Genomic DNA, 44,883 nt, shown 5'->3' with positions numbered 1-44,883 from the left:
TCGCCGACCCCGACACCCTCCACCACACCCCCATCGGCGTCTTCCGCAGCGTCGACCGCCCCGTCTACGACACACAAATGGCCGACCAACTCGACACCGCCATCGAACACAAGGGCAAGGGCGACCTCGCCGCACTCCTGACCGGCGGCGACACCTGGACGGTCGTCGGATGACGGTCGTCGGATAGAGACAGCCAGGCACGGCCGTCGCCGTGCACTTAGAAAGGGGCGTCCTCCCGAGGGCGCCCCTTTTCCGTGCCCGCGTACGGGCCTGCCCCGCTGCGGCACCCACCCGTACGTCATGACCGTATCGCGGTACGGACATGACAGGGCGGCCCGCCCGGCGCTACCTTTCTTCAGCAGGCCAGGCCAGGGCGTGGCAGGGCAGGGGCGGTCGGGACAGGAGGCGATCAGTGGCGGCGAAAAGCGGTGGCGGCGATCAGCGGGCGGGACTCTTCTACGGGATCGCGGCCTACGGCATGTGGGGCCTGGTCCCCCTCTTCTGGCCCCTGCTGAAGCCCTCGGGCGCCATCGAGATCCTGGCCCACCGGATGGTGTGGTCGCTCGCCGTCGTCGGCATCGCCCTGCTCGCCCTGCGCCGCTGGGGCTGGATGCGCGAGCTGCTGCGGCAGCCGCGGAAGCTCGGCCTGATCGCGGTCGCCGCGGCCGTGATCACCGTCAACTGGGGCCTGTACATCTGGTCCGTGAACTCGGGCCATGTGGTGGAGGCCTCCCTCGGTTACTTCATCAACCCGCTCGTCACGATCGCCATGGGCGTCCTGCTGCTCAAGGAGCGGCTGCGGCCGGCCCAGTGGGCGGCGGTCGGCACCGGCTTCGCGGCGGTGGTGGTCCTGACGTTCGGGTACGGGCGGCCGCCGTGGATCTCACTGACGCTCGCCTTCTCGTTCGCCGTGTACGGCCTGGTGAAGAAGAAGGTCAACATCGGCGGCCTGGAGTCGCTGGCCGCGGAGACGGCGATCCAGTTCCTGCCGGCGATGGCGTACCTGGTCTGGCTCGGCTCCCAGGGCACGCTCACCTTCGGGGCGGAGGGCGCGGGACACGCGGCGCTGCTCGCCGCGACGGGCGTGGTGACCGCCGCGCCGCTGGTCTGCTTCGGTGCGGCGGCGATACGGGTACCGCTGTCGACGCTGGGGCTGCTGCAGTACCTGGCGCCGGTGTTCCAGTTCCTGCTGGGGGTCGTGTACTTCCACGAGGCGATGCCGCCCGAGCGGTGGGCGGGCTTCTCGCTGGTGTGGCTGGCGCTGACGGTCCTGACGTGGGACGCGCTGCGGACATCGCGGCGTACACGGGCGGAGGCGCTGCGCCTGGCGAAGGCGAAGGCTGCGGAGAATGCCGTGGAGGCGGCGGCCGCAGCCCGGCCGGAGGAGGCAGCGGCGGCGCGGGTGCCGGAGGACAGGGCGCCGCGGCTCTGAGTTCCCCCACCCCGCCCCTTCCCGACCGAGGGCTCCACCCCGGCTCCCCGCCAGGTGGGGGCTGACGCCCCCGTGCCCCGCGCGGCAGGACCAAAAGCCCACCCCCTAGCGGGATTCGGCCGGTGTCCGGCATCCGGACGAGGCGTGCGGCATAGCGGGCGGTGCCGGGCCGCGTCGAGGTGTCTCGGGGCGAGGGGCGAGCGGCACGTGGGGCGACCGGCGGAACCGCCCCGTAACCGAGGGCGACGTGGAGCGTCCGGTCACCGAACACCTGTGTCCGGAACACGCTCTTGACGTCGAGTCAACGTCTCGCTGAACATTCAGCACGCACGCCGCACCAGAAGCTCCTACGCCCCGCGCCACCACGGCCGCGGGGCGTCTCGCACGTTCCGTTCCATCCCCGTACGGAATCCCGGAGCCCCCACATGAAGCTCTCCAGAGGAACCGCCGCGTCCGCCGCGGCACTCGCCGTCGCCGGGCTGATAGCCACGGCGGCCCCCGCCACCTCCGCCCCCGCCACCTCCGCCCCGCCGACGGCCGCTGCGGCTGCCGCCGCGCCCGACATACCCGTCGCCAACGTCAAGGCGCACCTCGCCCAGTTCCAGTCCATAGCCACCGCCAACGGCGGCAACCGCGCCCACGGCCGCCCCGGCTACAAGGCGTCGATCGACTACGTCAAGGGCAAGCTGGACGCCGCCGGGTTCACCACCACCGTCCAGCAGTTCACGTACAACGGCACCACCGGCTACAACCTCATCGCCGACTGGCCCGGCGGCGACGCCAACCAGGTCCTGATGGCCGGCGCCCACCTCGACTCCGTCTCCTCCGGCGCCGGCATCAACGACAACGCCTCCGGTTCCGCGGCCGTCCTGGAGGCCGCGCTCGCCGTCTCCCGCGCCCAGTACAAGCCCGCGAAGCACCTGCGCTTCGCCTGGTGGGGCGCGGAGGAACTGGGCCTCGTCGGTTCGAAGTACCACGTCAACAACATGCCGAGCACCGAGCGCGCCAAGATCGCGGGCTACCTCAACTTCGACATGATCGGGTCGCCGAACCCCGGCTACTTCGTCTACGACGACGACCCGACGATCGAGAAGACCTTCAAGGACTACTTCGCCGGGCTCGGCGTGCCCACCGAGATCGAGACCGAGGGCGACGGCCGCTCCGACCACGCCGCCTTCAAGAACGTCGGCATCCCGGTCGGCGGGCTGTTCACCGGCGCGAGCCGTACGAAGACGAGCGCGCAGGCGCAGAAGTGGGGCGGCACCGCCGGTCAGGCCTTCGACCGCTGCTACCACTCGTCCTGCGACACCACGGCGAACATCAACGACACGGCGCTCGACCGGAACAGCGACGCGCTGGCGCACGCCGTGTGGACGCTGTCGGCCGGGACGACGCCGCCGCCGACCGGTGACACGTACGAGAACACCGCCGACGTCGCCATCCCGGACAACGGCCCGGCCGTGACCTCGACGGTCACCGTCTCCGGCCGCACCGGCAACGCCCCGGCCGCGCTGCGCGTCGGCGTCGACGTCGTCCACACCTGGCGCGGGGACGTGGTGCTCGACCTCGTCGCCCCGGACGGCACGGCGTACCGCCTGAAGAACTCCAGCTCCTCGGACTCGGCGGACAACATCCAGACGACGTACACCGTCGACGCGTCAAGCGAGGCCGCGAACGGCGCCTGGAAGCTGCGGGCGCAGGACGTGGCGGCCCAGGACACCGGGTACATCAACGCCTTCCGGCTCACGTTCTGACGCCGAAGGGGCCGTACGTGGGCGGCGGACCCGCCAGCCACGTACGGCCCCGACGCGCGCGCGGCTACTTCTCGGCGTTGGCCACGGAGAGAAGCTTCTCCGGGGTGACGGCGCCCGCGTACAGCCGGCCGTCGTCCGTCAGCAGGGCGTTCACCAGCCGGGTCTTGAAGACCGTGCCGGTGCCGAACTTGCCCGAGACCTTGTCGCCCAGGGCGTCCAGGAAGGCACCCGCCTCCGCCGGCACCTTCTCCGCCGGTGCCTTCTCGCCGTCCGCGGCCGCCTTGCCGTCCGCGGCCGCCTCGCCGCCCGGGGCGTTCAGTGAGGCGACGGTCGTCCAGCCCTCACCGATGACCTTGAGACCGCCCTCGAGGTCCGCGAGGCCCTCGAATTCCTTCGCGAGTTCCTCGGGCAGCTTCTCCCCCGCCGGATCCTGCGCCTCCTGCGGCGCCTCCGTCACCTTCGCGCCCTGCGGGAGCGCGAACGTCGAGGCCGCCGGCGTACCGAAGTCGACCTTCGTGAAGCCGACGTCGATGGCGGCCTTGCCGCCGTCGCTCGGCGTGAGCGTGAACTTCAGCGGCACGCCCTTCTCCGCGTCCACCGCCACCCTGATCGAGCCGATCGTCGAGCCGGCGTCGCTCTGCTTCGGCTTGATGAGCAGCTGGTACGCGTCGCGCCCGGCGATCCGGGAGGTGCCGTCGACCGTCACCGAGGTCGTGTCGTCGACGGCCTTCAGCGCCTGGTCGGCGAGGTCCTTGGGGGTGGCCGGCACCTCGTGGTCGGGAGCCGTGCCGGAGCCCTGCCCGGCCTCCGAGGAGTGGACGGCCTCCTTCGACGCGCCGTCGTAGGCCCAGACGTCCTTCCCGTTGCGTATCAGGCTGTACTCGGCGGCGTCGTCCACGAAGGTCAGCCGCTGCTTGTCCGGGCCGTCGGCCGCCACCCTCAGGGTGTGCGTGCCCGAGGCGAGCTCCATGAGCTTCCCGCTCTCGTCAGCGCCGGCGCCTCCCAGGGCGCCGAGCGACGGAAGCCCCAGGTCGGCGGTGACCTTCACCGTGCCGGACAGGCGCTGTACGTCCGAGGCGGCGATCTTCTCCACCAGCTGCTGTGCCGTGATCTCCGGCAGTTCGGGGTCCCCGGCCGCCGCGAGCGCCGGGACGAGCCCGATCGTCGCCGCCGCCACCCCCGCCACCGCGACCGGAACGGCGTACCGCGCCATGGTCCGGCGCCCCGCGCTCTCGTTCGGTGCGCTGTCGTTCGGTGCCATGTGTGCCTACCTCCGTGGTCAGCGATCCATCTGGATCCATCTGACCAAGGCGGCGCCCCGGAGGCGTCAGCCCCCGGGCTCAACTTCCGTACTGCTGAAGGATGACCCGGACCCTGAGAGCCCCGCGCACAGGCCCTAGCCTGCCCGGTGCACCACCAGGTCGCACAGCTCCTCGAGCGCCGCCTTCGCGGTGCAGTCGGGCAGCGGCGCCAGCAGCGCCCGCGCCTCCTGCGCGTACCGGATGGTGTCCCGGCGCGCGAGCTCCAGCGCCGGGTGGACGCGCAGCCGGCGCAGGGCCTCCGCGTGCCGCTCGTCGTCCGTGAGGTCGCTGTCCAGCAGCGCCACCAGCTCGTGGTCCGCCGCCTTGCCGGAGGCCGCCGCCATCGCGCGCAGGTGCAGCACCGGCAGCGTGGCGATGCCCTCGCGCAGGTCCGTGCCGGGCGTCTTGCCGGACTCGTGGGAGTCGGAGGCGATGTCCAGCAGGTCGTCGGCGAGCTGGAAGGCGACGCCGAGGCGCTCGCCGTACTGCGTGAGGATGTCGACGACCCGCTCGTCGGCGCCCGACATCATCGCGCCGAAGCGGCCCGAGACGGCGATCAGCGAGCCGGTCTTGCCGGCGATGACGTCGAGGTAGTGCTCGACGGGGTCGCGCCCGTCGCCCGGGCCGGCCGTCTCCAGGATCTGTCCGGTGACCAGGCGTTCGAAGGCCTCCGCCTGGATGCGTACGGCTTCCGGCCCGAGATCCGCCAGGATGTGTGAGGCGCGCGCGAAGAGAAAGTCACCCGTGAGGACGGCGACCGAGTTGCCCCAGCGGGCGTTGGCGCTGGGCACCCCGCGCCGCACGTCGGCCTCGTCCATGACGTCGTCGTGGTACAGCGTCGCCAGGTGCGTGAGCTCGACCACGACGGCCGAGGGGACGACCCCGGGGGCGTACGGGTCGCCGAACTGCGCGGCGAGCATCACGAGCAGCGGACGGAAGCGCTTGCCCCCGGCCCGTACCAGGTGCTGGGCGGCCTCCGTGATGAACGGCACGTCGCTCTTGCAGGCATCGAGGAGCCCGGCCTCGACCGCCGCCAATCCGGTCTGGACATCGGCTTCAAGAGCCTGGTCCCGCACGCTCAGCCCGAACGGCCCGACTGCGGTCACGAGGAGATCTCCTGTCTGCTGACGATCACACGGATTGTCGATGTGTCGCTGGATTCACTCAAGTCAGCGTATCCGGTCGCCTTTCGATCACCATGGGCGCCTTCCCGCCACCCCCGGTATGTTCGGGATGGGTAGATTTGCCAGCCAATATGCGCTTTTTTCGGAACTCCGTGAGGCCTCTCCATGCGCTTCCGCACCTCCTTCCCGTACGAGACGACCCACGAGGACGTCCGGATCGCGCTGCCGGACAGCACCCGCCTGTACGGCCGGATCTGGCGCCCCCTGACGGACGAACCGGTGCCCGCGCTGCTGGAGTACGCGCCGGACCGGCTGACCGACGCGACCGCCGCCCGCGACGCGCAGCGCCACCCTTGGTACGCGGGCCACGGCTACGCCTCGGTACGGGTGGACGCGCGCGGGTACGGCAACAGCGAGGGCGTGCCGAAGCTCACGCAGGACCTCGCGGACGCGGCCGAGGTCCTCGACTGGCTCGCGGACCGGCCGTGGTGCAGCGGCCGCGTCGGCATGATCGGCATCGGCCCCGGCGCGACCATCGCCCTCCGCCTCGCCGCGCTCCCCTCCCCCGCCGTGCTCCCCGCCGCCGCGCTTCCCTCACCCGCCGCCCCCCCGGCGTCCGGCCCGCTCGGCGCGGTGGTCGCCGTCTGCGCCGAGGACGACGCCCCGCAGAGCACCCGGTACGACCACGGTCACGGCGCCCGGCTCGCCCGCGCCGCCTGCCCGCCGGACCCGCACTACGTCGGCGACCTGTGGCGCGAGATGTGGCTGGCCCGCCTGGAGGCGCTGGACCCGGCCGGCGAGCCCGCGCTCCCGCCGTACGAGCCGGAGGCCATCGCCGTGCCCGTCCTCGCCGTCGGCGGCCGGCACGCCCCGCACCGCGACACCGTGCTGCGGCTCGTGGAGCGCCTGCCACGCGACCGGGTACGCGGCATCCTGGGGCCCTGGCCGCTCCAGTACCCGGACCAGGGCCTGCCGCCCGGGCCGGCGATCGGCTTCCTCCAGGAGACCCTGCGCTGGTGGGACCACCACCTCAAGGGCGCCGCCAACGACGTCATGGCCGCGCCGCTCCTGCGCTCCTGGATCAGCTCCTCCCACCCGCCCGCGACCGCGCCGCCCGAGCTGCCGGGCCGCTGGGCGGGCGACGACGCCTGGCCGTCGCCGCGGGTCACACCGGTCGCGTACGCACTGCAGGGCCCGCCCGTCGTCGTCCGCTCGCCGCTCCACACCGGCCTGGACGCCGGACGGCTGGTTCCCCGCGGTGGTGACGCCGACCTGCCGCCCGACCAGCGCGCCGACGACGCCTGCTCGGCCTGCTTCGACTTCCCCGTACCGGAGGACGGCTCACCGGTCGAGGTCCTCGGCAGCCCCCGGGTCACCCTGGCCGTGCGCCCCCACGCCCCCGCCGAGCGCGCGCAGGTGATCGCCCGGCTCTGCGACGTGGCGCCCGGCGGCGCTTCCACCCTCGTCGCGCGCGGCGCCTCCGCCACCGGGCCGGGCGGTGAGTGCGTCTTCGACCTGGGCTCCACCGCCCACGCCTTCGCGCCCGGGCACCGCGTACGGCTCGCGGTCTCGTCCGCGTACTGGCCCTGGGTCCGGCCGCACCCGGAGGCCGGGGGCTTCACGCTCGACCCGGCCGACAGCGCTCTCGAACTCCCCCTGCGCACGCCCACGAGCGACGACGGCGTGGCCTTCGAACCGCCGGAACAGGCCGAGCAGCTCGGCGTCCGCCACCCCGCCACCCTCGACGACGCGCAGCGCCCCGCGCTGCTGCTCGTCCGGGACGTCGCCCGGGGCGAGTGGCGCCTGGAGGCGAACGCCCCCTGCGGTGACGGCGCCGGCTCCGGCGGTGGAGGTACGCGCGTCCACCCCGACGGCCTCGAATTCGGCGAGTACGCCGTGGAGACGTACACCGTCACCGACGGCGACCCGCTCTCCGCCCGCAGCCGCGCCGAGCGGACGTTCCGCTTCCACCGCCCGGACCCGGACCAGCTGTGGAACGTCACCGTCGACACCCGCTCCGAGACCGCCTACGAGGCCGGCCACGTCGTCACCACCGACGAGGTCGTCTGCGCCCAGGGCCCGGAAGTCCTCTTCCACCGCACCTGGGTCGGACGCAAGGGCCCTACGGCCGGATGATCACCGCGGCACCGTCGTAACGTGTCCCCCACACACGTGGAAAGCGAGGCAAGCACCGATGCCCGAGCAGTCCGAGCAGCACAGCCCGCTCGACCTGGCCGAAGGCGACCCCTTCGGCCCGCACAACCTCCCGTACGGCGTCTTCAGCACCGCCGACGAGCCCGCCCGCCGCCGGCTCGGCGTCCGCATCGGCGACCACGTCCTGGACGCGGGCGCGGCGGCCCTGGCGCTGGGCTCGCCGTACGCGGCGCTGCTCGCGCAGCCCAGCCTGAACCCGCTGCTGGCCGCGGGCCGCACCGCCTGGCGCGATGTCCGCCGGGCCCTGACCGCCTGGGTCACCGTGCCGGCCCACCGCACGGACGTCGAGCCCCTGCTGCACCCCCTGGCCGACGTCACGCTCCACCTGCCGTACGAGGTCGCGGACTACGTCGACTTCTACGCCTCCGAGCACCACGCCACCAACGTGGGCCGGATGTTCCGCCCGGACGGCGAGCCGCTCACGCCCAACTGGAAGCACCTGCCGATCGGTTACCACGGCCGCTCGGGCACGGTCGTGGTCTCCGGCACCGAGATCACGCGGCCCTCCGGCCAGCGCAAGGCGCCCGCCGATCCGGCGCCGGTCTTCGGGCCGTCCGTGAAGCTGGACATCGAGGCCGAGGTCGGCTTCCTCGTCGGTACGCCGTCCGGGCTGGGCGAGCCGGTTGCGCTCGGCGACTTCCGCGACCACGTCTTCGGGCTGACGCTCCTCAACGACTGGTCGGCGCGCGACATCCAGGCGTGGGAGTACGTGCCGCTGGGCCCCTTCCTCGGCAAGTCCTTCGCCACCTCCGTGTCCGCCTGGGTCACGCCGCTGGAGGCGCTGGACGCCGCCCGCGTCGCGCCGCCCGCGCGGGACTTCCCGGTCCTGCCGTACCTGGACGACAGCGCGGAGGAGGAGCCGGGCGGCTTCGAGCTGCACATCACGGTGCGGATCAACGGGGAGGTCGTCGCCGAGCCGCCGTTCGCCACGATGTACTGGACGGCCGCCCAGCAGCTGGCCCACATGACCGTGAACGGCGCCTCGCTCCGTACGGGCGACCTGTACGGCTCCGGCACGGTCAGCGGCCCCGAGGTCCACCAGCGCGGCTCGCTGCTGGAGCTCACCTGGAACGGCCAGGAGCCGATCGAACTGTCCACCGGCAAGCGCACGTTCCTGGAAGACGGCGACGAGGTCACGCTCACCGCGTGGGCGCCCGGCCCGGACGGGGTGAAGGTCGCACTGGGCGAGGTGACGGGCCGGATCGCCCCCGCCCGCTAGGCACACCGTGCCCGGTCCTGCCTGTGGCAGGCAGGCAGGACCGGACAACGGGCCGGGTGCACCTACGCACGCACCCGCGTACGCACCTCCGTACCGCTAGGGCACGTTCAGTACGAAGTCGAACGCCGCCTCGCGCGAGCCCCCGGTGCCGCGCACCGTCATGAGCAGGCGCGGGTCGAAGAGCGGGTCGGTGTTGTTGCGTGGCTCGCCCGGGAAGTACAGCTGCGTGGTGAGCACGGGGCGCCCGGGCGCCTGCACCTTGACGTGGAGGTGCCGGGTCCGGCCCGGGTAGAGGCCCGGCACGATGGTGGTGAGCGTGAACGCGCCCTGCGCGTTGGTGAACTGGTGACCCCGGAAGCGGAAACCGGCGTTGTCGTACGCGCCGTTGACGTCGGCCTGCCAGAAGTCCAGCAGGACGCCGCCGAGGGGCCGGCAGGACAGGCCGAAGACGTACCCGGTGAGGCTGAGGCGTACGCCGGGGGTGGTCGGTCCCACCAGGGACGTGCGGCGCGGGGAGTTGGGCTTGAAGTACGGGCCCTCCATCTGCGGCGGGGTCGGGTCGTCGCCGTCGTCGCAGGAGGGTGTCGGTTCGAGGGCGGCCGCCGGGTCGGCGGAGGCCGTCAGGGTGCGGGCCAGGGCCGGTACGCCCATCAGCGCCGCGGGTGCGGCGATTCCGGCGGTGACCGCGGCGCGCAGCACCGCTTTGCGGCTGGGGCGCCCGGGGATCTCTGCCATGCCTGCTCCTCCTCGTGGGGGGCGGTCGGGGGATCGGCACCGAACTTATGCGGGCCCCCCGGGCGGGGCGATGGACTCGATCCGGTGGTCGTGGTGAATATCGCCGCCGCGCCGGAAGTCGCCCGGACTCACGCCCGTCTCGCGCCGGAAGAAGCGGCAGAAGTACGCCGGGTCCGCCATGCCGACGCGCAGCGCCACCTGACGTACCGTCAGGTCCGTACGGGCCAGCAGCCGCTTGGCCTCGTGCGTACGGGCCTCGCGGAGGAGTTGCCCGGGGGTGCGGCCCGTGGCGGCCTTGACGGCCTCCGCGAGGTAGCCGGAGGTCACCCCGATGCGGCGGGCGCAGGCGTGCACCGACCACAGGTCCGGGTCGGTGGCGCCCGCGATGAGCCGCGTGAACTCCCCGGCCACCGCTCGGGCGCGGTCCGAGACGGGCGCCTGGGACGCTTCGCCGACGCCGCGCATCAGCGCCTCGGGCGCGGCTCCGGCCGCCGGGCCGTCCAGCCGGGCGGCCCGTACGACGAGGACGTGGAGCAGCGCCCGCAGCACGGTCTCGAAGCCGTCGGCGCCCCGGCGGTACTCGTCGTCGAGGTCGGCCACCAGGCGGGACGTCCAGGCGTGGGCGTGGTCGCCCAGCGTCAGCCAGGGGCGCTCGCTCAGGCGTCGCAGGAGGTCCCGGTCGCCGGGGTGGTCGAGCAGGAAGTGCTCGGTGAACAGGATGACGGAGCCGGCCAGGCCGGTCACGTCCTGCCAGTGGTGCACCTGGCCCGGCGTGATGACGCACAGGTGCGGCGGGCGCAGCTCCCAGCGGGCGAGGTCGACGACGTGGGCGCCGGTCCCGGCGGTGACGTGCACGATCTCGTAGAAGGTGTGCCGGTGCGGGAAGGACGCCCGGGACATCGGTCCGATCGTGTCGAAGGTGCCGATGGCGAACGGCATCACATTGGGCATCGGCACGTCCAGGCGGTGCAGGGGCAGCGCCCCCGCCGCAGCCCCCGCACCGGTCTCCGCAGCAGTGCCTGCACCGGCGCCCGCCGCAGTCCCCGCACCGGTCCCCGCCGCGGGTGACGCCGGTAAGGCGGGCAGCACCGTGGTCCCGCGCATCGTCCACTCCCTCCGCTCGCGCTTCATCAGGTCCAGACCAATCGCGGTCTCCACGATGGCACGCTCCCCGCCGCGGCGGAATGGGCCCTCAACCGGCCTTAGCCCAACGGCTACCCGGATGCGGCCTGGCGCGACTCCACCAAGGCTGGTCACGGCAGTCGCCCCACCCCTTCACACTCCTGGAGCAGTCATGCGTCCCCGCCCCCTGATATCCGCCCTCGGTCTCGCCGCCGTCGCCGCGCTCTCGCTGGGCGCTGCCCCCGCCGCCCCCGCGGCCCCGACGGCCCCCACGGCCGGCGGCGGGGACGACCGGCTCCACCCCGACGTCGTACGGGCGTACCAGGCGACGAAGAAGTACCGCGACGAGTCCCTCGCCCTCAGGGACGGCTACGTACCGGAACCCGTGTGTGCCTCCTCCGAAGAGGGCGGCATGGGCTACCACTACGTCAAGGAAGACCACATCGGCTCGACCGACCCCACCCGGCCCGCCGCGCTGCTGTACGAGGAGAAGGACGGCAAGCGGAAGCTGGTCGCGGTGGAGTACCTGGTGGTCGACGAGGACCAGGACCTCAACACCGACGAGGACCGTCCGGAGATGTTCGGCGGCGTGCCCTTCCTGGGCCCGATGCCCGGCCACACGCCCGACATGCCGATCCACTACGACCTGCACGCCTGGCTGCACAAGCCGAACCCGAACGGGTTGTTCGCCGAGTGGAACCCCCTGGTGAAGTGCCCCGAGCAGCAGTCCTGATCCTGCCGCACCCCCGTGACGCGCGTCGGCGGGGTGCCCGTGACCGGGCACCCCGCCGACGTACGCGTCGTCTCCGCGCTCAGCGGACGAAGACCCCCGCCTGTCCGGCCAGGTCGAGGAAGTATTGCGGCGCGACACCCAGCACCAGCGTGACGGCGACGCCCACGGCGATGGCCGTCATCGTCAGCGGCGACGGCACGGCCACCGTCGGCCCCTCCGGCTTCGGTTCGCTGAAGAACATCAGCACGATGACCCGGATGTAGAAGAACGCGGCGATGGCCGACGAGATCACGCCGACGACCACCAGCGCCCCGGCGCCGCCTTCCGCCGCCGCCTTGAAGACGGCGAACTTGCCGGTGAAGCCCGACGTCAGCGGGATTCCCGCGAAGGCCAGCAGGAACACCGCGAAGACCGCCGCCACGAGTGGCGAACGCCGCCCGAGCCCCGCCCACTTCGACAGGTGCGTCGCCTCGCCGCCCGCGTCGCGCACCAGGGTGACGACGGCGAAGGCGCCGATCGTCACGAAGGAGTACGCCCCCAGGTAGAACAGCACCGAGGAGACGCCGTCGGGGGTGGCCGCGATGACACCCGCCAGGATGAACCCGGCGTGCGCGATGGACGAGTAGGCCAGCAGCCGCTTGATGTCGGTCTGGGTGATGGCGATGACCGCGCCGGCCAGCATGGTGACGATGGCGACGCCCCACATGACCGGCCGCCAGTCCCAGGTGAGCCCCGGCAGCACCACGTACAGCACGCGCAGCAGGGCGCCGAACGCGGCCACCTTCGTCGCGGCGGCCATGAAGCCGGTGACCGGCGTCGGCGCGCCCTGGTAGACGTCCGGCGTCCACATGTGGAACGGCACCGCGCCGACCTTGAACAGCAGCCCCATCAGCAGCATCGCGGTGCCGATGAGCAGCAGGACGTCGTTGCCCATGGTGTCGGCGAGCGCCGGGGTGACGGCCGTGACCGAGCCGTCGACGACGTCGGCGATACGGGCGTACGAGACCGAGCCCGCGTACCCGTACAGCAGCGCGACGCCGAACAGCAGGAAGGCCGACGAGAAGGCGCCGAGCAGGAAGTACTTCACCGCCGCCTCCTGCGACATCAGCCGCTTGCGGCGGGCGACGGCGCAGAGCAGGTACAGCGGGAGGGAGAAGACCTCCAGCGCGATGAAGAGCGTCAGCAGGTCGTTGGCCGCCGGGAAGACGAGCATGCCGCCGACCGCGAAGAGCATCAGCGGGAAGACCTCGGTGGTCGTGTGCCCGGCCTTGACGGCGGCCTTCTCGTGCTCTCCGCCGGGTACGGCGGCGGCCTCGGCCGCGAACGAGTCGACCCTGTGCCCGTGGTGGGCGGGGTCGAGCCGGCGCTCGGCGAAGGTGAACACCGCGACGAGCGAGGCCAGCAGGATGGTGCCCTGCAGGAAGAGCGCGGGCCCGTCGACCGCGATGGCGCCCATCGCGGCGATGCCCGCCTTGGTGGAGCCGTAGCCGCCGGCCGCCAGGCCGACCACCGCCGCGAAAGCGGCGGCCAGCGCGACGACGGTCAGGAAGACCTGCGCGTAGTAGCGGGCCCGGCGCGGGACGAACGCCTCCAGGAGGATGCCCAGCACGGCGGCGCCCACCACGATCAGTGTGGGTGCCAGCTGGGTGTACTCGATGGTCGGCGCCCCGATCTTGTCGACGGCTGCCGGCTCGGCCGCCGTCGTCCACAGGCTGTGGACAGCCTCTGCGGCTGCTGCGTTCACTTGGCCGCCTCCACTTCGGGTGCCGGGTCCTTCTGCTGTACGTCCGACATGGTGTGCCGCACCGCCGGATCGACGATCTCGGTCACCGGCTTCGGGTAGACCCCGAGGAGCAGCAGCAGCGCGATCAGCGGCGCGACCACCACCAGCTCACGGGCCTTGAGGTCGGGCATGGCCCGCACCTCCTCCTTCACCGGGCCGGTCATCGTCCGCTGGTAGAGCACCAGCGTGTAGAGCGCGGCGAGCACGATGCCGAAGGTCGCGATGACGCCCGCGACCGGATAGCGGGCGAACGTGCCCACCAGAACGAGGAATTCGGAGACGAACGGGGCGAGGCCGGGCAGCGACAGAGTCGCCAGACCGCCGATCAGGAACGTCCCGGCGAGCACCGGCGCGACCTTCTGCACCCCCCCGTAGTCGGCGATGAGCCGCGAGCCGCGCCGCGAGATGAGGAACCCGGCCACCAGCATCAGCGCGGCCGTCGAGATCCCGTGGTTGACCATGTAGAGCGTCGCGCCGGACTGGCCCTGGCTCGTCATGGCGAAGATGCCCATGATGATGAAGCCGAAGTGGGAGATCGACGCGTACGCGACCAGGCGCTTGATGTCCCGCTGGCCGACGGCCAGCAGCGCCCCGTACACGATGCTGACCAGCGCCAGCACGATGATCGCGGGCGTGGCCCACTTCGAGGCCTCCGGGAAGAGCTGGAGGCAGAAGCGGAGCATCGCGAAGGTGCCGACCTTGTCCACGACCGCCGTGATGAGCACGGCGACCGGGGCGGTGGCCTCCCCCATGGCGTTGGGCAGCCAGGTGTGCAGCGGCCACAGCGGCGCCTTCACCGCGAAGGCGAAGAAGAAGCCCAGGAACAGCAGCCGCTCGGTGGTGGCCGCCATCTCCAGCTCGCCGCTCGCCCTGGCCTCGGCGATCTCCGTGAGGGAGAAGTTCCCGGCGACGACGTACAGCCCGATGACGGCGGCGAGCATGATGAGCCCGCCGACCAGGTTGTAGAGCAGGAACTTCACCGCGGCGTACGACCGCTGGGCGGCGGCGTTCTCGTCGCTGCCCGCGTGGGCCCGGTCCCCGAAGCCGCCGATGAGGAAGTACATCGGGATGAGCATGGCTTCGAAGAGGATGTAGAAGAGGAAGACGTCGGTGGCCTCGAAGGAGAGGATCACCATCGCCTCGACGGCCAGGATCAGGGCGAAGAAGCCCTGAGTCGGCCGCCACCGCTTGGACTGGGTCTCCAGGGGGTCGGCGTCGTGCCAGCCGGCGAGGATGATGAACGGGATCAGCAGCGCGGTGAGCGCGATGAGCGCCACCCCGATGCCGTCCACGCCCAGTTCGTACCGCACCCCGAAGTCCTTGATCCAGGTGTGCGACTCGGTGAGCTGGTAGCGGTCGCCGCCGGGCTCGAAGCGGACCGCGACGTACGCGGCGAGCACGAGCGTGGCGAGCGAGACGAGCAGCGCCAGCCACTTGGCGGCCGTGCGGCGCGCGGCGGGGACTGCGGCGGTGAGGATCGCGCCGACGGCCGGCACGGCCGCCGTCACCGTCAGGAGGGGAAAGGACATCGGGGTCACACTCCCCTCATCAGCAGGGTCGCGGCGATCAGCACCGCCGTACCTCCGAACATCGAGACCGCGTAGGAGCGGGCGAAGCCGTTCTGCAGCAGGCGCAGCCGGCCGGACAGGCCGCCGAACGAGGCGGCGGTGCCGTTGACCACCCCGTCGACCAGGGAGTGGTCGACGTAGACCAGGGAGCGGGTGAGGTGCTCGCCGCCGCGCACCAGGACGACGTGGTTGAAGTCGTCCTGGAGCAGGTCGCGGCGGGCGGCGCGGGTGAGCAGCGAGCCGCGCGGGGCGACGACCGGCACGGGCCGGCGGCCGTACTGCGCGTACGCGATGCCGACCCCGATCAGCAGCACGACGACCGTGGAGGCGGTCACCGCGCCCGCGCTGATCGGCGGGTGGCCGTGCTCGAACTCGGTCACCGGCTTCAGCCAGTTGACGAACGCGCTGTTGAGCGAGAAGAGCGCGCCCGCGAAGACCGACCCGAAGGCCAGCAGGATCATCGGGATCGTCATGGACTTCGGCGACTCGTGCGGGTGCGGCATCTCGCCGGGGCGGACGTCGACGCCCGGCTCCACACTGGGCGCCTTGTCCGGGTCGGGGGCGGGCTGCCAGCGCTTCTCGCCGAAGAAGGTCATGAGCATCACGCGGGTCATGTAGTACGCGGTGAGGCCCGCGCCCAGCAGCGCGACGCCTCCGAGGATCCAGCCCTCCGTGCCGCCCTTGGCGAAGGCCGCCTCGATGATCTTGTCCTTGGACCAGAAGCCGGAGAGGCCCGGGAAGCCGATGATCGCGAGGTAGCCGAGGCCGAAGGTGACGAAGGTGACCGGCATGTACGTCCGCAGGCCGCCGTACTTCCTCATGTCGACCTCGTCGTTCATGCCGTGCATGACCGAGCCGGCGCCGAGGAACAGCCCGGCCTTGAAGAAGCCGTGCGTCACCAGGTGCATGATCGCGAAGGCGTACCCGATGGGGCCGAGACCGGCGGCCAGGATCATGTAGCCGATCTGCGACATCGTGGAGCCGGCCAGCGCCTTCTTGATGTCGTCCTTGGCGCAACCGACGATCGCACCGAAGAGGAGCGTGACCGCGCCGACGACGGTGACCGCCAGCTGCGCGTCCGGGGCGGCGTTGAAGATCGCGCCCGAGCGGGTGATGAGGTAGACGCCGGCGGTCACCATGGTGGCCGCGTGGATCAGGGCCGAGACCGGGGTCGGGCCCTCCATCGCGTCACCGAGCCAGGACTGCAGCGGCACCTGCGCGGACTTGCCGCACGCGGCGAGCAGCAGCATCAGCCCGATGGCCGTCAGCATGCCCTCGGACGTCTCACCGGTCGCGGAGAGCACCGGCCCGAAGGTGAAGGTCCCGAAGGTGGTGAACATCAGCATGATGGCGATGGACAGGCCCATGTCGCCGACCCGGTTGACCAGGAAGGCCTTCTTCGCCGCCGTCGCCGCGCTCGGCTTGTGCTGCCAGAAGCCGATGAGCAGGTACGAGGCGAGGCCGACGCCCTCCCAGCCGAAGTACAGCAGCAGGTAGTTGTCGGCGAGGACCAGCAGCAGCATCGCCGCGAGGAACAGGTTCAGATAGCCGAAGAAGCGGCGCCTGCGCTCGTCGTGGGCCATGTACCCGATCGAGTACACGTGGATGAGCGTGCCCACGCCGGTGATGAGGAGGACGAACGTCATCGACAGCTGGTCCAGCTGGAAGGCGATGTCCGCTTGGAAGCTCTCCACCGGCACCCAGCTGAACAGGCGCTGGTGCAGGGCGCGTTCCTCCGCGCCCTTGCCGAGCATGTCGAAGAAGAGCACGACGCCGATGGCGAAGGAGGCGGCCGCGAGCAGGGTGCCGAGCCAGTGCCCGGCCTTGTCCAGCCGGCGGCCGCCGCACAACAGGACGGCCGCTCCGAGCAGGGGCGCCGCGACGAGCAGCGCGATCAGGTTCTCCACGATTCAGCCCCTCACAGCTTCATCAGGCTGGCGTCGTCGACCGAGGCCGAGTGGCGGGAACGGAACAGCGACACGATGATCGCGAGGCCGACCACGACCTCCGCGGCGGCGACGACCATCGTGAAGAAGGCGATGATCTGGCCGTCGAGATTGCCGTGCATCCGGGAGAAGGCGACGAGCGCGAGGTTGCAGGCGTTGAGCATCAGCTCCACGCACATGAAGACGACGATCGCGTTCCGCCGGATCAGCACCCCGGCCGCGCCGATGGTGAACAACAGGGCGGCCAGGTACAGGTAGTTGACCGGATTCACTGCGCCTTCTCCTCCTCACGGTCCTGCTCGCGGTCCTGGGGCCGGGACGCCTGCGGCTCCGACGGGCCCCGGCCCAGGCGCTCCTCGGCGCGCTGCTCCAGCGCCTTGAGGTCCTCCAGTGCCTCGCGCGAGACGTCGCGGATCTGACCGCGGGCCCGCAGGGTCTGGCTGACGGTGAGCTCCGACGGCGTGCCGTCGGGCAGCAGACCGGGGATGTCCACGGCGTTGTGCCGGGCGTAGACACCGGGCGCCGGCAGCGGCGGCAGCTGCTTGCCCTCGCGTACGCGCTGCTCGGCCAGCTCCCGCTGGGTACGGGCGGGCTCGGTGCGCTCCCGGTGCGTCAGCACCATCGCGCCGACCGTGGCCGTGATGAGCAGCGCGCCGGTGATCTCGAAGGCGAAGACGTACTTGCTGAAAATCAGCGCGGCGAGGCCCTCCACATTGCCGCCGGCGTTCGCCGTGGCGAGGCCGTCGAAGGTCTTCAGCGAGGCGCTGCCGATACCGGCGATGAGCAGGATGCCGAAGCCCAGCCCGCAGCCGGCGGCCAACCAGCGCTGGCCCTTGATCGTCTCCTTGAGCGAGTCGGCGGCGGTGACGCCGACCAGCATGACGACGAAGAGGAACAGCATCATGATCGCGCCGGTGTAGACGATGATCTGGACGACGCCCAGGAAGTACGCGCCGTTGGCGAGGTAGAAGACCGCCAGGATGATCATGGTTCCGGCGAGGCAGAGCGCGCTGTGCACGGCCCTCTTCATCAGGACGGTGCACAGCGCGCCGATGACGGCGACGATGCCGAGCACCCAGAACTGGACGGCCTCGCCCGTGGACGTCGTAGACGCGGCAAGGGTGTTCATGCCCCGATCACCTTCTTCGAGGCGGGCTCGTCCTCGCCGAAGTCCGAAGCGGCCTCCTGAGGCTTCTCCTCGCCCTTGCTGACGGCGGCCTGCTGGACCGTGCCCGGCGCGGCCTCCGTCACCAGGCCCCGGTAGTAGTCCTGCTCCGTCATACCGGGGTGGATGGCGTGCGGACTGTCCACCATGCCCTCCTCCAGGCCCGCGAGGAGCTGCTCCTTGGTGAAGATGAGGTCGGCCCGGGTGGAGTCCGCCAGCTCGAACTCGTTCGTCATCGTCAGCGCCCGGGTCGGGCACGCCTCGATGCACAGGCCGCACAGGATGCAGCGGGCGTAGTTGATCTGGTAGACGCGGCCGTAGCGCTCGCCCGGGGAGTAGCGCTCCTCGTCGGTGTTGTCCGCGCCCTCGACGTAGATGGCGTCCGCCGGGCAGGCCCAAGCGCACAGCTCGCAGCCGACGCACTTCTCCAGGCCGTCCGGGTGGCGGTTGAGCTGGTGCCGGCCGTGGAAGCGCGGCGCTGTCGTCTTCTTCTGCTCCGGGTACTGCTCGGTCAGCCGCTTCTTGAACATGGCCTTGAAGGTCACGCCGAAGCCGGCGACCGGATTCTGGAAGTTACTGTCAGACACCGTCGGCCTCCTTTCCGTCACTTGTAGTGTCCGGCCCACCACTGACAATCAGCGCCCGGTCACCCCGGGGCCGTCGGCGCGGCACCGGCGGCAGGGTCTGCCCGGGCAGCGGCGGTACGGGGAAACCGCCGGCCATCGGGTCGAACGCGGCGGGCGGCTCGGCGGTCCGCTCCGCCTCCTTCGCCTTCTTGTCGCGGAAGACGTCGGCCACGAAGGAGATCAGCAGCACCGCGATCACCGCGCCCGCCACGTACAGCACGATCTGCTGGAACTCGTAGTTCTCGTTGCGCAGCGCGCGCACGGTCGCGACGAGCATCAGCCAGACGACCGAGACGGGGATGAGGACCTTCCAGCCGAGCTTCATCAGCTGGTCGTAGCGGACGCGCGGCAGCGTGCCGCGCAGCCAGATGAAGAAGAACAGCAGCAGCTGCACCTTGACGACGAACCAGAGCATCGGCCACCAGCCGTGGTTCGCGCCCTCCCAGAAGGTGGAGATCGGCCACGGGGCCCGCCAGCCGCCCAGGAAGAGCGTCACGGACACCGCCGAGACCGTCACCATGTTCACGTACTCGGCGAGCATGAACATCGCGAACTTGATGGAGCTGTACTCGGTGTTGAAGCCGCCGACCAGGTCGCCCTCGGACTCCGGCATGTCGAACGGGGCGCGGTTGGTCTCCCCGACCATCGTGACGATGTAGATGAGGAAGGAGACCGGCAGCAGGACGATGTACCAGCGGTCCGCCTGCGCCTCGACGATCGCCGACGTCGACATCGACCCCGAGTAGAGGAAGACGGACGCGAAGGCGGCGCCCATCGCGATCTCGTAGCTGATCATCTGCGCGCAGGAGCGCAGCCCGCCGAGGAGCGGGTACGTCGAGCCCGACGACCAGCCGGCCAGCACGATGCCGTAGATGCCGACGGAAGCGACGGCGAGGATGTAGAGCATCGCGATCGGCAGGTCGGTCAGCTGCATCGTGGTGCGGTGCCCGAAGATCGAGATCTCGTTGCCGGCCGGGCCGAAGGGGATCACGGCGATCGCCATGAACGCCGGGATGGCGGCGACGATCGGCGCCAGCACGTACACGACCTTGTCGGCCCGCTTGACGATCACGTCCTCCTTCAGCATCAGCTTGACGCCGTCCGCGAGGGACTGGAGGAGGCCCCAGGGGCCGTGCCGGTTCGGCCCGATGCGCAGCTGCATCCAGGCGACGACCTTGCGCTCCCACACGATGGAGAAGAGCACGGTGATCATCAGGAAGGCGAAGCAGAACACCGCCTTGATCACCACGAGCCACCAGGGGTCGCGGCCGAACATGGACAGGTCTTCCGCCGCCAGCGTGTACGGGATCATGCCTCCACCTCCGTGCGGTCCGCGGAGATCGGGGTCGCGGCGCCGATGCGCACCAGGTCACCCGGGCGGGCGCCCAGGGCCGACAGGGCGCCGCCGGGGGTCGAGTTGAGCGGGAGCCAGACCACACGGTCGGGCATCGGCGTCACCCGCAGGGGCAGCTCGACCGCGCCGGAGGGGCCCGTCACCGCCAGCAAGTCGCCGTCCTTGACGCCGGTCTCCGCCGCCGTGGCCGCCGAGAGGCGGGCGAGGGAGGCGTGGCGCGTACCCGCCAGGGCTTCGTCGCCCTGCTGGAGGACGCCGAGGTCCAGCAGCATCCGGTGACCCGCCAGCACGGCCTCGCCCGCGCCCGCGAGGGGCAGCGGGCGGCCGGACGCCACCGGGTCGGAGGCGCGCGTGCCGTCCCAGGCGCCGAGCCGGTCCAGCTCGCGGCGTACGGCCTTCACGTCCGGCAGCGCGAAATGCACGTCCAGCGTGTCGGCCAGCATGTGCAGCACGCGTGTGTCGGCCGGGGCGGGCGTCCGGGTCATGTGCTCCGGCTTCAGCGCGGCCTCGAACATCCGGACCCGGCCCTCCCAGTTGAGGAAGGTGCCGGACTTCTCGGCGACCGCGGCCACCGGGAGGACGACGTCCGCGCGCTCCGTGACCTCGCTCGGCCGCAGCTCCAGCGACACGACGAACGCCGCGTCGAGCGCCTCCCGCGCGCGTGCCGGGTCCGGCAGGTCCGCGACTTCGACGCCCCCGACGAGCAGGGCACCCAGCTCGCCGGTGGCGGCGGCCTCCACGATCTGGCCGGTGTCGCGCCCGTAGCGGTGCGGCAGTTCCCGGACGCCCCAGGCGGTGGCGACCTCCTCCCGCGCGCGCGGGTCGGTGGCGGGGCGCCCGCCCGGCAGCAGCGAGGGAAGCGCACCCGCCCACAGGGCGCCGCGCTCCCCCGCCCGGCGCGGGATCCACACCAGCTCCGCGCCGGTCGCCGTCGCGGCCCGTACGGCGGCGGTCAGCGCGCCCGGCACCGCGGCCAGCCGCTCGCCGACGACGAGCACCGCGCCGGGCTGCCGCAGCGCCTCGGCGGCGGCGGTCCCGTCCGCGTCCAGCCCCGTGCCCAGGGCCAGCGCGTCGAGCCACTCGGCCTCGGTCCCGGGCGCGGCCGGCAGCAGCGTGCCGCCCGCCTTCTCCAGGCCCCGGGTCGCGTGCGACGCGAGCGCGAAGGTCCGCTGGCCGCGCTTGCGCCAGGCCTTGCGCAGCCGCAGGAAGACGCCCGGAGCCTCCTCCTCCGCCTCCAGCCCGGCCAGCAGCACCGCCGGGGCCTTCTCCAGCGAGGTGTACGTGATCCCGTGCCCGTCCAGGTCCTTGCCGCGCCCGGCGACGCGTGCGGCGAGGAAGTCGGCCTCCTCACTGCTGTGGACACGCGCCCGGAAGTCGACGTCGTTGGTGTCGAGGGCGACGCGCGCGAACTTGGCGTACGCGTAGGCGTCCTCGACCGTCAGCCGCCCGCCCGCCAGGACGCCGGTGCGCCCCCGGACGAGCCCGCGCGCGGCCGCCTCCAGGGCCTCCGGCCAGGAAGCGGGCGCGAGGACGCCGTCCTCACCGCGTACCAGCGGCGTCGTCAGCCGGTCGCGCTGCTGCGCGTACCGGAACGCGAACCGCCCCTTGTCGCACAGCCACTCCTCGTTGACCTCCGGGTCGTTCGCGGCGAGCCGCCGCATGACCTTGCCGCGCCGGTGGTCGGTGCGCGTGGCGCAGCCGCCCGCGCAGTGCTCGCAGACCGACGGGCTGGAGACCAGGTCGAAGGGGCGGGAGCGGAACCGGTACGCGGCCGAGGTCAGCGCGCCGACGGGGCAGATCTGGATGGTGTTGCCGGAGAAGTACGACTCGAACGGGTCGCCCTCCCCGGTGCCGACCTGCTGGAGGGCGCCGCGCTCGATCAGCTCGATCATCGGGTCGCCCGCGACCTGGTTGGAGAAGCGGGTGCAGCGCGCGCACAGCACGCACCGCTCGCGGTCGAGCAGCACCTGCGTGGAGATCGGCACGGGCTTGGCGTACGTCCGCTTCCGTCCTTCGAAGCGGGAGTCGGCCTGGCCGTGCGACATGGCCTGGTTCTGCAGCGGGCACTCGCCGCCCTTGTCGCAGACCGGGCAGTCCAGCGGGTGATTGATGAGCAGCAGCTCCATCACACCCACCTGCGCCTTCTCGGCGACCGGCGAGGTCAGCTGCGTCTTGACGACCATGCCGTCCGTGCAGGTGATGGTGCAGGACGCCATCGGCTTGCGCTGGCCCTCGACCTCGACGATGCACTGCCGGCAGGCGCCGGCCGGGTCGAGCAGGGGGTGGTCGCAGAACCGGGGGATCTCGATGCCGAGCTGCTCGGCGGCCCGGATCACCAGCGTCCCCTTGGGGACGGAGATCTCGACCCCGTCGATCGTCAGCGAGACGAGGTCCTCCGGCGGGACGGCAGCCGCGCCGCCCCCGGCGGGGTTGGACGCCATGACGGTCATGCCGTCACCTCCACGTGGTTGTCCGCCCAGGCGGTCGACTTGGCCGGGTCGAAGGGGCAGCCCTTGCCCGTGATGTGCTGCTCGTACTCGTCGCGGAAGTACTTCAGCGAGGAGAAGATCGGCGAGGCGGCGCCGTCGCCGAGGGCGCAGAACGACTTGCCGTTGATGTTGTCGGCGATGTCGGCGAGCTTGTCGAGGTCGCTCATGGCGCCCTTGCCCGCCTCGATGTCGCGGAGCAGCTGCACCAGCCAGTACGTGCCTTCGCGGCACGGGGTGCACTTGCCGCACGACTCGTGGGCGTAGAACTCGGTCCACCGGGTCACGGCCCGCACCACGCACGTCGTCTCGTCGAAGCACTGCAGCGCCTTGGTGCCGAGCATCGAGCCGGCGGCGCCCACGCCCTCGTAGTCGAGCGGCACGTCGAGGTGCTCGTCGGTGAACATGGGCGTGGACGAGCCGCCGGGCGTCCAGAACTTCAGCCGGTGGCCGGGCCGCATGCCGCCGCCCATGTCGAGCAGCTGGCGCAGGGTGATGCCGAGCGGCGCCTCGTACTGGCCGGGCGAGGCGACATGGCCGCTGAGCGAGTACAGCGTGAAGCCCGGGGACTTGTCGCTGCCCATCGACTTGAACCAGTCCTTGCCCCGGTTCAGGATCGCGGGAACCGACGCGATCGACTCGACGTTGTTCACCACAGTGGGGCACGCGTAGAGACCGGCGACCGCGGGGAAGGGGGGACGCAGCCGGGGCTGGCCACGACGGCCTTCGAGCGAGTCGAGCAGCGCGGTCTCCTCACCGCAGATGTACGCGCCCGCGCCCGCGTGCACGGTGAGTTCGAGGTCGAGTCCGCTGCCGAGGATGTTCGTGCCGAGGTAGCCCGCCGCGTACGCCTCCCGCACGGCCTCGTGCAGCCGGCGCAGGACGGGGACGACCTCGCCGCGCAGGTAGACGAAGGCGTGGTTCGACCGGATCGCGTAACAGGCGATCACGATCCCCTCGATGAGGGAATGCGGGTTCGCGAAGAGGAGCGGGATGTCCTTGCAGGTCCCGGGCTCCGATTCGTCGGCGTTGACAACAAGATAGTGCGGCTTGCCGTCGCCCTGCGGGATGAACTGCCACTTCATGCCGGTGGGGAAGCCCGCGCCGCCCCGGCCGCGCAGGCCGGAGTCCTTGACGTACGCGATGACGTCGTCGGGCGACATGGCGAGGGCCTTGCGCAGCCCCTCGTACCCGTCGTGCCGCTTGTACGTCTCCAGCGTCCAGGAGTGCGGATCATCCCAGAACGCCGACAGGACCGGCGACAGCAGCTTCTCGGGGCTGGTCATCTCGGTGGCCAACGTCATCACTCCCCCTCCTCGGTGACCGGGCCGGACGGGTGCTGCGGGTCGGAGGCCGAGGTCGGCTGCGGCGCGTCATGCGAGCTGAGGTGGCCGGAGCCGGGCGCCGGGTCGTCCTGCGGGGCCTCGCCGCGCGGGTGGACCACGCGCGCGCCGGGTGCGGCCTCGCCCTTGGCGAGCCGGAGCCCGACGAGCGAGGCGGGGCCCGCGCCGCCCGTCGCCTCGACCGCGCCGGGGCGCTCGTCCGGGAAGCCGGCCAGGATGCGGGCGGTCTCCTTGTACGTGCACAGGGGCGCGCCGCGGGTCGGGGTGACCGGGCGGCCGGCGCGCAGGTCGTCGACGAGCCGCTTGGCGGTCTCGGGCGTCTGGTTGTCGAAGAACTCCCAGTTGACCATCACCACGGGGGCGAAGTCGCAGGCGGCGTTGCACTCGATGTGTTCGAGGGTGACCTTGCCGTCCGGGGTCGTCTCGTTGTTGCCGACGCCGAGGTGCTGCTTCAGCTCGTCGAAGATGGCGTCGCCGCCCATGACGGCGCACAGGGTGTTGGTGCACACCCCGACCTGGTAGTCGCCGGAGGGCTTGCGCCGGTACATGGTGTAGAAGGTGGCGACGGCGGTGACCTCGGCGGTGGTCAGGCCGAGTGTCTCCGCGCAGAACCTCATGCCGGTGCGCGAGACGTAGCCCTCCTCCGCCTGCACCAGGTGCAGCAGCGGCAGCAGCGCGGAGCGGCTGTCGGGGTAGCGGGCGACGATCTCCTTGGCGTCCGCGTCCAGCCGGGCCCGCACCTCGGCGGGGTAGTCCGGGGCGGGGAGCTGCGGCATCCCCAAACCGACCTGTTGATTAGCGGTCACCGGTCGACGCCTCCCATCACGGGGTCGATGGACGCGACGGCGACGATGACGTCGGCGACCATGCCGCCCTCGCACATCGCCGCCATGGCCTGCAGGTTGGTGAACGACGGGTCGCGGAAGTGGACCCGGTAGGGGCGGGTGCCGCCGTCGGAGACGACGTGCGCGCCGAGCTCGCCCTTGGGCGACTCGACCGCGGTGTACGCCTGCCCGGGCGGGACCCGGAAGCCCTCGGTCACCAGCTTGAAGTGGTGGATCAGGGCCTCCATGGAGGTGCCCATGATCTTCTTGATGTGGTCCAGCGAGTTGCCGAGGCCGTCCGGTCCGAGGGCGAGCTGCGCGGGCCAGGCGATCTTCTTGTCGGCGACCATCACCGGGCCGGGCTCCAGCCGGTCGAGGCACTGCTCGACGATCCGCAGCGACTGGCGCATCTCCTCCAGCCGGATGAGGAAGCGGCCGTACGCGTCGCAGGTGTCGGCGGTCGGGACGTCGAACTCGTACGTCTCGTAACCGCAGTACGGGTCGGTCTTCCGCAGGTCGTGCGGGAGGCCGGCGGAGCGCAGGATCGGGCCGGTGACGCCGAGGGCCATGCAGCCGGCCAGGTCGAGGTAGCCGATGTCCTGCATGCGGGCCTTGAAGACGGGGTTGCCGGTGGCGAGCTTGTCGTACTCCGGCAGGTTCCGCTTCATCGTCTTCACGAACTCGCGGAGCTGGTCGACGGCGCCGGGCGGCAGGTCCTGGGCGAGGCCGCCGGGCCGGATGAACGCGTGGTTCATGCGCAGGCCGGTGATCAGCTCGTACAGGTCCAGGATCAGCTCGCGGTCCCGGAAGCCGTAGATCATGATCGTGGTGGCGCCGAGCTCCATGCCGCCGGTGGCGATGCACACCAGGTGGGAGGAGAGGCGGTTGAGCTCCATCAGCAGCACGCGGATGACGGAGGCGCGGTCGGGGATCTGGTCCTCGATGCCGAGCAGCTTCTCCACGCTCAGGCAGTACGCCGCCTCGTTGAAGAACGGCGTCAGGTAGTCCATGCGCGTGACGAACGTGGTGCCCTGCGTCCAGGTCCGGAATTCGAGGTTCTTCTCGATGCCGGTGTGGAGGTAGCCGATGCCGCAGCGGGCTTCGGTGACGGTCTCGCCGTCGAGCTCCAGGATGAGCCGGAGCACGCCGTGCGTGGACGGGTGCTGGGGGCCCATGTTGACGACGATCCGCTCGTCGTCGGCCTTGACCGCGGACTCGGCGACCTCGTCCCAGTCGCCGCCGGTGACCGTGTAGACGGTCCCCTCGGTGGTCTCGCGGGACTCGGCCTGGGGGGCGTGGGGATGGTGCGTCCCAGAGGGACTCGATGAGGGGCGGTGGCCGGGAGACGGGTGGGCGTGTGGGGTGGTCACGAGTACGACCTCCGCTGGTCCGGAGCCGGGATCTGGGCGCCCTTGTACTCGACGGGAATGCCGCCGAGGGGGTAGTCCTTGCGCTGCGGGAAGCCCTGCCAGTCGTCCGGCATCATGATCCGGGTCAGGGCGGGGTGGCCGTCGAAGATCAGGCCGAAGAAGTCGTACGCCTCGCGCTCGTGCCAGTCGTTGGTCGGGTAGACCTCGACGAGCGAGGGGATGTGCGGGTCCGCGTCCGGCGCCGACACCTCCAGCCGGATGAGCCGGCCGTGGGTGAGCGAGCGCAGGTGGTAGACGGCGTGCAGCTCGCGGCCCTTGTCGCCGGGGTAGTGGACGCCGCTGACGCCCGTACAGAGCTCGAAGCGCAGGGCGGGGTCGTCGCGCAGGGTGCGGGCGACGCGGACCAGGTGCTCGCGGGCGATGTGGAAGGTGAGCTCGCCGCGGTCGACGACCGTCTTCTCGATGGCGTTCTCGGGGACGAGCCCCTGTTCCTCCAGGGCGCCCTCGAGCTCGTCGGCGACCTCGTCGAAGTACCCGCCGTAGGGGCGGGTGGCCTCGCCGGGGAGGCGGATGGAGCGGACGAGGCCGCCGTAGCCGGAGGTGTCGCCGCCGTTGTTCGCGCCGAACATGCCGCGTTGGACGCGGATCTCCTCACCGCCCTGGCCCCGCTGCCCGGGGAGGTTCTGCGCGCTGAGTTCCTGGTCCGGATTGGGCTGTGACTCGCTCACCTCAGCAGGCCCTTCATCTCGATCGTCGGCAGCGCCTTCAGCGCCGCCTCCTCCGCCTCGCGGGCCGCTTCCCGCGCGTTGACGCCGAGCTTGGAGCCCTGGATCTTCTGGTGGAGCTTGAGGATCGCGTCCATCAGCATCTCCGGACGCGGCGGGCAGCCCGGCAAATAGATGTCAACGGGAACAATGTGGTCAACACCCTGCACAATCGCGTAGTTGTTGAACATTCCGCCCGACGATGCACACACCCCCATGGAGATCACCCACTTCGGGTTGGGCATCTGGTCGTAGACCTGGCGCAGGACGGGCGCCATCTTCTGGCTCACCCGGCCGGCCACGATCATCAGGTCGGCCTGGCGCGGTGAGCCGCGGAAGACCTCCATGCCGAAACGCGCCAGGTCGTACCGCCCGGCGCCGGTCGTCATCATCTCGATGGCGCAGCAGGCGAGACCGAAGGTCGCGGGGAAGACGGACGCCTTGCGCACCCAGCCCGCGGCCTGTTCGACCGTCGTCAGCAGAAAACCGCTCGGCAGCTTCTCTTCGAGTCCCATGTCGGTGCCCCTCAGCCCCTTAAGTCCTCTTGCCTCTTGGTCCTCAGTCCCAGTCCAGGCCGCCGCGCCGCCATACGTACGCGTAGGCGACGAAGACGGTGAGCACGAAGAGCAGCATCTCCACGAGCCCGAACAGCCCGAGTGCGTCGAAGCTGACGGCCCAGGGGTAGAGGAAGACGATCTCGATGTCGAAGACGATGAAGAGCATCGCCGTCAGGTAGTACTTGATGGGGAAGCGGCCGCCACCGGCTGGTGTCGGCGTCGGCTCGATACCGCACTCGTACGCCTCAAGCTTCGCCCTGTTGTACCGCTTTGGGCCGATAAGCGTGGCCATGACCACGGAGAAGATCGCAAACCCTGCCCCGAGGGCGCCGAGCACGAGGATGGGCGCGTAGGCATTCACGCTCCTCGCTCCTTCCAGTCGTCCTTGACCGTTGGACCGCACCGGGCATTCGTCTCGCCGCCTCGCGAAGATCGTGTACATGTGAGGCAGTTCACAAGCCCGACTGCTTCGCATCCTATGCCCGCCGATCTGTGATCTGCGACACGGGGTACGACAACGTCTTTGTGATCTCCACCACCTGGCGAAGGATCATGAATTCGGATGAACGGTGATCTTGGTACGCGGCGTGGCCGAATGACCCCATACCGTGACACTGAAGGGGGTTACCGCTGGTCGCGAGGGGTGTGCCCTATCAAGAGATGGCACCTACAGGCAAATTCGCCATGGACTCTCCCGGGTGATAAAGGAGCTTCACCTCACTCGCCCGAGGGGCTCGCCTGGACCGAAGTGGACGCGTGCGCGTTTTCACGATCTTTCGGGCCCCTCACCGCGCCCCGAGCCGTGATCACTCCGTGACCTGCGTCACAGGATTCGCCCCTCGCCAATAGCGGGCTTGGCCACCGGAGCGCCGGAGTGGTAAGCGCGCGGCAATTCGGGCGTTTCGCGGAAAGCCCATGATCACGGCCTTGATCACGACAGTCCGCATTGTCCGTTACGGCGTCAATAAGGGTCCCGATGAAGCGGATTCGGGCATTCCACGCGCAACTGTGGCGCAACCCACGTTTCTTGAAGGGAACCGCACCGCCCTGATAGCGGTTGTACTCATGTCCCACACCGCTCACATACCCAGCCACCGGAAGCCCCGCCGCAGCGCCTCGAAGCTCTCGCTGCGCGCCGGAGTTGCCGGTGGCGTCCTCAGCACCGTCGCGGTGGCCGGTGCCGCCGGCCCGGCCCAGGCCGAGCCGGTGACCGAGACCATCGAGATGCCCGCGCTCAACGGAGACCTCTCCGCGGGTCTGTCGAGCGCTGTCGCCGCCTCCGCCGAGGCGACCCAGCAGATCGCCCTCGACACCGAGCTCCAGGCCGCGGAGGACGCCGCGGCGGCCAAGGCCGCCAAGGACGCCAAGAAGGCCAAGCAGGAGGCCGAGCGCAAGGCGGAGGCCGAGCGCAAGGCCGAGGAGCGGGCCCGCGCCGAGGCCCAGGAGCGCGCCAACCGCTCCTCCGAGCGCACCACGCTCTCCGCCTCGGGTTCCGGCTCCGCCATCGGCTCGGACGAGGGCGGTTCCGTCTCCGCGCCCGCCACCGGCTCCGCCGCGGCGATCATCGCCTTCGCCCGCGCCCAGGTCGGCGACGCGTACGTCATGGGCGGCACCGGCCCCAACTCCTGGGACTGCTCCGGCCTCGTGCAGGCCGCGTACCGCCAGGCCGGCATCGACCTGCCGCGCGTGTCGGGCGCGCAGTCGAGCATGGGCACCTCGGTCTCGCTCGACAACCTCCAGCCCGGCGACATCCTCTACTGGGGCAGCCGGAGCGGCTCGTACCACGTGGCGATCTACTCCGGCGGTGGCATGTTCATCGGCGCGCAGAACCCCGGCACCGGTGTCGTCGAGCGCCCGCTCGACTACGACCCGCCGTCCGGCGCGGTCCGCCTGCTCTGATCCAGGGCCACACACGCCGAAGGGCCGTCGCTCCCCCGCTCGGGGTGGGAGCGACGGCCCTTCGGCGTTGAGCAGGCCGCCCTATACTCCAGAGTCCGGCGCAGAGGTGAGGGGGAACCTTTGGGCAGAAACGCCACGACCGAGGACAAGCTCGCGCGGGACCTCTATGTGATCGCCGTCCAGGACGCCGCCTGGACCCCCGCGGCCGTCTGCCGCCGACTGGGCTGGAGCAGCGAGGAGTACGCCGCCGCCGTCCAGGTCCTCTTCGAGCTGGGGCTGCTGGTACGCACCACCGCGACCCCGAGCGGCTGGGCGTGTGTGTCGTCCGAGTCCGCGCTCGACCATCTGCTGGCGGCCGACGCCCGGCACGTCGAGGCGCTCATCGAGCAGAGCACCCGGACCCGCGAGGCGATGGCCCGCATGCTCACCGACTTCCATCCGATCCACGCCCAGCGGGTGTCGGGTACGCAGGCGACGCTGGTCGAGGGAACGGCCAACATCGCGGCCGCCCTGGAGGACGCCGCCCAGCAGGCCCACGAGGAGGTCGTCTCACTCCATCCGGGGCGCGGGGTGTCCGCGCACATGGTCGAGGACGGGCTGGCCCGGGACCGGCGGGTGCTGCGGCGCGGGGTCGCGATGCGGACGGTCCACCTGGCGTCGTCCGCCGCGATGCCGCACATGGCCGCTTACTTGCGGGAGGTGAGGAAGGCCGGCGGTCAGGTACGGACGGCGGTGACGCTGCCGCACCGGCTGATCGTGGTCGACCGGCACCTCGCGATCGTGTCGGCGACCGGGCGGGACGGCCAGCCCGCGGCGGTGGTCGTGTACGACCCGTCGCTGGTGGAGGTGTTCCGCTCCCAGTTCGAGCACGCGTGGGCCGAGGCCGCGGACTTGGGGGCCGCCGCGCCCGAGGAGGCCACCACCGGGCAGCCCGACAAGAGGCAGCGGGCGGTGCTGCGGCTCCTGGCGGAGGGCCTGACGGACGAGGCGGTCGGCCGCCGGCTGGGCGTCTCCGACCGGACCGTGCGCCGCCTGGTGGGCGACCTCACGGTCGCGCTCGGCGCCACGAGCCGCTTCCAGGTCGCGGTCCTCGCCGAACGCGCGGGCTGGCTGGCGCCGGAGCCGGCGGAGTCGGCGGAGACCGCGGAACCCGACGCCCCCGGGGCGGCCGACACCGCGACGGCCCACTGACCACAGCGCCGAAAGCCCCCCGCGGGCCGCGAGACCGGGCTCTACGACGGTGCCGGGAGGTGCGGTTCGCGCGGCGGCGCGGTGGCCCTGGACGGCGGAGGCACGGCCGCCCCGGGAGTGCGCGGCACCCCGAGCCCGACCCCGGCAGGCGCCGAACCGCCGGAACCACCGGACGCCGTGCCACCGGAGGCGCCGGACGCCGGACCGCCGGGCGCCGAGCCGTCGGCGCCGTCGGGTGTCCCGGTGCGGCGGCCCGCGCGGAGCAGTGCGTGGGCCAGGATGCCGGCGAGCAGGCCCCAGAAGGGTGAGCCGATGCCCGCGATCGTCACGCCGGAGGCCGTCGCCAGGAAGGTGATGACGGACGCCTCGCGGTCGCGCTCGCTCGCGACCGTCCGCGCGAGACTGCCCGAGATCGCCCCGAACAACGCCACCCCGGCGAGGGTGGCGACCAGCGCCCCCGGCAGCCCGGTGAACACCGCCACCAGGGTCGAGCCGAAGCAGCCCACCACCACGTACCCCAGCCCGCAGCTGATACCGGCGATCCACCGCTTGGCCGGGTCCCGGTGCGCGTCGGGACCGGTGCAGATCGCGGCGGTGATGGCCGCCGGGTTGACGGCGTGCGAGCCGAACGGGGCGAGCAGCACCGACACCGCGCCCGTCGTCCCGCAGACCACCCGCTCGTCGGGCCGGTACCCGTCGGCGCGCAGCACCGCCATGCCCGGCGCGTACTGCCCGGCCAGTGTCGCCACCAGCAGCGGCACGCCGATCCCGACGAGCGCGCCCACCGAGAACTCCGGCACGGTGAAGTGCGGTGCCGCCAACCCCGCGCCCGAGACGTCCACCTCCAGGCCGCCCGTGGCGCCGGCGACGGCGACCCCGGCGACCAGCGCGCAGACCACCGCGTACGTCGGCACGAAGCGTCGGGCGAGCAGGTAGCCGAGGAGCATCGCGCCCGCGAGCAGCGGGGCCGTGCGCAGGGAGGTGAAGACCGAGGTGCCGAACGAGAACAGCGTCCCGGCGAGCATCGCCGAGACCACTCCCTCCGGTATCCGGGCCAGCACCCGCGCGAAGACCCCGGTCGCCGTCAGGGCCGTGGCGGCCGCGCCCGCCGCGAGGAAGGCGCCGACGGCCTCGGCGTACCCGTGCTGCGGCAGCGCGGTGACCAGGATCGCGGCGCCCGGCGTCGAGAACGCCGTGATCACCGGGGCGCGGCTCCACCAGCTCAGCCCGATGCAGGTCAGTCCCGCCCCCATGGAGACGGCCCAGACCCACGACGAGCTCTGCGCCCCGGTGAGCCCCGCGGCGTCCGCCGCGGCGAGCACGAGGGCGAGCGGTCCGGCGTACGAGACGACCATCGCCACGAGGCCCGCGGTGACGGCGGTCAGCGGCCAGGAGAACCGTGGCCGCGCGGCCTTCTTCGTACGCACAGGTTCGTCAGCCCCAGATGAAGGAGAAAGCGGAAAGGAACATGCGGACACCTCCCCCGAGGATCCCCGTAGATGTCGTCGCGCGCCTCCATGCTCCAGCACGGCCGGCCCCGGGCGGGCCGCAGGGAGGCGTCCGCTTCCGGCCGCGTCCCCCACCGGCCAGCCCCCGCGTGTGTCCGGCACGGGTCATGGACGTTTCCGGACCCTCGACATGCCTGGTGGCGGCCGCTGTCGGCGACCCAGACTCCACGGCATGACGACGTACGCAGAACCCCGTGCCGACCTCGCGCCCCTGACCCTCGAACCGCGTGACACCGCCCGCTTGGAGGCGCTGATACACGAAGCCGGGCGCCTCGCGGGTCCGCTGGAACAGACGCTGCAGTCCGCCGCCTTCGCGGCGCTGGCCGAACGGCTGCCGGCCCCGCTGCGCGAGGCCGTCGAGTCCTTCCGCGACACCCCGCCGGACCACGGTCTGATGGTGGTGCGCGGGCTGCCGGTCGGTGCGATCCCGGCCACCCCCGACACCTACGGCTCCAACGTGCTGGGCGAGACCCACCCCTCCAGCCTGCTCGTCGCGCTCGTGGCGCACCCGCTCGGCGGCCTGATCGGGTACGAGGACGAGAAGTCCGGCGCGCTGGTGCACGACGTGTACCCGGTCGCCTCGGACGCCGCGAAGCCGCTCAACTCCGGCTCCTCGCTCTTCGACTTCCACACCGAGAACGTCCACCACCCGGTGCGCCCCAGCCACCTCGGCCTGCTGTGCCTGCGCCCCGACCACGACCGGCGGGCCGCCACCATGGTCGCCTCGGTGCGCGAGGCCGAGCCGCTGCTGTCGGCGGCCGACCGTGCGATGCTGCGCACCGACCGCTACCGCAGCCGCTTCCCGCTCTCCTTCACGCGGGGCCTCGGCGAGGACGAGCGGCCGGTCACCGATCCGCACCCGGTGCTGACGGACGGCCCGACCGGCACCAACGTCCGGTTCAACATGCACAACACCTTCGGCACCGACGCCGAGGCGCAGGCCGCCCTGGAGCGGCTCAACGCGGCCATGCACACGGTGCACCGGGCGGTGCGCGCCGATCGCGGCGAGCTGCTGCTGGTCGACAACCGGATCGTGGTGCACGGCCGCAGCGACTTCACGCCGCGCTACGACGGGAACGACCGCTGGCTGCGCCGCTTCTACCCGTACCCGGGCGAGCTGACGGACGACGTCCTCGTCCGCTCCGGCGGGCGGGTGCTGAGCAAGGACAGTTACGCACGTGCATGACCTGACCCTCACCACGGCGGTGATGCTCTGCGTCGCCGCCGCGCTGGCGGGGTGGGTGGACGCGGTGGTCGGCGGCGGCGGCCTGCTCCAGGTGCCCGCCCTGCTGATCGCCTTCCCCCACCTCGCGCCCGCGTACGCGCTGGGCACCAACAAGGCCGTCGGTGTCGTCGGCACGTCGGCGGCGGCGATGACGTACGTGCGCAAGGCGCCCGTCGACGTCCGGCTCGCCGTCCGGCTCGGCGGGGTCGCGGCCCTGGCGGCGGTCGGCGGGGCGTTCTTCGCGGCCGGCGTCAACAGCGAGGTCCTGCGCCCCGTGATCATGGTGCTGCTGGTGGCGGTGGCGGCCTTCGTCGTGCTGCGCCCGCAGTTCGGGCGGAAGCCGGGCGGTGCGCCGGCCACCCGGCGGCGGATCGTCACGGCGATCGTCGTGGTCGGCGCCGGCATCGGCTTCTACGACGGCCTGCTCGGCCCGGGCACCGGAACCTTCCTGGTGATCGGCCTGGTGGCGCTGCTCTCCATGGACATGGTGACCGCCTCCGCGACCGCCAAGGTCGTCAACGTCGGCACCAATCTGGGTGCCCTGGCGATGTTCACCGCCCAGGGCACCGTGCTGTGGGCCCTCGCGCCGTTCATGGCGCTGTTCAACCTGGCGGGCGCCTCCGTGGGCGCGCGCATGGCACTCAAGCGCGGCAGCGGTTTCGTACGGGCCGTGATGCTCGTCGTCGTGGTCGCGCTCGTCGGCAAGCTCGCACTCGACCAGTGGGGGAAGTGAGTCACGCGTGACGATCGGCATTCTCGGCGGTATGGGGCCCCTGGCCACCGTCGACTTCTACCGCAAGGTGATCGACGTGACGCCGGCCGGCGTTGACCAGGACCACCTGCCGGTGGTGGTGTGGGCCGACCCGACGGTCCCGGACCGCTCGGCGGCCCTCACCGGGCGCGGGCCCGACCCGACGCCGTGGCTGGTGCGCGGGGCGCACCGGCTGGAGGCGATGGGAGCGCGGATCATCGCGACCCCGTGCAACACGGCGCACGCCTTCCTCGACTCCGTACGCACCAGCGTCCGCGTCCCGATGCTCGACATGATCGCGGAGACGGTGGCCGAGATCCGCTCCTGCCACCCGGACGTCACCTCGGTCGGGCTGCTCGCGACGACCGGGACGCTCCGGGCCGGGCTGTACCAACGCGGCCTGGAGGGCGAGGGCCTGCGGGTGGTCACGCCCACCACGCTCACCCAGGAGGAGTACGTGACCGGCGCGATCCGCCGGGTGAAGGCGGGCGAGGTGGACGCGGGCCCGGTGCGCCTCATCGAGCGGGCCGCCGAGGAACTGGCCGCCCGCGGCGCCGGGCTGCTCGTCGCGGGCTGCACCGAACTGCCCCTGCTGCTCGGCGAGACGAGCGCCGGCCTCCCGGTGGTCGACCCCACGTCGGTCCTGGCGCGGGCGACGGTCCGGGAGGCGCTGTCCGCGCCGACTGCGGCGGCGGTGTAGGGCGGGGCGATCGGCCCCGGCTGCTCAGGAGCGCGGGGCCACCTTCGACAGGCCGTTGATGATGCGGTCCATCGCGTCGCCGCCCGTCGGGTCGGTGAGGTTGGCGAGCATCTTCAGCGTGAACTTCATCAGCAGCGGGTGCGTCAGACCACGCTGCGTGGCGATCTTCATGACCTTCGGGTTGCCGATCAGCTTCACGAAGGCGCGGCCCAGCGTGTAGTAGCCGCCGTACGTGTCCTTGAGGATCTTCGGGTAGTTGTGCAGGGCCAGCTCCCGCTGGGCCGGGGTCGCGCGGGCGTGGGCCTGGACGATGACGTCGGCGGCGATCTGGCCGGACTCCATCGCGTACGCGATGCCCTCGCCGTTGAACGGGTTGACCAGGCCGCCCGCGTCGCCGACCAGCAGCAGGCCGCGCGTGTAGTGCGGCTGGCGGTTGAAGGCCATCGGCAGGGCGGCGCCGCGGATCGGGCCCGTCATGTTCTCGGGGACGTACCCCCAGTCCTCCGGCATGGAGGCGCACCACGCCTTCAGCACCTCGCGCCAGTCCAGCTCCTTGAAGGAGTCGGAGGTGTTGAGGACGCCGAGGCCGACGTTGGAGGTGCCGTCGCCCATGCCGAAGATCCAGCCGTAGCCGGGCAGCAGCCGGTCCTCGCCCGGGCCGCGCCGGTCCCACAGCTCCAGCCAGGACTCCAGGTAGTCGTCGTCGTGGCGCGGAGAGGTGAAGTACGTGCGGACGGCGACGCCCATCGGGCGGTCCTCGCGCCGGTGCAGGCCCATGGCGAGCGACAGGCGGGTGGAGTTGCCGTCGGCGGCGACGACGAGCGGCGCGTGGAAGGTGACGGGCGCCTTCTCCTCGCCGAGCTTGGCGTGGACGCCGGTGATGCGGCCGGTGCGCTCGTCGACGATCGGCGCGCCGACGTTGCAGCGCTCGTAGAGACGGGCGCCGGCCTTCTGCGCCTGGCGGGCGAGCTGCTCGTCGAAGTCGTCGCGCTTGCGCACCAGTCCGTAGTCCGGGTAGCTGGCGAGGTCCGGCCAGTCGAGCTGGAGCCGCACGCCGCCGCCGATGATGCGCAGGCCCTTGTTCCGCAGCCAGCCGGCCTCTTCGGAGATGTCGATGCCCATCGCGACCAGTTGCTTGGTGGCGCGGGGCGTGAGGCCGTCGCCGCAGACCTTCTCGCGCGGGAAGGCGGTCTTCTCCAGGAGGAGGACGTCGAGGCCCGCCTTGGCGAGGTAGTAGGCGGTGGTCGAACCGGCCGGGCCCGCCCCGACGACGATCACATCCGCTGTGTGTTCGGACAGGGACTGCTGCTCGGCCACGGCGGGTTCTCCCGAATACTCGAAATTGCGTACCGGACGGCACAGGTCATGTGCAGTCTAGGGGGACGTACCGATCAGCGACCCGAAGGGCCACCCCGATGACCGAGCTGCTCCCCGCCGCCGCCCCGCCCGTAGTCCGGCTGCGCGTGCCGACGGACGAGGACGCGTACGCCTGGCACCGGGTCTTCGACGACCCGGAGGTCATGGAGTTCTTCCAGGGCGGCCCGGCCGAGCTGTCCGTCTACCACGAGTTCACCGCCCGCCAGCGCCGGCACGACGCCGAGCGCGGCTTCTGCCTGTGGACGCTGCTGGACGAGGACGACGAGGTCATCGGCTTCACGGGCGCGCAGCCGTGGCCGCACTCCTGGGGCCCGGTCGGCGAGATAGAGATCGGCTGGCGGCTGGCCCGGTCCGCCTGGGGCAAGGGGTACGCGACGGCCGCCGCCCACGCGACGCTGGAGCGGCTGCGCGCGGCGGGCGTGGAGCGGGTGGTCGCCATGGTGAACACCCGCAACGCGCGCTCGGTGGCCGTGACGCGGCGGCTCGGCATGACGCGGGGCGAGACGTACGCCATTCCCGACAGTGGCGGCCAGGAGGGCTACTGCTTCCGCCTGGAGCTCTGACGCGCTGGAGCTCTGACGCTCAGGCCTTCGTGCCCCGGTGCAGGGCCACGATGCCGCCCGTCAGATCGCGCCACGCCACCTTCGACCAGCCGGCCCTCTGGAGCAGCCGGGCCAGCTCGGCCTGCTCGGGCCAGCTCTGGATGGACTCGGCGAGGTAGACGTACGCGTCCGGGTTGGACGAGACGGCGCGGGCGACCGGCGGCAGCGCGCGCATCAGGTACTCCTCGTACACCGTCCGGAAGGGCGCCCACGTCGGGTGGGAGAACTCGCAGATGACGACCCGTCCGCCCGGCTTGGTCACCCGGTACAGCTCGCGCAGCGCGGCGTCCGTGTCCTGGACGTTGCGCAGCCCGAAGGAGATGGTCACCGCGTCGAAGACCTCGTCCCGGAAGGGCAGCTTCGTCGCGTCGCCCGCCGTGAGCGGCAGCCACGGGTGGCGGCGCTTGCCCTCGCGGAGCATGCCCAGCGAGAAGTCGCACGGCACGACGTACGCGCCGGCCCGGGCGAACGGCAGCGAGGAGGTGCCGGTGCCCGCCGCGAGGTCGAGGACCTTCTGGCCGGGCCGGGCGTCGACCGCCTTGGCGACCTCCTTGCGCCACCGCCGGTCCTGGCCCAGCGAGAGCACGTCGTTCGTCAGGTCGTAGTTGGCCGCGACGTCGTCGAACATCGAGGCGACTTCGTGCGGCTGCTTGTCCAGGGATGCGCGGGTCACGCCCCCATTCAAGCAGGGGCCCTCCGGCGCTACGCGCGCCGGTGCACCAGCCGTCCGCCGATCACCGTGGCCACGCAGGTGGAGGCCCCGCGCCGGACGAGCTCCGCCCGGTCGGGCACGTCGAACACCGCGAACCGGGCGGGCCCGCCGACGCGGAGCCCCGGCAGCAGCACGAGCGGCACCGGGGAGAACGACACGGGCCCCCGCAGGGCCGCCGGGCGGGCCGCCAGGACGAGCCCGGCCCGCCGGACCGCGTCCAGGGCGGCCCGGCCGCGCAGTTCACCGGCGACGGCGACCGTGCCGTGCGCCAGCAACCGCTGCACCCCGCGCCGGGCACTGGCGCCCAGCCGGGACGGGTCGGCGCGGAAGAGGGCCCGCGCGCGCTCGCCGGTGATCGGCTGGGTGCCGAACTCGGCCGCCTCGCGCGGGTCGGGGTGGTAGGTGTGCTCCAGGATCTCGGGCCCGTACGGGTTGAGCAGCCCGGGCGTGAGGATGCCGGGCCACCGCCGCACCCGCGCGCGGGGTTCGACGGCGGCCAGCTCCTCGTACGGGCCGAGGGCGGCGAGGGACGCGCCGTCGACCAGGACGGCCGTCTCGGGCGTGGCCTCGGCGACGTGGAGGGTCAGCACGGCGGGCTCAGTTGGCGTTCAGCAGCTTGAGCTCGGGGTGGGCCGTGCCCCCCGCGATCGCCGTGGACGAGATGTGCGAGGCGACGCGGTCGTCGACCGGGTCGTTCGCCGGGTCGTCGTGGACGACGATGTGCTCGTACGTCGTCGTGCGCTGCGCCGGGACGCGGTCGGCGGTACGGATCATGTCGATCATCTCGCGCAGGTTGGAGCGGTGCTTCGCGCCCGCCGACGAGACGACGTTCTCCTCCAGCATGATCGAACCGAGGTCGTCCGCGCCGTAGTGCAGGGTCAGCTGGCCGATCTCCTTGCCGGTGGTCAGCCAGGAGCCCTGGATGTGGGCGATGTTGTCCATGAACAGCCGCGCGACGGCGATCATGCGCAGGTACTCGAAGAGCGTGGCCTGCGTGCGGCCCTTCAGGTGGTTGTTCTCGGGCTGGTACGTGTACGGGATGAAGGCGCGGAAGCCGCCCGTCCGGTCCTGCACGTCACGGATCATGCGCAGGTGCTCGATGCGCTCGGCGTTGGTCTCGCCCGTGCCCATGAGCATCGTGGAGGTGGACTCCACGCCCAGGTTGTGCGCGATCTCCATGATCTCCAGCCACCGCTCGCCGGACTCCTTCAGCGGGGCGATGGCCTTGCGCGGCCGCTCGGGCAGCAGCTCGGCGCCCGCGCCCGCGAAGGAGTCGAGGCCTGCGGCGTGGATGCGCTGGATGGCCTCCTCCACCGTCACCTTGGAGATCCGCGCCATGTGCTCGACCTCGGAGGCCCCGAGGGAGTGGATGACGAGCTGCGGGAACTCCTTCTTGATGGCCGCGAAGTGTTCCTCGTAGTACTCCACGCCGTAGTCCGGGTGGTGCCCGCCCTGGAACATGATCTGGGTGCCGCCGAGCTCCACCGTCTCCGCGCAGCGCCGCAGGATGTCGTCGAGGTCGCGGGTCCAGCCCTTGGCGGTGTCCTTCGGCGGCGCGTAGAAGGCGCAGAACTTGCACGCCGTGACGCACACGTTCGTGTAGTTGATGTTGCGCTCGATGATGTACGTCGCGATGTGCTCCGTACCGGCGTAGCGCCGCCGCCGCACCGCGTCCGCCGCCGCGCCGAGGGCGTGCAGCGGGGCCGACCGGTAGAGGTCGAGCGCCTCCTCGGGGGTGATCCGCCCACCCTCGGCGGCGCGGTCCAGGACGGACTGGAGGTCGGCCTTCTCGGTCACCGGATGTCACCTTTCGGCGGTTTTACAGGGCTTCAGGGGTGCTTCAGCGGCTTCAGTACGGACCGAACCAGCCTACGCCCGGGTCACCCGCCTACCTTGGTCAGGGTGCCGGTCGGCCGGCCCGCCGCCGCCTCGTCGGACCGGTAGGCGAGGGTGCCGTCGGCGGTGAGGGTGAAGGTCAGGGTGGCGGAGCTGCCGGTGCACAGGCCCGGCGACCCCGGCTTGGCCGGGTCCGTGCGGTCCACCACGGTGAGTTCGCCCGGCTTGACGGCGGTGAGCCTGCCGACGCTGTGGCACTCGACGGTCGTGGTGAGGACGGAGAGGGTGGTCGTCATCCGGACCACGTCCTGCCCGGTGCCTCCCCGGCTGAAGACGGCCGTCAGCTCGCCGTGCGGCAGGCCGTTGGCCTCCTGGGTGGGGCCCTTCCAGGTGCCGAGGAACTCCTTCGGGACGGCGGACGCGGAGGCGGGGGGCGCGGAGCCCTGTGCCGGGGGCTTGGCCGCGTTGCCGTTGCCACCGCCCTGTCCGGGCAGCAGGTCCAGCAGGAACGCGCCGCCGACCGTCACCGCCGCGAGCGCCCCCGCGAGCGTGAGGGCGACCGTGCAGCTGAGGCGGCGACCGCGGGCCGCGGTCGGCGGCGCGGGGTCGAGCGGCGGCCCGAAGACGCCCAGCGGACCGCCCGTGGAGGCGCCCGCGGAGCCGGGCGACGAGCTGCCGGGCGACGAGCCGGCCCCGGCGCCCGCCCCCGTGCCGGGCGCCGCGTCGTCCGGCGCGGGGCCCGGCGACGGCGGCTCGACCGCCGGGCCGCTGAACGGCACCGGACCCGACCGCACCCCGGCCGGGTCCGCCGCCGCCGGCTCCAGGTCCAGCAGCCGGACCGCCTCCCGGCTGAGCCGCGCCACCAGCGGGCCCGGCAGCCAGCCGCCCTCGACCAGCGCGGCCGCCCCGTCCGGGGCCAGCCGCCGGGCGAGCTCGGCGGGCGCCGGGCGGGCCGCCGGGTCCTTGGCCAGGCACGCGGCGACCAGGTCCCGCAGCTCACCGGTGAGGGCGCCGCCCAGCTCGGGCTGCTCGTGGACGACCTTGTAGAGGAGCGCCGCCGAGGAGTCGCCGGAGAACGGCGGCTCGCCGGTCGCCGCGTACGCGAGCACCGAGCCCAGCGAGAACACGTCCGCCGCGCCGCCCACGCCCTTGCCGAGGATCTGCTCGGGCGCCATGTAGCCCGGGGACCCGACGGACACGCCGGTGGAGGTGAGCGACGCGGTGCCGTCCGTCGCCCGCGCTATGCCGAAGTCGATCAGCCGCGGCCCCTCGACGGTCAGCAGGACGTTCGACGGCTTCACGTCGCGGTGGACGAGCCCGAGCCCGTGCACGGCCTCCAGCGCCTCGGCGAGTCCGGATCCCAGCGCCCGTACCGTGTGCGGCGGCAGCGGGCCGTGCTCGGTGACCGCGCGGGCGAGCGAGGGCCCGGCCACGTACGCCGTCGCGACCCAGGGCACGGGCGCCTCCGGGTCCGCGTCGAGCACGGGTGCGGTCCACCGCGCTCCCACGCGCCGGGCCGCTTCCACCTCGCGGCGGAACCGCGCCCGGAACTCCTCGTCCAGCGCGAAGTGCGGGTGCACGACCTTCACGGCGACGGTACGGCCGCCCTCGCTCCGCGCGAGGTACACCCGTCCCATACCGCCCGCCCCGAGCCTGCCGAGCAGCCGGTACGGGCCGATGGCCCCCGGTTCGCCGGCTTCCAACGGCTGCATGCGAGCCCCCCGTTCCCGTACGCCTCGTTCCGCTACGTCGTCGACAGCAGGGTAGAGGGCGGTGATTCGACGGGGGCGGTGGATTCCGGGGCCGCGAATTCCCGCGGCCCCCTTCCCGGAAATGTCACTCCGTACGCAGCAACTCGACCCGCACATCCGCGGGAAAGCCGGTCGTCGGCCCGGTCCTGCGGGCGAACTCGCGTACACCCGCCAGCTGTTCCGCCCCCAAACGGAAGTCGAGCGTCGTGAAATACCGCTCCAGCAGCGCCGCGTCGAAGGTCTCCCAGCGCGCCGCCTGTTCGGCCACCTTCACGACCTCCTTCAACGACAGGTCGCGCGAGGCGAGAAACGCCTCGTGGACCCGACGCGTCACTTCCGGCTCACGCGCCAGATATTCCTTGCGCACGGCCCACACCGCGAAGACGAACGGCAGCCCCGTCCATTCCTTCCACAGCTGCCCCAGGTCATGGACATGAAGGCCGAGTCGCGGCGCGTCCTGCAGCGAGGCGCGCAGCGCCGCGTCCCCGATCAGGACGGCCGCGTCCGCCTCGCGCATCATCAGGCCGAGGTCCGGCGGGCAGGTGTAGTAGTCGGGCGCCACGCCGTACCGCTCGGCGAGCAGCAGCTGCGCCAGGCGCACGGACGTACGGGAGGTCGAGCCGAGCGCGACGCGCGCCCCGTCCAGCTCCTCCAGCGGCCGCTGCGAGACGATCACGCAGGACATGACGGGGCCGTCGCAGCCGACCGCGAGGTCGGGAAAGGCGACCAGGTCGTCGGCGTTGCGCAGGAACTCGACGAGGGTGATCGGGGCGATGTCGAGATCGCCGTCCACCAGCTGCTCGCTGAGCTTCTCCGGGGTGTCCTTCGTGAGCTCGAGATCGAGAAGCGTTCCGGTGCGGGCGAGTCCCCAGTACAGGGGCACGCAGTTCAGGAACTGAATGTGACCGACGCGCGGCCGGTTCGGCTGCTGTCGCTGCTGCTGCCCGTGGTGACAGTCGGTTGAATTGTCCACATCGCGAGGCTAGACCCGCGCGGCGCGGCAGGCGTCAGGGGGTGCCGGGCGTCAGCGTCCGTGAAAGGTTCAAACCTCCGAGTGAAGTGATCTTTACCTCTACCGCTTCCCGGTGGCCGCGTGCTAGGCTCGGCGCAAGTTGCAGTTTGGTTTCCCTTGCAGTACAGAGCCTGCGGAGCATGTGACCCGCAGGCTTTTGTAGTTTTCAGACTTCTTTGCAGGTTCTGGAGCAGGGCAACCCTTTGGCCCATAGGAGGGCTTATGGCTACCGGAACCGTCAAGTGGTTCAACGCTGAAAAGGGCTTCGGCTTCATCGCCCAGGACGGCGGCGGCCCGGATGTCTTCGTACACTACTCCGCGATCAACGCCTCTGGTTTCCGCTCCCTCGAGGAGAACCAGGTCGTGAACTTCGACGTCACCCAGGGCCCCAAGGGCCCGCAGGCGGAGAACGTCACCCCGGCCTAGTTGCCCGGGTCGGCGATCGCGCACGACTTAAGCAGTACCCAAGGAGCTTCTTCCCGTGACCAGGCGGTCACGGGAAGGGGCTCCTGCCTTTTTCACCCCCCGAAGCCATGACGCGTCCGTACGATCGAAGACATGACGGATCGCAAACCGCCCGGCGTCAGCTTCGAGTCATGGGTCGACCGGCAGATCCGCGAAGCGCAGGAGCGGGGCGACTTCGAGCACCTCGACGGCTTCGGCAAGCCGCTGCCGGACGACACCGCGCCGTACGACGAGACGTGGTGGGTCAAGGGCAAGATGCACCGCGAGGGCATCGCGCCCGTCCTGCCGCCCGCGCTCGCGCTCCGCAAGGAGGCCGAGGACGCCCGGGAGGCTGCGGGGCGGGCGGCGAGCGAGGCGCAGGTGCGGCGGATCGTCGCGGAGATCAACGAGAAGATCGAGGCGGCGCTGCGCCGCCCGCCCGCGGGCCCACCGCTGCGGCTGGCGCCGCTCGACGCGGAGGAACTGGTACGGGAGTGGCGCGCGGGCCGCGACGGCTAGGACGTGACCGTGCGCGGCTACGCCGCGTACCCGCTCGGCGCTCAGCGCTCAGGCCCAGCGCTCGGCGCGCTCCGCGGGGAGGGCCCGCAGGCCGCCGCCTTGTGGGTCCGCCGCGACGCGCAGCCCGTACGCGCGGCTGATCCGGTCGAGGGTCTCCCGCAGCCACGCGCGGTCCGCGCCCGTCGCGGGCCGCAGGCGCATCCGCCGGGGGCACAGGACCGCCATCCGCAGGCCGGCGAGGCGGCCGGTGTCCGGCTCCAGCGAGGCGAAGCAGGCCAGGCGCAGGTCGTCGCGGTACTGCTCGTAGCCGGTGATGCCCTCGTAGTCGTCGATGAAGTCCCCGCAGCCGTACAGGACCAGGTGGCCCCGGTACAGCTCCAGCGGGCGCGGGTGGTGCGAGGAGTGCCCGTGTACGAGGTCGACGCCGGCGTCGATCAGCGCGTGGGCGAACCGGGTCTGGGCGCGCGGGACGCCGTAGCCCCAGTTGGAGCCCCAGTGGACGGAGACGACGGCCACGTCGCCCGGTCGTTTCGCCTCCCGGACGCGGTGGCCCAGCGCCGCGGCGGCGGCGTCGGAGGGCTCGGCGACGTAGTGGACCCCCGGCGTGTCCTCGCCGGCCGCCCATGCGGAGGGGACGCCGCTGGAGGACATGGAGAGGGCGAAGACCAGCACCCGGCCGCCGCCGGGCAGGGGGACGACGGCGGGGCGGCGCGCCCCGGCCGCGTTCCGCCCGGCGCCCGCCGTCCGCAGCCCGGCACCGGCCAGCGAGTCGAGCGTCTCCTGCAGGCCGCGCCGCCCGAAGTCGAGGACGTGGTTGTTGGCGAGCACGCACACGTCGGGGCGGGCGGCGGCGAGGCACGGCAGGTTGTCGGGGTTCATGCGGTAGAGGACCGCCTTGCCGTGCTCGCGGTCGTCGCTGCGCGTGACGCTGGTCTCCAGGTTCACGATGCGGGCGTGCGGTGCGGCGTCGTCGAGCACCGCCAGGGCGTCGCCCCACGGCCAGGCCGGGTCGACCGGCCGCGGGATCGGGCCGCTGACCGCCTCGGCGAGCTCGACGTAGGCGCGGGCGTCGCGGATGTACTCCTCCCACAGGGTGGGGTCCGAGGGGTGGGGGAGGATCTGGTCGACGCCGCGCCCGAGCATCACATCGCCGCAGAGGAACAGCGTCAGCGTGTCCCCGCGCATGCCTCCACGCTACCGCCGCGCCCCGTCGCCGCCCCTCTGCCGCGGGGCCGCGGGGGCCGCGGGGGCCGGGCGCCAGAGGGCCAAGGGGCCCTCCTACGCCTTCCGTGCGCGCACGCGGTAGCGCAGGTGCGTGACGCCCTTGCCCTCGGCGATGGACAGCGGCCCCTCCAGTTCGTACGGGGCGCCCTTGAGGTCCGTGAAGAACGGCGTTCCGCCGCCGAGCAGGACCGGGATCAGGTCCACTCCCACCTCGTCGAGCAGCCCCGCGTCGAGGCACTGCTGGGCGATGGTGCCGCCGTTGACCCCGACGTGCCGGCCGTCCCCGGCGAGTTCGCGGGCGAGTGCGACCGCGCGCTCCACCCCTTCGGTGACGAAGTGGAAGGGGGCGCCCTCGCGGGGCCAGCCGTCCGGCACCGCGTGCGTGACGACCACGACGGGCACGCCCATGGGGTGGTTGCCGCCCCAGCCGCCGGTCAGGTCGAACAGCTTCCGGCCGACGACGAGCGCCCCCGTCTCTCTGACGAGCCGCCGCCAGTGGGTGGCGCTCACCTCGGTCATGCGCAGGGTCATCCCGGGGTCCGCGGTCTCGACGGTGACCTCGCCGTTCCCGTACCAGGCGAACAGCTTGTCGAAGCCGGTCTCCTCGGGCCCGGAGATAAAGCCGTCGAGGGACATGCTGGCGCCGGTGTACACCTTGGTCGTCATCGGTCTGCGCGCTCCTTGTCTGCGTGGCGGGGATCGCCGTCACAGG

The 44,883-nt window shown here is 72.0% G+C and carries 39 protein-coding genes and 2 pseudogenes; 14 read left to right on the top strand and 27 right to left on the bottom strand.

The window, feature by feature from the left end; all coding sequences use genetic code 11:
* The 3 genes and pseudogenes from AB0A69_RS29445 to AB0A69_RS29435 form a co-directional block, all read left to right on the top strand.
* A pseudogene (locus AB0A69_RS29445) lies at window positions 1–173 on the top strand (2-oxoacid:ferredoxin oxidoreductase subunit beta); the annotation flags it as partial.
* A 239-nt stretch (window positions 174–412) separates the two neighbouring features.
* On the top strand, window positions 413–1,432 hold the full coding sequence (gene rarD / locus AB0A69_RS29440) for an EamA family transporter RarD (protein ID WP_361428338.1): 1,020 nt from the start codon (window positions 413–415) through the stop codon (window positions 1,430–1,432).
* Between the two features lie 425 nt (window positions 1,433–1,857).
* Window positions 1,858–3,186, top strand: coding sequence for a M28 family peptidase (locus AB0A69_RS29435; protein ID WP_361428336.1), 1,329 nt, complete (start codon window positions 1,858–1,860; stop codon window positions 3,184–3,186).
* A 64-nt stretch (window positions 3,187–3,250) separates the two neighbouring features.
* Here AB0A69_RS29435 and AB0A69_RS29430 read toward each other — a convergent pair whose 3' ends face one another.
* A complete protein-coding gene (locus AB0A69_RS29430) occupies window positions 3,251–4,447 on the bottom strand; it encodes a sigma-E factor regulatory protein RseB domain-containing protein (RefSeq protein ID WP_361428334.1) in 1,197 nt (398 codons plus the stop codon).
* A gap of 135 nt (window positions 4,448–4,582) precedes the next feature.
* Window positions 4,583–5,593, bottom strand: coding sequence for a polyprenyl synthetase family protein (locus AB0A69_RS29425; protein ID WP_361428332.1), 1,011 nt, complete (start codon window positions 5,591–5,593; stop codon window positions 4,583–4,585).
* 183 nt (window positions 5,594–5,776) lie between these two features.
* Between AB0A69_RS29425 and AB0A69_RS29420 the strand changes: the two genes are divergently transcribed.
* Window positions 5,777–7,747, top strand: coding sequence for a CocE/NonD family hydrolase (locus tag AB0A69_RS29420; protein ID WP_361428330.1), 1,971 nt, complete (start codon window positions 5,777–5,779; stop codon window positions 7,745–7,747).
* Between the two features lie 58 nt (window positions 7,748–7,805).
* Window positions 7,806–9,044 (top strand): fumarylacetoacetase, encoded by a 1,239-nt coding sequence (gene fahA, locus AB0A69_RS29415; protein ID WP_361428328.1) that lies wholly within the window; start codon window positions 7,806–7,808, stop codon window positions 9,042–9,044.
* Window positions 9,045–9,143: 99 nt separating this feature from the next.
* Here the strand turns inward: fahA and AB0A69_RS29410 are convergent.
* Window positions 9,144–9,779, bottom strand: a pseudogene (locus tag AB0A69_RS29410) (dioxygenase); the annotation flags it as partial.
* 45 nt (window positions 9,780–9,824) lie between these two features.
* Window positions 9,825–10,937: an AraC family transcriptional regulator gene (locus tag AB0A69_RS29405; protein ID WP_361428326.1), complete on the bottom strand. Its 1,113-nt coding sequence runs from the start codon at window positions 10,935–10,937 to the stop codon at window positions 9,825–9,827.
* A 136-nt stretch (window positions 10,938–11,073) separates the two neighbouring features.
* Between AB0A69_RS29405 and AB0A69_RS29400 the strand changes: the two genes are divergently transcribed.
* Complete coding sequence (locus tag AB0A69_RS29400) at window positions 11,074–11,634, top strand: hypothetical protein (protein WP_361428324.1); 561 nt, start codon at window positions 11,074–11,076, stop codon at window positions 11,632–11,634.
* Between the two features lie 79 nt (window positions 11,635–11,713).
* Here the strand turns inward: AB0A69_RS29400 and nuoN are convergent, their stop codons facing one another.
* From nuoN to AB0A69_RS29330, 14 genes are read right to left on the bottom strand one after another with little or no spacing between them, the layout of a single operon-like run.
* Entirely contained in the window at window positions 11,714–13,378 is a 1,665-nt protein-coding gene (gene nuoN, locus AB0A69_RS29395) for an NADH-quinone oxidoreductase subunit NuoN (protein ID WP_361428322.1), read from the bottom strand.
* The gene (locus AB0A69_RS29390; RefSeq protein ID WP_361428320.1) at window positions 13,375–14,946 is read right to left on the bottom strand and encodes an NADH-quinone oxidoreductase subunit M; all 1,572 of its coding nucleotides are present in this window, start codon (window positions 14,944–14,946) and stop codon (window positions 13,375–13,377) included. Before AB0A69_RS29390 ends, nuoN begins: the two co-directional genes overlap by 4 nt.
* 5 nt (window positions 14,947–14,951) lie before the next feature.
* Window positions 14,952–16,892, bottom strand: a complete 1,941-nt coding sequence (gene nuoL, locus AB0A69_RS29385) for an NADH-quinone oxidoreductase subunit L (RefSeq protein ID WP_361428318.1) — start codon at window positions 16,890–16,892, stop codon at window positions 14,952–14,954.
* An 11-nt stretch (window positions 16,893–16,903) separates the two neighbouring features.
* The gene (gene nuoK / locus AB0A69_RS29380; protein WP_064070011.1) at window positions 16,904–17,203 is read right to left on the bottom strand and encodes an NADH-quinone oxidoreductase subunit NuoK; all 300 of its coding nucleotides are present in this window, start codon (window positions 17,201–17,203) and stop codon (window positions 16,904–16,906) included.
* Entirely contained in the window at window positions 17,200–18,060 is an 861-nt protein-coding gene (locus tag AB0A69_RS29375; RefSeq protein ID WP_361428315.1) for an NADH-quinone oxidoreductase subunit J, read from the bottom strand. The genes nuoK and AB0A69_RS29375 overlap by 4 nt, the downstream gene beginning before the upstream one ends.
* Complete coding sequence (nuoI, locus tag AB0A69_RS29370; protein ID WP_361428313.1) at window positions 18,057–18,683, bottom strand: NADH-quinone oxidoreductase subunit NuoI; 627 nt, start codon at window positions 18,681–18,683, stop codon at window positions 18,057–18,059. Before nuoI ends, AB0A69_RS29375 begins: the two co-directional genes overlap by 4 nt.
* Complete coding sequence (gene nuoH, locus AB0A69_RS29365) at window positions 18,676–20,034, bottom strand: NADH-quinone oxidoreductase subunit NuoH (protein ID WP_361428311.1); 1,359 nt, start codon at window positions 20,032–20,034, stop codon at window positions 18,676–18,678. Before nuoH ends, nuoI begins: the two co-directional genes overlap by 8 nt.
* Window positions 20,031–22,526: an NADH-quinone oxidoreductase subunit G gene (locus AB0A69_RS29360; protein ID WP_361428309.1), complete on the bottom strand. Its 2,496-nt coding sequence runs from the start codon at window positions 22,524–22,526 to the stop codon at window positions 20,031–20,033. Before AB0A69_RS29360 ends, nuoH begins: the two co-directional genes overlap by 4 nt.
* Window positions 22,523–23,866: an NADH-quinone oxidoreductase subunit NuoF gene (gene nuoF / locus AB0A69_RS29355; RefSeq protein WP_361428307.1), complete on the bottom strand. Its 1,344-nt coding sequence runs from the start codon at window positions 23,864–23,866 to the stop codon at window positions 22,523–22,525. Before nuoF ends, AB0A69_RS29360 begins: the two co-directional genes overlap by 4 nt.
* Window positions 23,866–24,681, bottom strand: a complete 816-nt coding sequence (gene nuoE / locus AB0A69_RS29350) for an NADH-quinone oxidoreductase subunit NuoE (RefSeq protein WP_361428305.1) — start codon at window positions 24,679–24,681, stop codon at window positions 23,866–23,868. Before nuoE ends, nuoF begins: the two co-directional genes overlap by 1 nt.
* A gap of 26 nt (window positions 24,682–24,707) precedes the next feature.
* Window positions 24,708–26,099, bottom strand: coding sequence for an NADH-quinone oxidoreductase subunit D (locus AB0A69_RS29345; protein WP_361428303.1), 1,392 nt, complete (start codon window positions 26,097–26,099; stop codon window positions 24,708–24,710).
* On the bottom strand, window positions 26,096–26,827 hold the full coding sequence (locus AB0A69_RS29340) for an NADH-quinone oxidoreductase subunit C (protein WP_361428301.1): 732 nt from the start codon (window positions 26,825–26,827) through the stop codon (window positions 26,096–26,098). The genes AB0A69_RS29345 and AB0A69_RS29340 overlap by 4 nt, the downstream gene beginning before the upstream one ends.
* Window positions 26,824–27,378 carry an NADH-quinone oxidoreductase subunit B gene (locus tag AB0A69_RS29335; protein WP_064070020.1) on the bottom strand — a complete coding sequence of 185 codons (555 nt, stop codon included), beginning with the start codon at window positions 27,376–27,378 and terminating at the stop codon, window positions 26,824–26,826. Before AB0A69_RS29335 ends, AB0A69_RS29340 begins: the two co-directional genes overlap by 4 nt.
* A 43-nt stretch (window positions 27,379–27,421) precedes the next feature.
* Window positions 27,422–27,781: an NADH-quinone oxidoreductase subunit A gene (locus AB0A69_RS29330; RefSeq protein ID WP_031077122.1), complete on the bottom strand. Its 360-nt coding sequence runs from the start codon at window positions 27,779–27,781 to the stop codon at window positions 27,422–27,424.
* 704 nt (window positions 27,782–28,485) lie between these two features.
* On the opposite strand from AB0A69_RS29330, the gene AB0A69_RS29325 reads away from it, so the two are divergent.
* Together AB0A69_RS29325 and AB0A69_RS29320 are read left to right on the top strand one after the other, a co-directional pair.
* Complete coding sequence (locus AB0A69_RS29325; RefSeq protein WP_361428298.1) at window positions 28,486–29,319, top strand: C40 family peptidase; 834 nt, start codon at window positions 28,486–28,488, stop codon at window positions 29,317–29,319.
* 120 nt (window positions 29,320–29,439) lie between these two features.
* Window positions 29,440–30,510, top strand: coding sequence for a helix-turn-helix domain-containing protein (locus AB0A69_RS29320; RefSeq protein ID WP_361428296.1), 1,071 nt, complete (start codon window positions 29,440–29,442; stop codon window positions 30,508–30,510).
* A 41-nt stretch (window positions 30,511–30,551) separates the two neighbouring features.
* On the opposite strand, the gene AB0A69_RS29315 is transcribed toward AB0A69_RS29320, so the two are convergent.
* Window positions 30,552–31,937, bottom strand: a complete 1,386-nt coding sequence (locus AB0A69_RS29315; protein ID WP_361428294.1) for a benzoate/H(+) symporter BenE family transporter — start codon at window positions 31,935–31,937, stop codon at window positions 30,552–30,554.
* 253 nt (window positions 31,938–32,190) lie between these two features.
* Between AB0A69_RS29315 and AB0A69_RS29310 the strand changes: the two genes are divergently transcribed.
* From AB0A69_RS29310 to AB0A69_RS29300, 3 genes are read left to right on the top strand one after another with little or no spacing between them, the layout of a single operon-like run.
* Window positions 32,191–33,204, top strand: a complete 1,014-nt coding sequence (locus tag AB0A69_RS29310) for a TauD/TfdA family dioxygenase (protein ID WP_361428292.1) — start codon at window positions 32,191–32,193, stop codon at window positions 33,202–33,204.
* Window positions 33,197–33,976, top strand: a complete 780-nt coding sequence (locus AB0A69_RS29305) for a TSUP family transporter (RefSeq protein WP_361428290.1) — start codon at window positions 33,197–33,199, stop codon at window positions 33,974–33,976. The genes AB0A69_RS29310 and AB0A69_RS29305 overlap by 8 nt, the downstream gene beginning before the upstream one ends.
* Window positions 33,977–33,983: 7 nt before the next feature.
* Entirely contained in the window at window positions 33,984–34,694 is a 711-nt protein-coding gene (locus AB0A69_RS29300) for an amino acid racemase (protein WP_361428288.1), read from the top strand.
* 24 nt (window positions 34,695–34,718) lie between these two features.
* On the opposite strand, the gene AB0A69_RS29295 is transcribed toward AB0A69_RS29300, so the two are convergent.
* Complete coding sequence (locus tag AB0A69_RS29295) at window positions 34,719–36,011, bottom strand: geranylgeranyl reductase family protein (RefSeq protein ID WP_361428286.1); 1,293 nt, start codon at window positions 36,009–36,011, stop codon at window positions 34,719–34,721.
* A gap of 98 nt (window positions 36,012–36,109) precedes the next feature.
* Here AB0A69_RS29295 and AB0A69_RS29290 point away from each other — a divergent pair, with 98 nt between their 5' ends.
* Entirely contained in the window at window positions 36,110–36,634 is a 525-nt protein-coding gene (locus AB0A69_RS29290; protein WP_361428284.1) for a GNAT family N-acetyltransferase, read from the top strand.
* Between the two features lie 19 nt (window positions 36,635–36,653).
* Here the strand turns inward: AB0A69_RS29290 and AB0A69_RS29285 are convergent, their stop codons facing one another.
* The 5 genes from AB0A69_RS29285 to AB0A69_RS29265 all read right to left on the bottom strand — a co-directional run bounded on the left by AB0A69_RS29285 (window position 36,654) and on the right by AB0A69_RS29265 (window position 41,945).
* Entirely contained in the window at window positions 36,654–37,346 is a 693-nt protein-coding gene (locus AB0A69_RS29285; RefSeq protein WP_361428282.1) for a demethylmenaquinone methyltransferase, read from the bottom strand.
* 29 nt (window positions 37,347–37,375) lie between these two features.
* Window positions 37,376–37,975 carry a hypothetical protein gene (locus AB0A69_RS29280; RefSeq protein ID WP_361428280.1) on the bottom strand — a complete coding sequence of 200 codons (600 nt, stop codon included), beginning with the start codon at window positions 37,973–37,975 and terminating at the stop codon, window positions 37,376–37,378.
* Window positions 37,976–37,982: 7 nt separating this feature from the next.
* Window positions 37,983–39,182: a cyclic dehypoxanthinyl futalosine synthase gene (mqnC, locus tag AB0A69_RS29275; RefSeq protein WP_361428278.1), complete on the bottom strand. Its 1,200-nt coding sequence runs from the start codon at window positions 39,180–39,182 to the stop codon at window positions 37,983–37,985.
* An 83-nt stretch (window positions 39,183–39,265) separates the two neighbouring features.
* On the bottom strand, window positions 39,266–40,933 hold the full coding sequence (locus tag AB0A69_RS29270; protein ID WP_361428276.1) for a serine/threonine-protein kinase: 1,668 nt from the start codon (window positions 40,931–40,933) through the stop codon (window positions 39,266–39,268).
* 124 nt (window positions 40,934–41,057) lie between these two features.
* Window positions 41,058–41,945, bottom strand: coding sequence for a menaquinone biosynthesis protein (locus tag AB0A69_RS29265; RefSeq protein WP_361428274.1), 888 nt, complete (start codon window positions 41,943–41,945; stop codon window positions 41,058–41,060).
* Between the two features lie 261 nt (window positions 41,946–42,206).
* Between AB0A69_RS29265 and AB0A69_RS29260 the strand changes: the two genes are divergently transcribed.
* Window positions 42,207–42,410, top strand: a complete 204-nt coding sequence (locus AB0A69_RS29260) for a cold-shock protein (protein WP_003967102.1) — start codon at window positions 42,207–42,209, stop codon at window positions 42,408–42,410.
* Window positions 42,411–42,542: 132 nt separating this feature from the next.
* Window positions 42,543–42,947, top strand: coding sequence for a DUF1992 domain-containing protein (locus tag AB0A69_RS29255; protein WP_361428272.1), 405 nt, complete (start codon window positions 42,543–42,545; stop codon window positions 42,945–42,947).
* A 48-nt stretch (window positions 42,948–42,995) separates the two neighbouring features.
* Here AB0A69_RS29255 and AB0A69_RS29250 read toward each other — a convergent pair whose 3' ends face one another.
* Both AB0A69_RS29250 and AB0A69_RS29245 read right to left on the bottom strand, forming a co-directional pair.
* Window positions 42,996–44,132, bottom strand: coding sequence for a CapA family protein (locus AB0A69_RS29250; protein ID WP_361428270.1), 1,137 nt, complete (start codon window positions 44,130–44,132; stop codon window positions 42,996–42,998).
* A gap of 93 nt (window positions 44,133–44,225) precedes the next feature.
* Entirely contained in the window at window positions 44,226–44,837 is a 612-nt protein-coding gene (locus tag AB0A69_RS29245) for a dihydrofolate reductase family protein (protein ID WP_361428268.1), read from the bottom strand.
* Between the last annotated feature and the right edge of the window lie 46 nt (window positions 44,838–44,883).

The organism is Streptomyces sp. NPDC045431, from assembly GCF_040646655.1.
Lineage (GTDB): Bacteria > Actinomycetota > Actinomycetes > Streptomycetales > Streptomycetaceae > Streptomyces.
This window is presented reverse-complemented; position numbering and strand designations above follow the sequence as displayed.

Bases quoted from the DNA above. Each gene is read 5' to 3' on its own strand.
- AB0A69_RS29435 (WP_361428336.1), top strand. From the start codon at position 1,858: ATGAAGCTCTCCAGAGGAACCGCCGCGTCCGCCGCGGCACTCGCCGTC.
- AB0A69_RS29430 (WP_361428334.1), bottom strand. From the start codon at position 4,447: ATGGCACCGAACGACAGCGCACCGAACGAGAGCGCGGGGCGCCGGACC.
- AB0A69_RS29420 (WP_361428330.1), top strand. From the start codon at position 5,777: ATGCGCTTCCGCACCTCCTTCCCGTACGAGACGACCCACGAGGACGTC.
- fahA (WP_361428328.1), top strand. From the start codon at position 7,806: ATGCCCGAGCAGTCCGAGCAGCACAGCCCGCTCGACCTGGCCGAAGGC.
- AB0A69_RS29400 (WP_361428324.1), top strand. From the start codon at position 11,074: ATGCGTCCCCGCCCCCTGATATCCGCCCTCGGTCTCGCCGCCGTCGCC.
- AB0A69_RS29390 (WP_361428320.1), bottom strand. From the start codon at position 14,946: ATGTCCTTTCCCCTCCTGACGGTGACGGCGGCCGTGCCGGCCGTCGGC.
- AB0A69_RS29375 (WP_361428315.1), bottom strand. From the start codon at position 18,060: ATGAACACCCTTGCCGCGTCTACGACGTCCACGGGCGAGGCCGTCCAG.
- nuoH (WP_361428311.1), bottom strand. From the start codon at position 20,034: ATGATCCCGTACACGCTGGCGGCGGAAGACCTGTCCATGTTCGGCCGC.
- AB0A69_RS29360 (WP_361428309.1), bottom strand. From the start codon at position 22,526: ATGACCGTCATGGCGTCCAACCCCGCCGGGGGCGGCGCGGCTGCCGTC.
- nuoF (WP_361428307.1), bottom strand. From the start codon at position 23,866: ATGACGTTGGCCACCGAGATGACCAGCCCCGAGAAGCTGCTGTCGCCG.
- nuoE (WP_361428305.1), bottom strand. From the start codon at position 24,681: ATGCCGCAGCTCCCCGCCCCGGACTACCCCGCCGAGGTGCGGGCCCGG.
- AB0A69_RS29335 (WP_064070020.1), bottom strand. From the start codon at position 27,378: ATGGGACTCGAAGAGAAGCTGCCGAGCGGTTTTCTGCTGACGACGGTC.
- AB0A69_RS29325 (WP_361428298.1), top strand. From the start codon at position 28,486: ATGTCCCACACCGCTCACATACCCAGCCACCGGAAGCCCCGCCGCAGC.
- AB0A69_RS29310 (WP_361428292.1), top strand. From the start codon at position 32,191: ATGACGACGTACGCAGAACCCCGTGCCGACCTCGCGCCCCTGACCCTC.
- AB0A69_RS29290 (WP_361428284.1), top strand. From the start codon at position 36,110: ATGACCGAGCTGCTCCCCGCCGCCGCCCCGCCCGTAGTCCGGCTGCGC.
- AB0A69_RS29270 (WP_361428276.1), bottom strand. From the start codon at position 40,933: ATGCAGCCGTTGGAAGCCGGCGAACCGGGGGCCATCGGCCCGTACCGG.
- AB0A69_RS29260 (WP_003967102.1), top strand. From the start codon at position 42,207: ATGGCTACCGGAACCGTCAAGTGGTTCAACGCTGAAAAGGGCTTCGGC.
- AB0A69_RS29255 (WP_361428272.1), top strand. From the start codon at position 42,543: ATGACGGATCGCAAACCGCCCGGCGTCAGCTTCGAGTCATGGGTCGAC.
- AB0A69_RS29250 (WP_361428270.1), bottom strand. From the start codon at position 44,132: ATGCGCGGGGACACGCTGACGCTGTTCCTCTGCGGCGATGTGATGCTC.
- AB0A69_RS29245 (WP_361428268.1), bottom strand. From the start codon at position 44,837: ATGACGACCAAGGTGTACACCGGCGCCAGCATGTCCCTCGACGGCTTT.